This is a genomic window from Actimicrobium antarcticum (assembly GCF_039536745.1).
Classification (GTDB): Bacteria; Pseudomonadota; Gammaproteobacteria; order Burkholderiales; family Burkholderiaceae_D; genus Actimicrobium; species Actimicrobium antarcticum.
The window spans coordinates 1-56,837 of record NZ_BAAAZE010000016.1; the positions used below are offsets into that span (position 1 = coordinate 1).

General features: G+C 59.0%; 50 protein-coding genes, 4 tRNA genes and 1 riboswitch (1 of these 55 running past the window's edge). Of the genes, 29 read left to right on the forward strand and 25 right to left on the reverse strand.

Annotated features, from left to right (window positions below):
* The first annotated feature begins 33 nt into the window (after positions 1-33).
* Together ABD720_RS18255 and ABD720_RS18260 are read left to right on the forward strand one after the other, a co-directional pair.
* Positions 34-255: a hypothetical protein gene (locus tag ABD720_RS18255; RefSeq protein WP_344765549.1), complete on the forward strand. Its 222-nt coding sequence runs from the start codon at positions 34-36 to the stop codon at positions 253-255.
* 285 nt (positions 256-540) lie between these two features.
* The gene (locus tag ABD720_RS18260; protein WP_425548007.1) at positions 541-750 is read left to right on the forward strand and encodes a helicase HerA-like domain-containing protein; all 210 of its coding nucleotides are present in this window, start codon (positions 541-543) and stop codon (positions 748-750) included.
* Here ABD720_RS18260 and ABD720_RS18265 read toward each other — a convergent pair.
* Positions 724-1,662 (reverse strand): DedA family protein/thiosulfate sulfurtransferase GlpE, encoded by a 939-nt coding sequence (locus tag ABD720_RS18265; RefSeq protein ID WP_344765551.1) that lies wholly within the window; start codon positions 1,660-1,662, stop codon positions 724-726. The two genes, ABD720_RS18260 and ABD720_RS18265, sit on opposite strands and share 27 nt — an antisense overlap.
* A 91-nt stretch (positions 1,663-1,753) precedes the next feature.
* Positions 1,754-2,668: a LysR family transcriptional regulator gene (locus tag ABD720_RS18270; protein ID WP_344765553.1), complete on the reverse strand. Its 915-nt coding sequence runs from the start codon at positions 2,666-2,668 to the stop codon at positions 1,754-1,756.
* Between the two features lie 98 nt (positions 2,669-2,766).
* Between ABD720_RS18270 and ABD720_RS18275 the strand changes: the two genes are divergently transcribed.
* The 14 genes from ABD720_RS18275 to ABD720_RS18340 all read left to right on the forward strand — a co-directional run bounded on the left by ABD720_RS18275 (position 2,767) and on the right by ABD720_RS18340 (position 18,569).
* Positions 2,767-3,666, forward strand: coding sequence for a pirin family protein (locus tag ABD720_RS18275; RefSeq protein WP_344765554.1), 900 nt, complete (start codon positions 2,767-2,769; stop codon positions 3,664-3,666).
* A gap of 44 nt (positions 3,667-3,710) precedes the next feature.
* Entirely contained in the window at positions 3,711-4,325 is a 615-nt protein-coding gene (locus tag ABD720_RS18280; RefSeq protein ID WP_344765556.1) for an FMN-dependent NADH-azoreductase, read from the forward strand.
* Positions 4,326-4,597: 272 nt separating this feature from the next.
* A complete protein-coding gene (locus tag ABD720_RS18285; RefSeq protein WP_344765558.1) occupies positions 4,598-6,799 on the forward strand; it encodes a TonB-dependent receptor in 2,202 nt (733 codons plus the stop codon).
* A gap of 110 nt (positions 6,800-6,909) precedes the next feature.
* Positions 6,910-8,649 carry an alkaline phosphatase family protein gene (locus tag ABD720_RS18290; protein ID WP_344765560.1) on the forward strand — a complete coding sequence of 580 codons (1,740 nt, stop codon included), beginning with the start codon at positions 6,910-6,912 and terminating at the stop codon, positions 8,647-8,649.
* A 1-nt stretch (position 8,650) separates the two neighbouring features.
* On the forward strand, positions 8,651-9,706 hold the full coding sequence (locus ABD720_RS18295; protein ID WP_344765562.1) for an ABC transporter substrate-binding protein: 1,056 nt from the start codon (positions 8,651-8,653) through the stop codon (positions 9,704-9,706).
* Between the two features lie 8 nt (positions 9,707-9,714).
* Entirely contained in the window at positions 9,715-10,521 is an 807-nt protein-coding gene (locus ABD720_RS18300) for an alkaline phosphatase family protein (protein ID WP_344765564.1), read from the forward strand.
* Positions 10,521-11,363: an ABC transporter permease gene (locus ABD720_RS18305; RefSeq protein WP_344765565.1), complete on the forward strand. Its 843-nt coding sequence runs from the start codon at positions 10,521-10,523 to the stop codon at positions 11,361-11,363. The genes ABD720_RS18300 and ABD720_RS18305 overlap by 1 nt, the downstream gene beginning before the upstream one ends.
* Positions 11,353-12,153 (forward strand): ABC transporter permease, encoded by an 801-nt coding sequence (locus ABD720_RS18310; protein ID WP_344765566.1) that lies wholly within the window; start codon positions 11,353-11,355, stop codon positions 12,151-12,153. Before ABD720_RS18305 ends, ABD720_RS18310 begins: the two co-directional genes overlap by 11 nt.
* 6 nt (positions 12,154-12,159) lie before the next feature.
* The gene (locus ABD720_RS18315) at positions 12,160-13,176 is read left to right on the forward strand and encodes an ABC transporter ATP-binding protein (protein WP_344765567.1); all 1,017 of its coding nucleotides are present in this window, start codon (positions 12,160-12,162) and stop codon (positions 13,174-13,176) included.
* Between the two features lie 155 nt (positions 13,177-13,331).
* Positions 13,332-13,967, forward strand: coding sequence for a GTP cyclohydrolase II (gene ribA, locus ABD720_RS18320; protein WP_344765568.1), 636 nt, complete (start codon positions 13,332-13,334; stop codon positions 13,965-13,967).
* A gap of 4 nt (positions 13,968-13,971) precedes the next feature.
* Positions 13,972-14,907: a DMT family transporter gene (locus ABD720_RS18325; protein WP_344765570.1), complete on the forward strand. Its 936-nt coding sequence runs from the start codon at positions 13,972-13,974 to the stop codon at positions 14,905-14,907.
* Positions 14,908-14,991: 84 nt separating this feature from the next.
* A complete protein-coding gene (locus ABD720_RS18330) occupies positions 14,992-15,966 on the forward strand; it encodes a quinone oxidoreductase family protein (protein ID WP_344765572.1) in 975 nt (324 codons plus the stop codon).
* Positions 15,967-15,973: 7 nt separating this feature from the next.
* Positions 15,974-16,144, forward strand: a complete 171-nt coding sequence (locus ABD720_RS18335; protein ID WP_344765573.1) for a hypothetical protein — start codon at positions 15,974-15,976, stop codon at positions 16,142-16,144.
* 280 nt (positions 16,145-16,424) lie between these two features.
* Positions 16,425-18,569 carry a DUF1631 family protein gene (locus ABD720_RS18340; protein ID WP_344765575.1) on the forward strand — a complete coding sequence of 715 codons (2,145 nt, stop codon included), beginning with the start codon at positions 16,425-16,427 and terminating at the stop codon, positions 18,567-18,569.
* A 40-nt stretch (positions 18,570-18,609) separates the two neighbouring features.
* Here ABD720_RS18340 and ABD720_RS18345 read toward each other — a convergent pair whose 3' ends face one another.
* Positions 18,610-19,242 carry a DUF4136 domain-containing protein gene (locus ABD720_RS18345; protein WP_344765577.1) on the reverse strand — a complete coding sequence of 211 codons (633 nt, stop codon included), beginning with the start codon at positions 19,240-19,242 and terminating at the stop codon, positions 18,610-18,612.
* 67 nt (positions 19,243-19,309) lie between these two features.
* Positions 19,310-19,651 (reverse strand): hypothetical protein, encoded by a 342-nt coding sequence (locus ABD720_RS18350; protein WP_344765579.1) that lies wholly within the window; start codon positions 19,649-19,651, stop codon positions 19,310-19,312.
* Positions 19,652-19,711: 60 nt separating this feature from the next.
* On the opposite strand from ABD720_RS18350, the gene pepN reads away from it, so the two are divergent.
* The 3 genes from pepN (at position 19,712) to ABD720_RS18365 (ending at position 23,701) form a co-directional block, all read left to right on the forward strand.
* Positions 19,712-22,441 (forward strand): aminopeptidase N, encoded by a 2,730-nt coding sequence (gene pepN / locus ABD720_RS18355; RefSeq protein ID WP_344765581.1) that lies wholly within the window; start codon positions 19,712-19,714, stop codon positions 22,439-22,441.
* The gene (locus ABD720_RS18360) at positions 22,438-23,439 is read left to right on the forward strand and encodes a class 1 fructose-bisphosphatase (protein ID WP_344765583.1); all 1,002 of its coding nucleotides are present in this window, start codon (positions 22,438-22,440) and stop codon (positions 23,437-23,439) included. The genes pepN and ABD720_RS18360 overlap by 4 nt, the downstream gene beginning before the upstream one ends.
* Positions 23,440-23,625: 186 nt before the next feature.
* A tRNA-Thr gene (locus ABD720_RS18365) sits at positions 23,626-23,701 on the forward strand.
* A 505-nt stretch (positions 23,702-24,206) separates the two neighbouring features.
* On the opposite strand, the gene ABD720_RS18370 is transcribed toward ABD720_RS18365, so the two are convergent.
* From ABD720_RS18370 to ABD720_RS18385, 4 genes are all read right to left on the reverse strand, one after another.
* Positions 24,207-24,572: a NirD/YgiW/YdeI family stress tolerance protein gene (locus ABD720_RS18370; RefSeq protein ID WP_344765585.1), complete on the reverse strand. Its 366-nt coding sequence runs from the start codon at positions 24,570-24,572 to the stop codon at positions 24,207-24,209.
* Between the two features lie 243 nt (positions 24,573-24,815).
* Positions 24,816-25,757 carry a transaldolase gene (gene tal, locus ABD720_RS18375; protein WP_344765587.1) on the reverse strand — a complete coding sequence of 314 codons (942 nt, stop codon included), beginning with the start codon at positions 25,755-25,757 and terminating at the stop codon, positions 24,816-24,818.
* Positions 25,758-25,975: 218 nt separating this feature from the next.
* Positions 25,976-26,920 carry a glycosyltransferase gene (locus tag ABD720_RS18380; protein WP_344765588.1) on the reverse strand — a complete coding sequence of 315 codons (945 nt, stop codon included), beginning with the start codon at positions 26,918-26,920 and terminating at the stop codon, positions 25,976-25,978.
* A 1-nt stretch (position 26,921) separates the two neighbouring features.
* Positions 26,922-28,004 (reverse strand): glycosyltransferase family 2 protein, encoded by a 1,083-nt coding sequence (locus ABD720_RS18385; RefSeq protein ID WP_344765589.1) that lies wholly within the window; start codon positions 28,002-28,004, stop codon positions 26,922-26,924.
* Between the two features lie 729 nt (positions 28,005-28,733).
* Between ABD720_RS18385 and ABD720_RS18390 the strand changes: the two genes are divergently transcribed.
* Positions 28,734-29,630, forward strand: a complete 897-nt coding sequence (locus ABD720_RS18390) for an Hsp20/alpha crystallin family protein (RefSeq protein ID WP_344765591.1) — start codon at positions 28,734-28,736, stop codon at positions 29,628-29,630.
* A 244-nt stretch (positions 29,631-29,874) separates the two neighbouring features.
* Here the strand turns inward: ABD720_RS18390 and ABD720_RS18395 are convergent, their stop codons facing one another.
* The 3 genes from ABD720_RS18395 to ABD720_RS18405 all read right to left on the reverse strand — a co-directional run bounded on the left by ABD720_RS18395 (position 29,875) and on the right by ABD720_RS18405 (position 33,575).
* Positions 29,875-31,734, reverse strand: a complete 1,860-nt coding sequence (locus ABD720_RS18395) for a chemotaxis protein CheA (RefSeq protein ID WP_344765593.1) — start codon at positions 31,732-31,734, stop codon at positions 29,875-29,877.
* A complete protein-coding gene (locus ABD720_RS18400) occupies positions 31,734-32,501 on the reverse strand; it encodes a protein phosphatase CheZ (RefSeq protein ID WP_344765595.1) in 768 nt (255 codons plus the stop codon). The genes ABD720_RS18395 and ABD720_RS18400 overlap by 1 nt, the downstream gene beginning before the upstream one ends.
* Before the next feature lie 210 nt (positions 32,502-32,711).
* Positions 32,712-33,575, reverse strand: a complete 864-nt coding sequence (locus ABD720_RS18405; protein WP_344765597.1) for an alpha/beta hydrolase — start codon at positions 33,573-33,575, stop codon at positions 32,712-32,714.
* 176 nt (positions 33,576-33,751) lie between these two features.
* A riboswitch (cobalamin riboswitch) is annotated at positions 33,752-33,997 on the forward strand.
* Between the two features lie 90 nt (positions 33,998-34,087).
* Between ABD720_RS18405 and ABD720_RS18410 the strand changes: the two genes are divergently transcribed.
* Genes ABD720_RS18410 through ABD720_RS18420 form a run of 3 tightly spaced genes read left to right on the forward strand, consistent with a single transcriptional unit; the run spans position 34,088 to position 37,703 of the window.
* Positions 34,088-35,983: a TonB-dependent receptor plug domain-containing protein gene (locus tag ABD720_RS18410; protein WP_344765599.1), complete on the forward strand. Its 1,896-nt coding sequence runs from the start codon at positions 34,088-34,090 to the stop codon at positions 35,981-35,983.
* Positions 35,980-36,948, forward strand: a complete 969-nt coding sequence (locus ABD720_RS18415; protein ID WP_344765601.1) for a FecCD family ABC transporter permease — start codon at positions 35,980-35,982, stop codon at positions 36,946-36,948. The genes ABD720_RS18410 and ABD720_RS18415 overlap by 4 nt, the downstream gene beginning before the upstream one ends.
* A complete protein-coding gene (locus tag ABD720_RS18420; protein ID WP_344765603.1) occupies positions 36,945-37,703 on the forward strand; it encodes an ABC transporter ATP-binding protein in 759 nt (252 codons plus the stop codon). The genes ABD720_RS18415 and ABD720_RS18420 overlap by 4 nt, the downstream gene beginning before the upstream one ends.
* Before the next feature lie 4 nt (positions 37,704-37,707).
* Here the strand turns inward: ABD720_RS18420 and ABD720_RS18425 are convergent, their stop codons facing one another.
* From ABD720_RS18425 to metG, 8 genes are all read right to left on the reverse strand, one after another.
* On the reverse strand, positions 37,708-39,441 hold the full coding sequence (locus tag ABD720_RS18425; protein WP_344765605.1) for a methyl-accepting chemotaxis protein: 1,734 nt from the start codon (positions 39,439-39,441) through the stop codon (positions 37,708-37,710).
* 147 nt (positions 39,442-39,588) lie between these two features.
* Entirely contained in the window at positions 39,589-39,960 is a 372-nt protein-coding gene (locus ABD720_RS18430; RefSeq protein WP_344765607.1) for a hypothetical protein, read from the reverse strand.
* A gap of 48 nt (positions 39,961-40,008) precedes the next feature.
* On the reverse strand, positions 40,009-40,890 hold the full coding sequence (locus tag ABD720_RS18435; protein ID WP_344765608.1) for a cobalamin-binding protein: 882 nt from the start codon (positions 40,888-40,890) through the stop codon (positions 40,009-40,011).
* A 5-nt stretch (positions 40,891-40,895) separates the two neighbouring features.
* The gene (panC, locus tag ABD720_RS18440) at positions 40,896-41,735 is read right to left on the reverse strand and encodes a pantoate--beta-alanine ligase (protein ID WP_344765610.1); all 840 of its coding nucleotides are present in this window, start codon (positions 41,733-41,735) and stop codon (positions 40,896-40,898) included.
* Between the two features lie 54 nt (positions 41,736-41,789).
* Positions 41,790-42,617: a segregation and condensation protein A gene (locus ABD720_RS18445; RefSeq protein WP_344765611.1), complete on the reverse strand. Its 828-nt coding sequence runs from the start codon at positions 42,615-42,617 to the stop codon at positions 41,790-41,792.
* Positions 42,618-42,619: 2 nt separating this feature from the next.
* Positions 42,620-42,829 carry a DUF3460 family protein gene (locus ABD720_RS18450; protein ID WP_344765613.1) on the reverse strand — a complete coding sequence of 70 codons (210 nt, stop codon included), beginning with the start codon at positions 42,827-42,829 and terminating at the stop codon, positions 42,620-42,622.
* A 149-nt stretch (positions 42,830-42,978) separates the two neighbouring features.
* Entirely contained in the window at positions 42,979-43,458 is a 480-nt protein-coding gene (locus tag ABD720_RS18455; RefSeq protein ID WP_344765615.1) for a GNAT family N-acetyltransferase, read from the reverse strand.
* A 12-nt stretch (positions 43,459-43,470) separates the two neighbouring features.
* Positions 43,471-45,588: a methionine--tRNA ligase gene (gene metG / locus ABD720_RS18460; RefSeq protein ID WP_344765617.1), complete on the reverse strand. Its 2,118-nt coding sequence runs from the start codon at positions 45,586-45,588 to the stop codon at positions 43,471-43,473.
* 207 nt (positions 45,589-45,795) lie between these two features.
* Between metG and gltX the strand changes: the two genes are divergently transcribed.
* The 5 genes from gltX to ABD720_RS18485 all read left to right on the forward strand — a co-directional run bounded on the left by gltX (position 45,796) and on the right by ABD720_RS18485 (position 49,446).
* Positions 45,796-47,190, forward strand: a complete 1,395-nt coding sequence (gltX, locus tag ABD720_RS18465) for a glutamate--tRNA ligase (RefSeq protein WP_344765618.1) — start codon at positions 45,796-45,798, stop codon at positions 47,188-47,190.
* 72 nt (positions 47,191-47,262) lie between these two features.
* Positions 47,263-47,338 (forward strand) — tRNA-Ala (locus tag ABD720_RS18470).
* 67 nt (positions 47,339-47,405) lie between these two features.
* Positions 47,406-47,481, forward strand: a tRNA-Glu gene (locus ABD720_RS18475).
* A gap of 241 nt (positions 47,482-47,722) precedes the next feature.
* Positions 47,723-47,798, forward strand: a tRNA-Glu gene (locus tag ABD720_RS18480).
* A gap of 607 nt (positions 47,799-48,405) precedes the next feature.
* Positions 48,406-49,446 carry a hypothetical protein gene (locus ABD720_RS18485; protein WP_344765620.1) on the forward strand — a complete coding sequence of 347 codons (1,041 nt, stop codon included), beginning with the start codon at positions 48,406-48,408 and terminating at the stop codon, positions 49,444-49,446.
* Between the two features lie 294 nt (positions 49,447-49,740).
* On the opposite strand, the gene ABD720_RS18490 is transcribed toward ABD720_RS18485, so the two are convergent.
* The 6 genes from ABD720_RS18490 to ABD720_RS18515 form a co-directional block, all read right to left on the reverse strand.
* The gene (locus ABD720_RS18490) at positions 49,741-50,754 is read right to left on the reverse strand and encodes a Brp/Blh family beta-carotene 15,15'-dioxygenase (protein ID WP_344765622.1); all 1,014 of its coding nucleotides are present in this window, start codon (positions 50,752-50,754) and stop codon (positions 49,741-49,743) included.
* Entirely contained in the window at positions 50,712-51,899 is a 1,188-nt protein-coding gene (locus ABD720_RS18495) for a lycopene cyclase family protein (protein ID WP_344765623.1), read from the reverse strand. The genes ABD720_RS18490 and ABD720_RS18495 overlap by 43 nt, the downstream gene beginning before the upstream one ends.
* 9 nt (positions 51,900-51,908) lie before the next feature.
* Positions 51,909-52,811 (reverse strand): phytoene/squalene synthase family protein, encoded by a 903-nt coding sequence (locus ABD720_RS18500; RefSeq protein WP_344765625.1) that lies wholly within the window; start codon positions 52,809-52,811, stop codon positions 51,909-51,911.
* On the reverse strand, positions 52,808-54,355 hold the full coding sequence (crtI, locus tag ABD720_RS18505; protein ID WP_344765627.1) for a phytoene desaturase family protein: 1,548 nt from the start codon (positions 54,353-54,355) through the stop codon (positions 52,808-52,810). Before crtI ends, ABD720_RS18500 begins: the two co-directional genes overlap by 4 nt.
* Positions 54,342-55,298, reverse strand: a complete 957-nt coding sequence (locus ABD720_RS18510; protein ID WP_344765629.1) for a polyprenyl synthetase family protein — start codon at positions 55,296-55,298, stop codon at positions 54,342-54,344. Before ABD720_RS18510 ends, crtI begins: the two co-directional genes overlap by 14 nt.
* 118 nt (positions 55,299-55,416) lie before the next feature.
* Complete coding sequence (locus ABD720_RS18515; protein WP_344765631.1) at positions 55,417-56,217, reverse strand: bacteriorhodopsin-like; 801 nt, start codon at positions 56,215-56,217, stop codon at positions 55,417-55,419.
* A gap of 446 nt (positions 56,218-56,663) precedes the next feature.
* Between ABD720_RS18515 and ABD720_RS18520 the strand changes: the two genes are divergently transcribed.
* Positions 56,664-56,837, forward strand: partial view of a VOC family protein gene (locus ABD720_RS18520; RefSeq protein WP_344765633.1) — the 5' portion only. Its footprint extends 219 nt past the window's final position; the window shows 174 of its 393 coding nt (coding positions 1-174); it begins with the start codon at positions 56,664-56,666; its stop codon lies off the right edge, out of view.

Here is a 56,837-nt window from a genome sequence, read left to right on the forward strand (position 1 = left end):
GATTGATGGCCAGGCTCGCTTTGCGCGAGAAAGATGGCTTGTAAAAGCCTTGTAGGTTTTGGTTTTGACGTTGGTTTTGACGTTGGTTTTGACGTTGGTTTTGACGTTGGTTTAGACGTTGGTTTAGACGTTGGTTTTGACGTTGGTTTTGAACTCGATGTCGATCACGACGAGGAAGTTTTCTCGCGCAAAGCGAGCCTGGCCATCAATCGATCACCAAGGCTGGGCTTGGTCTTGACCTTGAATTCCGCGTAAAAAGATCGCTGCCAAAAACCGGGTGCGGCAAGAGGATCAGAGACCCGCACTGTCTGAGCGCAGCGAGTTTGCGGGTCTCCCTCTTGCCGTACCCGGTTTTTGGGAACCCGCAGGGCAGCGGTCTTGCGGTCGCCTTTTTCTTGGTTACTGCTTTTTGGCGAAACAAAAAGAAGTGACCGGCTGCCGGGCCGCCCCCGGCTTGGCTCCACGGAGCGCAACCCGTTTTAGCTACCGCAGACCGCGCGTCGTGGCGACCCGCAGAGGGAGTGTGACGCATGTTGGGCTTTGCAGTCCAACCTACTGGCTGGCGGCTCGCTCGGTGACACATTCAGGGATGTGCTGGGTGGCGTGTTCGGCGGCAAAAGCCCGACCCGGCGCAGTGACAGCATGGTCGAAACCATGATGAAGTCGGCAGTGCGGTCGATCAGCTCGCAGGTCGGTCGCGAGATTATTCGCGGCGTATTGGGATCAATCCTGAAGGGCGGCAAGCGGTAGTTCGCTGGCTTCGCGCCAGGCGTCGAGGCCGCCGACCAGCGGCCGCACGCGTACAAAGCCGTGTCCAATCAACTTGCGTGCAATGAGTGCTGCCGATGCTTCGTTCGGGCAGTTGCAGTAGACGATGATGTCGCGGTCGCGCGGTACGCTGTCGAACGCCGCCGCGTGATCGGTGTGCCCGTACAGGATGGCACCGGGGATGGCTGCTTCGAGTTCCTGCGCGGTCCGACTGCGTGCATCCACGATCACCGGTGACAGACCGGCGTCGATCATCTCGCGTAACTGGCTGACCGAAATGCGCGCCATGAACAGTGCCCGCATCAGACGACGGCGCTCGATGTATTTGTACAGAATGAACAAGCCCAGCAGCACGCCGATGACTAGCAATGCAGTGGCACCCATGGTGCTCAGTACCTCCAGCACGCGATCGATACTCTTGTAAAAAATGGCGCCGATGGCCAGGCCGGAACCGGCCCACAGCAGCGAACCGGTCATGCTGAACAACAGAAATTTGCCACGCGGCGTCCCCATGGCACCAGCCAGCGGCGGCGCGATGGTATTGAAACCCGGGATGAATTTGCTGACCAGCAGCGACTTCGGTCCCCAGCGGCGAAAGATGTCTTCGGTATTGCTGACACAGGTATCGGGCGACAACGAAATGCGGCACAGCTGGCCAAGGATGCGCTTGCCGAAATGCCTGCCGGCCTTGTGCCAGCTGAGGTCGGTAATCAGACACGCGCCTATGCTCACGGCCAGGCAGGCTTGCCAGCTCAGGTCACCAAGCATGGCCAGCGCACCGGCCACGATCAGTATCGGAAAGGCCGGGATCGGCAAACCCATCTGTTCCAGCAGGACATTGGCGAACACCAGCAGCAGGCCGTATTGCTGCAGCAGGAGAGTGAACTTGGGCATGGTGTGCAGTGTGTCAGGGATGAAGGAGCGGGACCGCGGGAAAGCCGGAATATACCAAAAGGCCGCGAAGTCCGTATTGACCGCAACCGCTTCAGGATGGCCGCGCGACTTCCGGTGCCTGCTCGCGCAATTGCTGAATCAGCCAGCGGCCGGCCTGGCCGGGCGGGTCTTCGACGCGCTGTATCAAGTAAAGCGGATAGATCACCGGCTGAATTTCGGCCAGCACCAGCCGGACCAGTCTGCCGCTGGTCAGATCGGTTTCGACCATCGCTTCGGGCATGTGACCCCAGCCCAGACCGCTGCGCAGCAAGGCGTGTTTGGCACCGAGGTCGCCCAGCCGCCAGTCGCGCATGGCGAACACCCCGAAATTGCTGCCGGCAGTCAATGTGCTGCGGTCGGTCAGCACCAGTTGCGTGTGCTCGCGCGCGATCGCGGTCGGGATCGGCGCCGGCTCGCGCGCCAGCGGATGGCCCGGTGCCGCCACCGGCACAAGGCGCACGCTGCCCAGCGCCTGACGTTCGATGGCGTCGGGCGTATTGATCATCCAGCCGGAGACACCGATCTTGCTGACCCCATCGAGCACCAGTTGCGTGACCGCACCGAGTGCTTCGATGCGCAGGCGCAGGCCCACGGTCGGGAAGTGCGCCTGAAAACATTCAAGGATGCGCACCAGAGTCGCGGTCGGGAACATCACGTCGACTGCCAGCGAGACCTCGCCTTCCATGCCTTCGGACAGGGTCTTCGCGCGCGCCCGCATGGCATCGACCTTGAGCGCCACGCTACGGGCATCGGCCAGCAATAACTGGCCGGCTGCGGTCAGCAGTGGTTTGCGTTTGCTGCGATCAAACAGTACGACGTTGAGCTGCGCTTCCAGGTTGGCAATGGTGTAGCTGATCACGGATTGGGTCCGGTGCAATTCCTTCGCCGCGCGCGAGAAACTGCCCGCGTCGACTACGGCCACGAAGACGCGCAACTGATCGATGGTCGGAGTGCCGGGTTCACGCATAGTGATTTAATCGATGCTATCGATGGAAATTTTCGGGGTTTCATCGATAGTAAATCCTGACTATGATCCTTTCCAAGCTAATTTAACGGGAGAGCAGCATGTCCATCACAGCACAGAAAACAACGCGCGGCGTTGCCCGCATCACCCAGGCGCAACGCGTCATCGAAGGCGCCGGCTTCGAGGTCCAGCGCGCCGTGCCCGCAGCCGGCCTGGAAGCGGTCGGTCCGTTCATCTTCGTTGACCATTTTGGTCCGGTTGATTACGCCCCGGGCAAGGCCATGGGAGCACCCGACCATCCGCATGCCGGCATCGAAACCCTGACCTATTTTTTTGAAGGCGGCGGCATGCGTCACCGCGATAGCCTGGGCAATGTCAGCACGCTGCAGGCGGGCGGAGCGCAATGGATGCGCGCAGGACGCGGCATCGTGCACGATGAAAGTCCGGACGAAGCCCTGCTGCGCGATGGCGGCCGGGTGCACGGCGCGCAGCTCTGGATCAATTTGCCGAGCGATCACAAGATGGATGCACCGCAGTACCAGGCCTACGATGCCGACCAGATTCCGCACTGGACCGAACAGGACGGCAAGGTGCAATTGCGTCTGATCGCCGGACAGCTGGGCGAACGCACCGGACCGGTAGCGAGCTTCGGCAATCCGTGGCTGCTGCACCTGACGTTGCAAGCGGATGCCCGTTGCGTCGTCCCGCTGGACGGCGTGGCACAGGCGGCTGTCTACGTCGTCGCAGGAAGCGGGTGCTGCGGCATCGACCGCACTGAAGGCGCGCCGGGCCAGCTAATCCAGCTGGAAGGACAGGGTAGTGCGCTGATCGAGGCAGGTGCCGCGGGTCTCGACGTGCTGGTGCTCGGCGGCGATCCGCTGGACGCGCCGATCGTGCGGCACGGACCCTTCGTGATGAATACCCACCGCCAGTTGCAGCAAGCGGTGCAGGACTTCCAGCAAGGAAAAATGGGCCGTATCGAACACGGAACTGCCGTCTGAATTACTCACTGACTTCGCCATCCACAACAACCAGAGAAAACACCATGACCACTATTCTTCACATCAACAGCAGCGCCCGTCTCGCCGATTCGATTTCGCGTCAGGTCACCGGCGAATTCGTCGCCAGGCTGCAAGCCGCCCATCCTGCCAGCACGGTGGTCGAACGCGATGTCGCCAGTCAACCGTTGCCGCATCTGACAGGCCAGGTGCTGGGCGCTTTTTTCACGCCAGCAGACGCACGCTCGCCGCAACAGACCATCGATGCCAGCCTGTCGGACACGCTGGTGGCAGAACTGAAAGCGGCGGATGTCATCGTCATCGGTGCGCCGATGTACAACTTTTCGATCACCTCGTCGCTGAAAGCCTGGATCGACCACGTTGCCCGTGCCGGCCTGACATTCAAGTACGGTGCCAATGGTCCGGAAGGTCTGCTGACCGGCAAAAAAGTCTACGTCTTCACCTCGCGTGGAGGCGTCTACAGCGAAGGTCCGGCGAAGGTAATGGACTTCCATGAAACCTATCTGCGTGCGGTGCTGGGCTTTCTGGGCCTGACCGAGATCACGTTCATTCATAGCGAAGGTCTGGGCATGGGCGAGGCTGCTGTTATGAAAGCGCTGGCACAGACCCGTACAACGATCGGCGAGCTTTTACCCGCCTGATCCGGTTGCCGATCCGTCGGCATTTGCAGCACCTTCCCGAGCACGCGGCATCGGCGAATTCAGTTCGTCGCTGCCGCTTTTTTTTAGCCACGAATCCTTCATTTTTTGTGTTTCCTGGTGTCATGTTGCAGTAACACGCCGTCGTTAGACTCCCGTTCAATGTTTCCAAATCCACATTTTTTTAATGCTGTCCGGTTGATGTGGAATGGAAATGCAGCTTCCTTGCGTTGTACGCAACGACAAATTTTTTTATCCAAAACGAGAGAGTCCACGTGGCACATTTCCTTCGCATCAAACCGCTGACCCTGTTGATCCTGCAAGCGCTGGCATTCTCGGCACAAGCACAAGAAGCTGCACCCGTCACCGAAGTCATCACCGTCTTTGGCCAGGGCCAGACCCGCCAGTTGCAAAAACTGACGCAGGATGATCTTGCCAAAGCCTTGCCGGGCACCAGTCCGCTGAAGACGCTGGAAAAACTGCCGGGCGTGAGTTTCCAGTCAGCCGATCCGTTTGGCGCGTACGAATGGTCAACCCGCTTCAGCGTGCGCGGCTTCAACCAGAACCAGATGGGCTTCACGCTCGACGGCGTGCCGCTCGGTGACATGAGCTACGGTAACAACAATGGCTTGCACATCAGCCGCGCCATCTCGTCCGAAAACATCGGCCGCGTGAACCTGTCGCAAGGCTCCGGCGCCGTCGGTACCGCATCGACCAGCAACCTTGGCGGTACCGTGCAGTTCGTCTCGATGGATCCGAGCGACAAGATGGGCGGCACGTTCGCGCAGACCTTCGGCAGCGACAGCACCTTCCGCACCTTTGTTCGCGTCGACTCCGGCCTGCTGCCATCCGATACCAAGATCGCCGTCAGCCTGACCCGTCATCGTTCCGACAAATGGAAGGGCGAGGGCTCGCAGGATCTGGACCAGTTCAACAGCAAGCTGGTGCAGCGTTTTGGCGATAACAAGCTATCCGTGTTCTACAACCACTCGGACCGCAAGGAAATTGATTATCAGGACATGTCGCTGGAAATGACCCGGCGCCTCGGCGCGAAATGGGACAACTACGCGCCCAACTTTCAGCAAGCCGTCAATGCGGCGCGCGGTATCTACACGGCTGGCGAAACCAGCATCGATGACGCCTACTACCAGGCCAGCGGCTTGCGCAAGGATGACCTGGCCGGCGCCACGCTGGAGGTCAACCTGACGCCATCGACCGTGCTCAAGACCACGCTCTACCACCATCACAATGAAGGCCAGGGACACTGGTACACGCCGTACGTGGCAACCTCCGCCGCCATGCCGATATCGATCCGCACCACCGAATACAAGATCGGTCGCGACGGCGTCATCAGCGACCTGACCTGGGATGCCGGACAGCACTCCATCAACGGTGGTTTCTGGGCCGAGCGCAGCCTGCATAACGTCACCCGCAACTACTACGCGGTGATCGATAACCGTGACACCAACACGTATTTGTCGAACCCGTTCCGGACCGACTTCAAGCAGGACTACACCACCACCACGACCCAGTTCTACCTGCAGGATACGGTCTCGATGCTGGACGACAAGCTCAAGCTGAACCTCGGTTTCAAGTCGCCGAAAGTGGCGATTGATTCGGTCTCGGTAGTAGGCACCCGTGCTGCCGGTTCGGTAGTGGCGACCAAGTCGTTCCTGCCGCAGATCGGCCTGAACTACGCGCTGACCAAAGATGACGAGCTGTTCGCCTCGCTGGCAGAAAACATGCGCGCCTTCTCGCCGGGGATCGGTGGCGTGTTCTCGCAATCGCAAGCGTCGTTCAATGCATCGAGCACCTCGCTGAAACCGGAAACCTCGACCTCGCTGGATCTCGGCTATCGCTTCAAGCGCGCGCAGATGAGTGGTTCGGTGGCCGTCTACCACGCCGAGTTCAAGGACCGCCAGCTGGGTATTGCGAACTGTCCGGCCATCGTCGGTTGCGCGTCGACTTTCGCCAACGTCGGCAAGGTCATCACGAATGGCGTTGAAGCTGCTGCCGAACTGAAGCTGGCGCCGCAATGGTCGTGGTTCAACTCGCTGACCTACAACGACTCGCAGTACAAGTCCGATTATCTGGATGGCGCGATAGTGCCGGTCAGCGGCAAGCAAGTGGTGGATGCGCCCAAGCTGATGTTCAATACCGAACTGGCCTACGAGAACGAGCACTGGTTTGCCCGCACCAACGCCAAGTTCACCGACAAGCGCTATTACACCTACCTCAATGACGCCTCGGTGCCGAAGTTCTGGCTGCTGAATTTGACCGCCGGCTACAAGATGAAGTCGTTCGGTGCACTCAAGGATGTCTCGATCCAGCTCAATGTCGACAACCTGCTGAACAAGGATTACTTCAGCACCATCGGCAGCAACGGCTTTTCGAAGTCGGACCCATCTGGCACCAGCCAGACCCTGCTGACGGGTGCGCCACGCCAGATGTTCCTGACGATCGGCGGCAAGATCTGAGTTGACACTGCGCCGGAACCGTTCGGTTCCGGTTGGCCTGATCCCCGGGAGGACACGATATTTACTCTGTAAATGTCGTGCCCTCCACAATGTTTTCCGGAGTACTCCTGATGCGCCATTTTCTCTGCCCACTACCGGCCCTGTTGTTGCTGCCGTTTGCACTCGTCCACGCCGCCCCCGTTACACCCGTGACACCCGTGACACCCATCGAGCACGTCATCGTGCTAGTGGGCGAGAACCGTACCTTCGACAACATGTTCGGTGTCTACCAGCCCAAACGCGGCCAGACGATCTCGAACCTGCTGTCCAAAGGCATCGTCAAGGCAGATGGTTCGCCGGGTCCGCGCTTTCGGGATGCGGCCCAGAAGACCGCCGAGAATCTCGGTCCGTACAACCCGACACCACCCACGACCGGCACGTACCCCGCCTTACCGCAACCGTATGCGCTGGGCGCCTTCGGCCAGCGCCACGATGTGCCCGATGCGCGGTTTCCGAAGGCGATGCCGAACGGGCCGTTCCAGATTACCCACCACGTCAGTTATGGTGCCCATACCGGCGACCCGGCACATCGGTTTTTTCAGATGTGGCAACAGACCAATGGCGGCAGCAACGACCTGTTCGTCTGGGTGGCAGAGAGTGCCGGGCTGGGTCCGAGCAATCCCTGGCTGCCGCTCGGTCCCGGCAAGCCGACCTTCCAGGGCGGCGTTGCAATGGGCTTCTACAACATGTCGACCGGCGACGCGCCGTACTTCAAGCACCTGGCCGATACCTACTCCATTGCCGACAACTACCACCAGCCCATCATGGGCGGCACCACCGTGAATTATTTTGCGCTGGCCACCGGTGATGTCTCGTTCTTTACCGTCGATGGCAAGCCGGGCATGCCGGCTGCCAGGCTGATTGAAAATCCCGATACCCAGCCCGGCACCAACAACTGGTACACCGAGGACGGCTATCGCGGCGGCACGTATGTGCGCTGTGACGACCCGGCACTGCCGGGTGTGGCCGGCATCCGCAATCATCTGAAAAAATTGCCGTACCGCGCTTTCAATGACGGCAACTGCGCTGCCGATACGTACTACATGGTCAACAACATGGACCCGGCCTATACGCCGAAAGGGGACTTGCTGCCAACCGGGCCGGATAAATTCCTGTTGCCGCCGCAAACCATCCCGCATATCGGCGATGGCCTGAGTGCCGGCGGCGTCTCCTGGAAATGGTATTCGGGCGGTCGCAACGACGGCGTCAAGACCGACAAGGAGTATTGCGCGATGTGCGACACGCCGACCTTCTTCACTTCCACGATGACCGGCCCGGACAAGGAAAATCTGCAGGACCTGCAGCAGTTTTATGTCGATGTGAAAGACGCAAAAACTTTTCCGGCCGTGAGTTTCATCGCGCCGTATGACAGCATCTCGGGGCATCCCGGATATGCCATGCAAACCAGCTTCGATGCACTGGCGCAGGACGTGATCACGCGCGTCAAGGCCAACCCGGCGCTGTGGAAAAACACGGTGGTCCTGGTGACCTTCGACGAAGGCGGCGGCTATTACGACTCGGGATATGTCCAGGCCATCGACTTTTTTGGCGACGGCACGCGCATTCCGCTGATCGCGGTGTCGCCGTATGCCAGGCGTGGTCATGTCGATCACACCTACTACGACCATGCCTCTATCCTCAAATTCATCGAAGCCAACTGGTCGCTGCCACCGCTGTCGGCGCGCAGCCGCGACAACCTGCCGAACCCGGTCAGCGATCCGCGCCATCCCTACGTGCCATTGAACCAGCCGGCCATCGGCGATCTGATGAATCTGTTCGACTTCAAGCGCGCTGCGCACGGTGGTAAATGACATGAAAAAATCACTCGTAACGACACTGATTGCGGCCGCCTTGCTGGTGGCCGCAGGAAGCGCAGCGGCCCAGCAGAATCTGACCACGCTGATTGCCGCTGCCAAAAAAGAAGGCGCCGTCAATAGCCTCGGCATGCCACCCGACTGGGCCAACTGGAAACAGTCGTGGGCTGCGATGGCGCGCCTGTACGGCATCACGCACCAGGACACCGACATGAGTTCGGCGCAGGAAATCGCCAAGTTCGAGGCCGAGAAATCCAATGCCTCGGCAGACATCGGCGACGTCGGCCATTCGTTCGGGCCGATCGCGGTCGCCAGGGGCGTCACGCAAGCCTACAAGCCGGCGACCTGGAGCGACATTCCGGCCTGGGCCAAGGACGCCGACGGCCACTGGATGCTGGCGTACACCGGCACGATGGCCTTCATCAGCAATAACAAGCTGGTCAAGAATCCGCCAAAAAACTGGAAAGACCTGTTGAGCGGCACCTATCGCGTGACGGTCGGCGAAGTCGGTGTCGCGTCGCAAGCCAACAGCGCCGTGCTGGCTGCTGCATTGGCTTTTGGCGGCAATGAAAAAGACCTGGCGCCGGCTTACAAACTGTTCGCCGAACTGGCCCGGCAAGGGCGCTTGTCGCTGGCCAATCCGAGCATCGCCAACATGGAAAAAGGCGAGGTCGAAGTCGCCCTGCTGTGGGACTTCAATGCGCTGAGCTATCGCGACAAGATCGACCCGGGCCAGTTCACGGTCGCCATTCCGCAGGATGGATCGCTGGTGGCGGGCTACACCACCATCATCAACAAGTACGCACGGCATCCGAACGCCGCCAGATTGATGCGCGAATTCATCTTCAGCGATGAAGGCCAGATCAACCTGGCGCGCGGCCATGCACGGCCAATCCGCAGCAACGTGGTGATGCCGAAAGACGTGCAGGACAAGATGCTGCCGGCGGCGCAATACCAGAATGCGAAGCCGATCCAGGATTTCGCCGCGTGGGAAAAAACTACCCGGGCCTTGCCGCGCCAGTGGCAAGAGCAGGTCATGATGTTCAACAAATAAAGGGCGCCATGAACAGCAAGGTAATCCTGGTCCTCATCGACGGACTGGCCTGGCAGGCAGCCTACGATGGCATGGGCTTTTTGCAGGGCCTGTGCGAAGCGCAGCGTGCCAGCCTGTACCGGATGGAATGCGAACTGCCTTCGCTCTCGCGTCCGCTCTACGAATGCATCCTGACCGGCGTGCGTCCGGTCGACAGCGGCGTGGTGCACAACCAGGTCACGCGCCTGTCGCACCACGACAGCATCTTTCATCTCGCGCGCCGGGCCGGTGGCACGACGGCGGCCGCGGCCTATCACTGGATCAGCGAACTCTACAATCGCACGCCCTACGAAGCAGTACGCGACCGCTTTACCGACGACGCGACGCTGCCGATCCAGCATGGCGTGTTCTATCACGCCGACAGCTATCCCGATGACCACTTGCTGCTGGATGGCGAGATTTTGCGGCGCAGGCATGATCCGGATTTTTTGCTGATTCATCCGATGAATACCGACGATGCCGGTCACCGGCACGGCGGCGACAGCGGCCAGTACCGCAATGCCGCGCGCAACGTCGACAACGCGCTGTCGACCGTTGTGCCGGGCTGGATGGACGCGGGTCATCAGATCATCGTCACCAGCGACCATGGCATGAACCGCGACCACACGCATCGCGGCGTGCTGCCGGAAGAGCGGCAAGTGCCGCTGTTCGTGATCGGTGCCGGCTTCAGCCACGATCCGCTGGCACAGCCGCGCCAGACCGAACTGTGCGGCATCATGGCTGACCTGCTCGGGGTGCCGCACGAGAAGCCCCGTAACCGGGCGCTGCTGGCCTGATGCACCGTACACTGGTGCCGCAACGCTGGCGGGCGGCGTTGCTGCTAATACCGATGTTGGTAGTCGTGGCGCTGTTTTCGCTGGCGCCGACGGGCTGGGTGCTGGTCAACAGCGTGCGCGTCGAGGATGCCTGGTCGCTGGCCAACTTCATTGCCATCACGGGCTCGTCGTTTTACCGGCAGGCTTTTGGCAACAGCCTGTGGATCGCCACCGGCTCCAGCGTCTGTGGCCTGCTGGTCGCCATGGTGGGCGCGGCCTCGATCCGGCGCGTTGACGGCAGCGTGCGCGATGTGACGGTCGCGCTGACCAACATGTCGAGCAACCTCAGCGGCGTGCCGCTGGCGTTTGCGTTCATCATCATCCTCGGTGCCAACGGCGCGGCCACGTTGCTGCTGCGCGAGTGGGGCTGGCTGGGCGATTTCAGTTTGTATTCGCGGGCCGGGCTGACGCTGATCTATACCTATTTCCAGATTCCGCTGGCGGTCCTGCTGCTGTATCCGGCCTTTGATGCGCTCGATGACGACTGGCAGGACAGTGCCGCATTGCTCGGTGCATCGGCGCTGCGCTACTGGCAGCTGGTCGGCTTGCCGGTCCTGTTGCCGGCCATGCTGGGAACCTTCATCCTGCTGTTTGCCAATGCGATGGGGGCGTATGCCAGCGCGTATGCGCTGATGACCTCGAACTACAACCTGGTCACGATCCGCATTGCCAGCCTGGTGGCGGGAGATATTTTTCTGGAGCCGCAACTGGCGGCGGCGCTGGCCGTGCTGCTGATCGCGCTGATGATCCTGATGGTCACGATAAACCAGTGGCTGCTGGCACGGACGCATCATGGGCGCTAAGTCGCGTCAGACGCATGCTAGCCAGAGCCATGGCTATCACCGGTGCGTCGTCGCCGTCCTGCTCATCCTGCTCGGCATCCCGGTACTGGCAACCTTGCTGTATTCGCTGTCGCAGCACTGGGGCGCGACGGTGCTGCCGGACGGCCTGACACTGGACTGGTATTGGGCATTGCTGCATGAGCCGCGATTCCTCAGTGCGTTCGGCCATTCATTGCTGGTGGCGCTGGCCACACTGGTACTGGCAACGCTGCTGGTAGTGCCGGCGGCCTTCGTGGTGTTCTATTATTTTCCGCGGCTCGACCGTGCGATGAACCTGCTGATCCTGCTGCAATTTGCGGTGCCGCCGGTGGTCTCGTCGGTCGGCTTGCTGCAATTGTATGCCGATGGTCCGCTGCCGCTGGCCGGCACGCCATGGATACTGGTCGGCTGCTATTTCACGATCGTGCTGCCGTTCATTTACCGGGCGCTGGCCAGCGGCCTGCAGGGCATGCAGGTGCGCGACCTGATGGACGCGGCGCATCTGCTCGGTGCCAGCACGACCGTGGCGTTCCTGCGGGTGATCCTGCCGAACCTGCGCAAGGGCCTGATGGCGGCATTGTTCCTGTCGTTTTCATTTTTGCTGGGCGAATTCGTGTTTGCCAACATGCTGGTGGGAGGGCGTTTCGAAACGCTCAATGTCTACCTGTACACGATGCGCTCGACCAGTGGCCATTTCACCAGCGCCGTCGTGATGACGTATTTCCTGTTCACGCTGATCGTGACCTGGATCGCCACCCGTCTCTCCCGTTAGGATTTCATGGATTACCTGCGCATCGCCGGACTGAGCAAAACCTTTGGCCGCACCACCGTACTGGATCAGATCGATTGCACCATCGCCGAAGGCGAACTGGTGACCCTGCTGGGGCCCAGCGGTTGCGGCAAATCGACGCTGCTGCGCTGCATTGCCGGCCTGACCGCGCCCGACCGCGGCAGCATCAGCGTCGCTGGCGTCGACATCACCGGCATGGCGCCACAGCAGCGCGGCATCGGCATGGTGTTCCAGAGTTATGCGCTGTTCCCGAATTTGAACGTGCGCGACAACATTGCCTTCGGCCTGAGCATGCAGCGCCTGCCGGCTACCGAGATTGCACGGCGCGTGGCCGACATCGTTGCGCTGGTCGAATTGCAGGGCCACGAAACCAAACTGGTACACCAGCTTTCGGGTGGCCAGCGACAGCGGGTCGCGCTGGCGCGCGCACTGGTGGTGCGCCCGCGCATCCTGCTGCTCGATGAACCGCTGTCGGCCCTCGATGCCCGCATCCGCAAGCACTTGCAGCAACAGATCCGTCGCATCCAGCAGCAACTGAAACTGACCACGGTCTTCGTCACCCACGACCAGGAAGAGGCAATGATCCTGTCGGACCGGATTGTCGTGATGGAGGGTGGGCGCATCGTCCAGCAGGGCAGCGCCGAAGCGATTTATACCCGGCCGGCGTCGGCGTTCGTGGCAGGCTTCATGGGCAGTTTCAATGTGCTCGATGGCGCGCAGGCGAGCCGCTTGCTGGGCCTGCAAATACCGGGACAACTGGCGATCCGGCCGGAGTCGATCCGCATCACGGCCTCCGGCAGACTGCCGCAGGACCCGTGTCAGCCCTGCATTGCGGCCATCGTGAAGCATCATCAATTGCTGGGTAACGTGATTCGCTATCATGTGACGGCGCAGGCCTGTACGCTGATGGTCGATACGCTCAACCGCAGTCCGGCCGGCCTGCTGGCCCCGGGTGCAGCCGTCGATTTGCACTTCGATCCGACCGAATTCCAGCCGGTTCCCTGACGCCTGCGGCAACAAAAGGACGCCGGCCTGATATCCTTGCGGATTGTCGAGCATCAAGAGTCGTAGCCGATGGCTCTCCGACGCAGCTGACGTGACGATCTTTCACGCTGCTGCGTCCGCTTTTTGATTGACGTTGTCCTTCCGTGAGATGTGCCATGCCGCAAAATCAGTTCGATCAGTCCGCCAGCGCCTTGCCGCAAGCCGTGCTGGAATACGCCACCACTTGTGATCTGCCTACTCCCTGGGCCACCTTCCGTCTGCATGCCTTCACCGAAGCCGCCACGGGCAAAGAGCATCTGGCGATGGCGCTGGGCGATTTCGAGGATGGTGCTCCGGTGCTGGCGCGCATGCATTCGGAATGCCTGACTGGTGACGCGCTGTTCAGCCAGCGCTGCGATTGCGGTGCACAACTGGAAGCGTCGCTGCAAATGATCGCCACCGAAGGCCGCGGCGTACTGCTGTATCTGCGTCAGGAAGGACGTGGCATCGGCTTGCTCAACAAGCTGCGTGCCTATCACCTGCAGGATGGCGGTGCCGATACGGTCGAGGCGAATCAGGAACTGGGCTTTTTGCCGGACCAGCGCAACTACAGTCTGGCCCTGCCGATGCTGGCCCATCTGCACATCACCGCCCTGCGCCTGATGACCAACAACCCGCGCAAGATCAATGCACTGACCCAGCTGGGCGTCAACGTGGTCGAACGGATTCCGTTGCTGGTTCAGCGTAATACCTTCAATAGCCGTTATCTCGATACCAAGGCGGCCAAGCTCGGCCACCTGATCAAGTCGTAAGCGGATGACTGTCGCTGTCGCTGAATCGGCTGCTGCTTCTGCTGCTGCTGCCTCTGCCCGCAAGGCCTTTCTGGTCGGTCTGGCCATCGCGGTCACCGGCGCGATTCTGTTCTCGACCAAGGCCATCGTGGCCAAGCTGATCTATCGCTACAACGTCGACGCGGTCACGCTGATTGCATTCCGGATGCTGTTCTCGCTGCCGTTTTTCCTGGTCATCGCCTTGTGGAAAATGCGCACCCAGCCGTCGCTCTCGAATTCCGAGCGCGGTCGCATTCTGGTACTGGGATTGCTCGGCTATTACCTGTCGAGCTTTCTGGATTTCCTGGGCTTGCAATACATCAGCGCCGGACTCGAACGGCTGATTCTGTTTCTGACGCCCTCGTTCGTGCTGCTGATTTCGGCGCTCTTCCTGAAGAAAAAAATCACGCCGCTGGAATGGGGCGCGCTCCTTATTTCGTATGTCGGCATGCTGCTGGTGTTCGTGCACGACGCCCGCACCGGCGGCGCCAACGTGCTGCTGGGTGCCTCGATGGTGCTCGGCGCTGCGGTCTCGTATGCGCTGTATCTGCTGGCGTCCGGCGAGATGGTGCGCCGGGTCGGCGTGCTGCGGCTGGTGTCGTACGCGATGTGTGTCTCCAGCGCGGCCTGCATCGGCCAGTTCTTTTTGCTGCGGCCTGCCGCGCTGCTGGTGCAACCGATGGAGGTCTACTGGCTGTCGATGTTCAATGCGTTTTTCTGCACGGTACTGCCGGTGCTGATGACGATGATTGCGGTGGCGCGGATAGGCGCCAGCACCGCGTCGCAAGCGGGCATGGTCGGGCCGGTATCGACGCTGTTCCTGGGCGCGATGATCCTTAACGAACCGATTACCGGTATCCAGCTGGCCGGTACCGTGCTGGTGCTGGCGGGGATTTATCTGCTGTCGCGCAAGAAGGCGTGACTCGGGCGCTGTTGATCGGCAGCGAACGCGGTACAGTACACGCCGAAGAGATGGATTGATAAATCAAAAAACAGGAGATGGGACATGGCAAAAGCAATTCAGATTTTCAGGACAGGCGGCCCGGAAGTACTGGAATACGTCGACGTCGAAGTCGGTGACCCGGGACCCGGCGAAGCACGCGTGCGCCAGGCCGCCTGTGGCCTGAACTACATCGATGTGTACTTCCGTACCGGCCTGTATCCGCTGCCGCTGCCAGCAGGCATCGGCATGGAAGGCGCAGGCATCATCGAATCCGTCGGTCCCGACGTGACCCATCTGAAAGCGGGTGACCGGGTGGCGTATGCCGGTCGGCCGACCGGCGCGTACGCCGATGTGCGCGTGATGCCGGCCTCCATCCTGGTCCGTGTGCCGGAGGCGATCGGCCTGGAAACAGCCGCGGCCATGATGTTGCAAGGCATGACCGTGGAATACCTGTTCCGCCGTACCTTCCCGTTGCGCGGTGGCGAAACCATCCTCTTCCATGCTGCCGCCGGTGGAGTTGGCCTGATCGCCTGCCAGTGGGCCAGGGCGCTGGGCGTGACGATGATCGGCACGGTCGGTTCGGATGAAAAAGGTGCCCTCGCTAAAGCGCACGGCTGCACCCATGTCATCAATTACAACACCGAGAATTTTGTCGAGCGCGTCAAGGAAATTACCAACGGCGCAGGGGTACCGGTTGTGTACGATTCGATCGGGGTCGATACGTTTTTCAAGTCGCTCGATTGTCTGTCGCCACTGGGCATGATGGTCAGCTACGGCAGTGCATCAGGTCCGGTGCCGCCATTTTCGCTTAACGAACTGGGATCGCGCGGGTCGCTGTTCGTTACACGGCCAACGCTGTTCACCTACGCCGCCAAGCGTGACAGCCTGGAATCGATGGCCGCCGAATTGTTTGGCATGGTCGAGAGTGGCAAGGTCAAGATCGAGATCAACCAGCGGTACGCATTGGCCGATGCCGCCAGCGCACATCGCGACCTCGAAGCGCGCAAGACCACCGGTTCCACCATTCTGATTCCATGAGGATTGCATGAGCGCATTACCCCCGCAAGAGCCATTGCCTAACCCGATGGATCATCCCGAAGAACTGCCAACCGGCACCGATGGCACGCCGAAATTCGGTCGTCTGCTGATCGTGCTGGCCATCGCGGTGACATTGATCGTGGCAATCACGTTCGGGTCGCAAGAGTATTTTTCCTGATCCGGGTCGTGTAGCGGAAAACCAGCCCGACAATCACGCGCGCCACTGTTGTGGTGCGCGCTGACAGTATGCAAGGTGATTGCACCTTCAGACGCGGCGTTTCTGTTGGCTAGTTGCTATCGGTCTATAGATTGCAGCAGGTTATCTTCTCTTGTCAGGCGTTATTCAGCGTCAGCAACTGTGAAATCGCTTAGAATTTTGCTTGGCCGTAAGTTCACGTTTGGATGTGGCTTCTGACTTTGTTTCATTCCCTGGCACTTCACCGAGAAGATCTCGCGCAATGTCTCAAAAACCGGACGTTCCCCCATCGGAAGCGGTCAGCGCTGCATCCAGCCGCATCATGATCATGGAAAGCCTCGTCCCGGTTGCCGTCAACCAGGTTGCCGCGCAGATGATGGGGTTCACCGATCGTCTGGCGCATGCGATGTTCCGCTTGTCCGACCAGTCCGTCTTGCCGAATGAAGCCAGTCTCAGCTTTCATTCCTGGAATCACCTCAAAAAGAATGCCACCCACCTGCATCGCGGCGTGGTCGGCAACCTCGGCTATGCCTTGTTGTGCGAGATCGCCGCGCTGGATAAATCCCGGGTAGCGGCAGCTGACCTGATGCCGTCCGACTTGTCGCTGGTGTCGCTGGACGAAATGGAAAACAAGGTCCTCATCGGCAATATTGCTCAGGCCATCGAACTCGATAACGCTGCCGCGCTGGTGGCGCTGAACATCCGCTTGAGTCGCTTGCTGCAACGGGAAGAAATCAGCGTCGGCCAGAATCCGTTTCGTCCGGCGGTTTTCCTGCGGGCCACCTTTGAGGCGTGGTGCAAATTCCACCCGCAGGAGGCCTCGCACCGATTGATATTGCGGCTGATGCGACCCGACGTCTTCGTTGATTTTGGCCCGGTGCTGGAGGCGTTGAACCAGGCACTGATTGCACGCGGGATCGTGCCCGACCTGGCGGATGTCGCGCGCTCGTCACGCACCGTCCACAAGCCAGCTGAGTTGCTGCCGGATGCCGAGCGACGCGATGTGTCGCTGCAGAGCCGGTTGCAGCGCTGGTTGCATCAGGTCAGTGCCGAGCAGGGCGAGAGTATGGCAGTGCGGGCAACTGAAACAGGCAGTGCAGACTATGCCCCCGCGCTCAGCGCGACCAGTTCGGCTTTGCTGGATTACCTGACAGACATTCAGCGCACCTCCAGCGCCGCGGCAACGCCGGTCGTCCAAACCACGGCGACCTTGCGCAGCATCCCGCTTCAGGCACCGGCTGGATCGCTGACTGCGCTCGATCAGAACACCATCGAACTGCTGGCGCGGGTATTCGATTTTGTATTTGGTGACCCGGCCATTCCCGATCAGATCAAGCATTTGCTGGGCCGCCTGCAGGTGCCGCTGCTGAAAATTGCACTGGCCGACAAGGACTTCTTTTTCAGCGAAAGCTATCCGGCGCGCCGTTTGCTGGATCAACTGGCCCAGTCCGGCGTGGGACTGCAGCGCAACGTCGATGCAGAGGACCCGCTTTTCAAACTGATTGAACAGATCGTCGAGCGCGTGCAGCGTGACTACGACCAGCAAATTGGTTTGTACAGCAACGTGGTGTCGGATCTCGACACATTCCTGGCCGCCGAACAGTGCGCCGAACAGGCCGCACTGACGCCCCGTATTGCCGACGCCTTGCGCCAGGAACGCATGCAGCAGGCGCAGGCCGCTGCCGACAACGATGTCGCCAGTCGTATCGACGGCGGCGAGGTGGCCGGGTTTGTCGAGGTTTTTCTGGAAACGCAGTGGACCCGTATCTTGACGATGGCGCACAGCGTGGCCGCGCGCAAACCCGAAGCCCTCGAAAAAGCCTTGAAAGCCATGGACGACCTGATCTGGAGCGTACAGCCGAAAGTGAGTCCCGAAGAACGCAAGGAACTGGTCGGCAAGCTGCCATCGTTGCTGTCCCTGATCAACGCATGGTTGAACGCGATCAAATGGGACGAGCCGGAGCGTGTCGAATTTTTTTCCAACCTGGTCGAGCGCCATGCCGCCATCGTGCGCGTACCAGCAGAATTGTCGCCGCGCCGGCAGCTTGAAATGGCCGTCAACATCGCCCAGAAAGCCAGCGACCGGCGCCTGAGCAAGCGCGCCCGTGAACATCAGGAGCAACCGATCGACCAGTTCGTCCACAGCGTCGACAGCATCGAACTGGGCAGGTGGGTCGAATTTGTGCGCGCCAACCGTGAGCGCATCGCCTACCGGCTTGTGTGGATCAGTCCGATGCGCAGTCGCTTTATCTTCAGCAGTCGAGCGGGCAGTGAACCGTTGTCGATGACTGCCGCCGAACTGGCAGCGGCATTGCGCGAGCAGGGCGCGTTGATGTTGCCGCGTGAGTCGGTGATTGCGCGTGCGCTGGCGGCGGCGCTGGATGGTGCGGAGCGCGCAGCCGGGTAGCTGCGTGCTCCGGCACGATCCGGTCACTGCTGTTGCCTGCTCAATCTGCGATTTTCAGGTCGATCGTCCGTGAGCCACCGCTTTTGCCCGGGAAATCGACAAACGCACTTTGCACCAGATAGGGCATGACGGCTGCCAGAGAGGGATTCTCACCCTGGCTCTGTACCTTCACGTCATACAGGCTTTTGCCATCGGCATAGCGACTGATCGTGACATGCAACTGCCGCCGGTTCAGCTGATAGGTGCGATCCTGATACTCGACCATTAGCGGTCCCCAGTAAAACGGATCGAAGCCGGCACCGAAATGGCGGCGCGAATAAAATCCGCGTCCGTAAAATCCGGGACCATAAAAAAACGGATCAGCATATACCGGTTGCACGACACGGACATCGACGGATTGCACGCTGAAGTCCAGCATGATTTTCAGGGACGGCTTCTTGCCCGTCCCGGCTTCATTGAAGCCCAACCTGCGCACCTCGTTGCGCACAAGATTTTCATGATTGAGGTATTCAAGATTCTTGTCCTGCGCTTCGGTACGCTCAAAGACATACGTCTTGTCCGGCAGCTCGGCCGGCCACGCGCTGAAGACGGTGACATTGCTGCGTATCGTGCTGGCACAACCGCTGAGCAGAACGAGCAGGCCGGCGATGAGGGTCATGCTGAGGCGTTTCATGCCATCTCCTTTAAACATGGTCGCTACGGTAGCGGATTTTTGCGTGGCGTGCCCGGCCGGCCTGCGTCTAGCGCGGATTTTCAAAAAAGATATAGTTCGAGCCGTAGTCGCTGATCTCGAAATACACTTTCTTTTCGCCCGGATCGGCGATCAGATTGAAGTTTTCGTCCAGCACGCCATAGCCGTACCGGTAGGAGCGCGGCTTGTTGTCATCGGTCCCCATCCCGGTCGTGATCTTGTCGATCTTGATGAAGCGACGCACCAGCTTGTCGCCGGCATAAAACTCCAGTACGCCATTGGTGCCGGTCCAGTTCTGAACCGAGCGGCTGATCTTGTTTTGTTGTTCCTGTGTGCATCCTGCTACGAATACGACGAGGGCGCTGATAAACAGTGTTGACACTAATTTCATTGAAGTCTCCGATGCTTGTAAAATGACGTTCTGCTTTAATACCCGAGGCGTCCACCTTCTATGCGAATTGATAATCCTCAGTCCCAAGCCCCAACCATCTATCGCGAGCAGTACACACCGCCCGCCTATTTTGTCGATACCGTCGACATGGGATTTGACCTTGATCAGGTCACCACACGCGTTGCCACCCGTATCAAGCTTACCCGCAATGATGCCACCGACGACCACACGATTATTCTTTTTGGCGATGAACTCAAGCTGGTCAGCCTGACCATGAACGGTACTTTGCTGGGCAAACGCGACTATGAACTGGTCGACGGCAACCTGCATATTCCCGGTGCCCCCGACCAGGTGACGCTGGATATTGAAACCGTGCTTGCACCATCGCAGAATACCTCGCTGATGGGGCTGTATGTTTCCAGCGGAAATTTCTTCACGCAATGCGAAGCGGAAGGATTCCGCAAGATCACCTTCTTCCCGGACCGTCCGGACGTGATGGCCAAATACACCGTCATGCTGCGTGCCGACAAGGCCGCGTATCCGGTGCTGCTATCGAACGGTAACCTGATCGAAGAAGGCGACCTGGGTGACGGTCGCCATTACGCGCTGTGGGAGGACCCGTTCAAGAAACCGTCCTACCTGTTTGCACTGGTGGCCGGCAAGCTGGTCTGCCAGGAAGAGACTTACCGGCTGCAATCCGGCCGCGACGTGCAACTGCAAGTGTGGGTCGAGCCGGGCAATCTGGACAAAACCCAGCATGCAATGGATTCGCTGAAAAACAGCATCCGCTGGGATGAAAAACGCTTCGGTCTCGAACTCGATCTGGACCGCTTCATGATCGTGGCGGTGGGCGACTTCAACATGGGCGCGATGGAAAACAAGGGATTGAATATTTTCAATACCAAGTTCGTGCTGGCCAATCCGCGCATTGCCACCGATATCGATTACGCCAATATCGAGGCCGTGGTCGGCCACGAATATTTCCATAACTGGACTGGCAACCGCGTGACCTGCCGCGACTGGTTCCAGTTGTCGCTCAAGGAAGGCCTGACCGTCTTCCGTGACCAGGAATTTTCGGCGGACCTGATCGGCTCCACTTCCGGTCGCGCCGTCAAGCGCATCGACGACGTGCGGGTACTACGGCAGAACCAGTTCCCGGAAGATGCGGGTCCGATGGCCCATTCGGTGCGTCCGGATTCTTACCTCGAAATCAATAATTTCTATACCGTCACGATTTACGAAAAAGGCGCCGAAGTCGTGCGCATGTACCAGACCCTGCTGGGCCGGGATGGATTTCGTAAAGGCATGGACCTGTACTTTGCGCGCCACGACGGCCAGGCGGTCACGTGCAATGATTTTCGTGCTGCGATGGCCGATGCCAACGGCCGCGATCTGACGCAATTCGAGCGCTGGTACAGCCAGGCTGGTACGCCAGCCGTCACCGCCCGCATGGACTATGATGCTGCCGCCAAAACGGTCACGCTGACACTGGCACAAACCTGCGCGCCGTCTCCCGGACAGGAAGACAAACTGCCGTTCGCGATTCCGGTGGCCGTCGGATTGCTCGACAATGCCGGCAAGGACATGGCATTGGTATTGCAAGGCGCGCCAGCAGAGCGTACCAACAGCAAGCGCAGCAAGCCCGTGCACTCGCTCGTGCTGGAACTGACCGAGGCTGAGCAGTCTTTCATTTTCACCGGCGTGACCGAAAAACCGGTGCCATCGCTACTGCGCGACTTTTCTGCGCCGGTGGTTCTGACATTCGACTATAGCGACACCGAACTGGCATTTCTGATGGGCCACGACAGCGATGCGTTCAATCGATGGGAAGCCGGTCAGCGTCTGGCCACGCGCTACCTGCTCGCGATGGTCGGGACCGTCAGTGCGGACAAGACGGCTGATCAAACTGCTGCGGCGACGGTCGATGCCACGCTGCTGATCGAGGCGTTGCGCACCACGCTCACCGACCAGTCGCTAGGCCAGTCCTATCGCGAAGTCATCCTGACCTTGCCATCGGAAACCATGATCGCCGAAGCACTCCCGGTCATCGCGCCGCAAGCGATTCACGGCGCACGACAGGCATTGCGACGTGCGCTGGCGCAGGCCTTGCAACCCGAGTTCATTGCTGCCTACAGCGCAAACCGGATTGACGGCGCCTATCAACCCGACGCCGAATCCGCCGGCAAGCGCGCCCTGAAAAACGTCGCGTTGTCCTATCTGGCCGAACTCGATGACGCGCCGGTGCACACGCTGGCGCAACTGCAATACGACAGCGCCGACAACATGACCGATCGCCTCGCGGCACTCGGTGCGCTGGTCAACACCAGTGCGCCTGGACGGCAAGCGGCGCTGGCGAGTTTTTACAGCGAATTCGAGGCCGAGCCACTGGTGATCGACAAGTGGTTCACGTTGCAGGCGATGGCCCGCTCCACCGATGTCGCAACCGTACGCGAACTGATGCGTCACCCGGCCTTTACGTTAAAGAACCCGAACCGCGCACGCAGCCTGATCTTCAGTTTTTGCAACGGCAATCCGTCGCAATTCCATGCCATTGACGGCAGCGGCCACGCCTTCTGGGCCGAGCAGGTTATCGCGCTCAACAGCATCAACCCGCAAGTCGCAGCACGCCTGGCGCGTTCGCTGGATCGCTGGCGCAAGTATCCGCCGGCACAGCAGGCCAGCATGCAGGAGGCGCTGCGTAAAGTGGCTGACACCGCCGCACTCTCGAACGACGTACTCGAAGTCATTACCAAAGCACTTACTGAACCGAAAGCAAAGGCATCACTATGAAACGCATCAGCCTGACCCAGTATCTGGTGGAAGAGCAACGTAGTCACAACACCATTCCGGCCGAACTGCGGCTGTTGATCGAAGTGGTCGCCCGTGCCTGCAAGACCATCAGCCATGCCGTCGGCAAAGGCGCGCTGGGCGATGTACTCGGTACTGCCAATATCGAAAACGTGCAAGGTGAAGTACAAAAGAAGCTCGACATCATCAGCAATGAAATCCTGCTCGAAGCCAACGAGTGGGGCGGCCATCTGGCAGCCATGGCGTCCGAAGAAATGGAAACCATCCACCTGATCCCGAACCGGTATCCGATGGGCGAATACATGCTGCTGTTTGATCCGCTCGACGGCTCCAGCAATATCGACGTGAACGTCTCGATAGGCACGATTTTCTCGGTGCTGAAAGCGCCGGAGGGTATGGGCCAACCGACCGAGCAGGACTTCCTGCAGCCCGGCAGCAAGCAGGTCGCCGCCGGCTACGCCGTGTACGGTCCGCAAACCGTGCTGGTGCTGACCACCGGCAATGGCGTCAACTGTTTTACGCTCGATCGTGAAATGGGTTCATGGGTACTCACCCAGAGCAACATGCAGATTCCCGTCGAGACTCGCGAATACGCCATCAACGCATCCAATGCGCGCCACTGGTTTCCGCCAGTGACCCGCTATGTCAACGAACTTCAGGCCGGAAAAGCCGGTCCGCGCGAGACGGATTTCAACATGCGCTGGATCGCCTCGATGGTCGCAGACGTGCATCGCATCCTGAATCGCGGCGGCATCTTCATGTACCCGGGCGATGCGCGGGAACCCGACAAGCCAGGCAAACTGCGTCTGATGTACGAAGCCAATCCGATGGCATTCATCGTCGAGCAGGCCGGTGGTGCAGCGACCGATGGCGCCAACCGCATCATGGATATCCAGCCACAGAAACTGCATCAGCGCGTACCGGTGTTCCTCGGCTCGAAGAGTGAAGTCGAGCGGGTCACGGCGTACCATCAACAGTGATTTGCGGGTAGCGTCAGGCCCTGTGTTTTTACGCGCTAGCCGTATGTGTTGCGGGTGATCAGGCGGATCGCCTGGCGTTCTGCCCACCGTGCTAGTGGCTGCAGGGTGATTTGTTCGATACTTCTCGCAGTAAATGCAAAGTTGACTGGCGTTTTGCAGTGAAACTTTGCTAAAATGCGGAGCTTCGCTGATGTAGCTCAGTTGGTAGAGCAACTGATTCGTAATCAGTAGGTCGGGTGTTCGATTCGCCTCATCAGCACCAAGAATGTGCAGGAAAATCAAAGGGTTGCATGCTTCGGCTTGCAACCCTTTTTTATTGTCTGGTCATCCTTGAAACCGACGCGGTGATGCCGGTGGCTTAGCGCCGGATAGTGGTCCGGTTGCGCAATGAGTGCTTCTTCGGCTTCGATAAATCCGCCCCGTGCGGGCCGATACCGTACCGATGGTCGAGGGCCTCTACTTACTGTGCGCCCGTCGCCAAGATCTTCGTACCTCGGTAACAGCATGTCGTGTTGAAATTAGTGGTCAACTACCGATACATAAAATCGATAAGGTGCCTCACTATGTGGTTCGTTGAAAGCCATTGAGATTGAAGAACCCGGTGCAACTCTCCGGAAAGCGCGCCGTAGACAAAATATTTCGCGCGTCATTCCCAGGATGGATGTTCTCGTTTGCATAGGTACCTTTCAACGCGTCCAATCAGGTCGACCGGGTACGAATTGTGGTGATGGGTCAGTGGATCACCCCTATACCGACACACGGAGTTTTTAACGCAGGATAGTAATGTGCTTGACATCGATTTCCGGCGATTCGAGATAGTCCTTCTCGACCTCGCCGCGAATTTCAATGTGGGTCTTGTCATCAATTTTTTGGGCCGGGAAATCCTCGGTATCGATTTCCACGCGGATTTGCGATATCCCGTCGGAGAATAGATATTTTTCAGTACCTACTTTTGAGATCAGAAAACCGCGCGAGACGACTTCCTGGTTATCGACGGGATTGTTGAGAATATCGGCGATGCTGATCGAGACCTTCTGGGTGGAAGGACCGACATATTGTGCATGGGCGATGGGAGCAAGGCTGGCGGCCAGCAACGTGGCAAAGATCGCATCGCGAACTGTGAGAGATCGCATTATATTTTTCGTATCGGCAGTGGCTGGTTGCGGAAGGTGTTGCTATCGCTATCAGGCAGCAAGGGCGGTTGATAGCAACGCGGAGTCGTTCGAGTATGGCAGCAATGGCCACCATTCCGGGACATTCATTGCTGCGGTTCACAGTCATCACATTCAGGGGCTACGGCCTCGCGTGGCTCTGGCAAGATCAGCGATGCCAGGATTGTGCGCCACTGCATCACGCACAATCCGATTGCGCACAATTCAAGCGTCGCGCAATGCGTCGACCAGGTCGTCGAGTTTCACGGAATCGACACAAAAAGCACGTATCCCCTCGGACAGTTTTTCGGTCGCCATCGCATCGTCATTGAGTTGCGTGCGGAAGGCTTTTTCGTCCAGCGACACTTTTTGCAGATCGGCCAGTTGCGCGATTTCGGGGCTCAGTTTTCGGCTCACGGTGGTGGAATTTTCCGCCAGCTTTTGCAGCAGTTCCGGGCTGATCGTCAGCAAGTCACAGCCGGCCAGTTCGAGAATTTGCGAGGTGTTGCGGAAGCTCGCGCCCATGACTTCGGTGGCGTAACCGAACTTGCGGTAGTAGCTGTAAATGCGCTTGACCGATTGCACGCCAGGATCTTCGGCGCCGACGTAATCGAGCCCGGTGGATTTTTTGTACCAGTCATAAATTCGGCCGACAAATGGCGAGATCAGCCGGGCACCGGCATCGGCGCAGGCGATTGCCTGCGGCAGCGAAAATAACAAGGTCATGTTGCAGCGGATGCCGTCACGCTCGAGGATTTCAGCAGCGCGTATGCCTTCCCAGGTCGCGGCGATTTTGATCAGAACGCGCTCGCGCGGGATGCCGGCGGCTTCGTACAGTGCGATCAGGTGTTGGCCTTTGGCGATGGTGCCGGCGGTGTCGAACGACAGGCGGGCGTCAGTTTCTGTCGAAACCCGCCCCGGGATCAGCTTCAGGATGGCGACGCCGAAAGCCACCAGCAAGTGGTCGACAATCTCGGCAGTGGGCTTGCCGGCGTGGTCCCGTACGGCCTGCTCCAGCAGGTGACGATACGTGTCCTTCTGGACTGCTTTCAGGATCAGCGACGGGTTGGTGGTTGCGTCCTGTGGGGCGAACGATTCGATGCTCTGAAAATCGCCGGTATCGGCCACGATGGTGGTGAACTGCTTGAGTTGTTCGAGTTGGTTCATTGTCGATTCAGAGGTGGTCGATGAATTTCCATTGTACGCAATCCGGTACTGCTGCCGCCGTTTTGGCAGTGCAACATGGCATTCGCAAAAACCGTCTTTGCGTGTTTCATCCGCCTGCTTGCTCTCGATCAATGGCTTTCAGAAAAATCTCCGTACAGCCAGCAAAGGCGCCGGCATGGCAGGGAACGAGGTCGCAGTTAGTCGACGTACTGGGCCGCTCATGCCGCCTTGCCGGTAACCAGTTTCAGTACCGCACACCAGTCCGCTAGGAAACGATGCATGCCAAAGCGTTCGCGCGCGCGTCGTTGCGCGCCACGCCCGAGCGCATACGCGTAATGCGGGTCATCGAGCAGTTCTTGCATGTGCGTTTCAAGACGCTGCAGATTGGTATCAACATAACCGGACACGCCGTTCTGGATCACGCTGGCCATTTCCCCGGTCGCGAGGCCGATGATCGGCATGCCGATCATCATCGCTTCGATCACCGCGAGGTTCAGGCTGTTGTAACGGTCGGAATGGAACAGGAAGCGACACTGTGCTGCCAATACCGGCAGCTGGTGGCGAATTGATTCGCCGTCGCCGCTGGGTACTTCTGTCATTGTGCCTGTCCATTCCAGCGGAACACTGTTGCCGAGACGCCGGTAAATATCGCCACCGAGGCGGCGGCCCTGCTGTTCACGCGGGTGTCCCAGTACCAGTCCGCACGGTCGCTCGCCGCTGTATTGCACGTCTGGCGCGGGCATCGCGCCATATTCGATCACGCGCGTTGCCTGTCGGCCGTTATCCCACATCAATTCGTTGAAGGCCGTGACATGGACCAGCAGGACGCTGGGATCATCCACCGGATGGCGCATGTCGGTGGGGTGTTCACCCGGACTGCTGTGTTCGAGATAGATGCGCGGCAACTGGCGTTGCGCGGCATTCAGGTAGAGATATTGTTCTTCCAGATACTGGCACGGCTGCTGAAAAAGGATGCAATCAAATTGCTCGTGACGTGCCTGTTCGGCCGATAGCGGGTGGACGTTATCACCGTTGAGCCGACGGCTGCGCTGTCCGCGCAATTGGGCGGCGTCGGTAATGACATGGAACTGGTGTGGCAGCTGGCTGAGGTAGTACAGGTAGCTGTCTGGCGTTTGCCAGGTGAGGATGCGTAGTGGCGACATGTCAGAACAATCTGACACGAAACTGCATTGCTGCCACTGCTCGCCAGAATAGTGCCAGCGGTGGCGAGAGCATGGAAGACAGTATTACGCCGGGCAGGTCTATGATGCGCCAGCTATTGTGTGCCAGGCGTTGCCCACAGAGAATCAGCGTCAGTACCAGCCAGGCGAAACCAGTCATTGCAGCGAGCAAGGGTGCATCGATCAGCAACGCGCTGCAGGTCAGCATGAGCGCCAGAACGATCGGGTAATACCAGCTGCACGGCGTCGTGCAAATCAGTCTTTGGTACAACATCGGGTGTTTTTCGTGCAGCAGGGCGTCGAAGACAATCTGTCTATTTTGCGACAGGCTGGCACGCCACGACGCTACGCGCGGTACGCGTTCTACCCATGCATTTTGTACATGCAACACCAGTACACCGCGTCCGAGCATGCGAAAGAACAGATCGGTATCTGCATGCCAGTCGGTATTGAAGCGTTCGTCAAATCCATCCAGTGCCTGTAGCAGTTCACGTGTGCAAAAACAGTTTCCGGCAGCAAAGCGAGTGGCTGCACATGCAGCAACTGAACCACCGCTGGCATTGTCGGTGTCGACACCGGCACCACGTTCGGCACGGGTCTTCGTGACGTCGACCGCTGGCTTTACGATGCGGCCCCATGCCGCTTCTGCGCGTTGATACAGAGAATTGAAACCCAGCCGCAGCCAGTCACTATGTGCCTGCGTATCAGGCTCGGTGAAAGCAATCAGCTCACCGGACGCGATCCGCCAGCCGCAATTGCGCGCAGCGGCTGGTCCACCTGGTCCGCGATAGCCGATGTAGTGAATGGCCGGTCCGCCGCCTTGCGTCAACGCGGCGATGTCGAGCACGACGCGCTGTGTTGCAGAAGACGGCTCGACGTCGACCACGATGATTTCGAATTTGCGTGGATCGAAGCTTTGCCGTCGCAATGCATGGAGGCAGCGCTGCAGCAATTGTCGCGGACCAAGTACCGGGATGACCACGGAAACCAGCATCTGGTTAGCAGTGCTGGCTGTGGCTACGGCTGTTGTGGTCGGCGCGAGACCTGATGCCTGGAGATGCTCCATAACTAACTTTCCGGAAAGAATTTCGTGCCAGTGCCAACGAGATGTCGCCGATTCATCCTGGTCTGTCTGAAGTGTAGAAGGTTGCAATACCTCGGCTTTGCGCTCGCGCAGTAGTTAAACAGGACCGGTTCATCGACCGACGATTCTTTCAAATTTTTGTGTCAAGACGTGTACGCACACTTGTATCAGGCGATGCCATCAACACGACCGTTTAAGTTCTTCGTTGCGATTGCCCGTTGGAAATCTACTCTTCAGAGTTTGATTTATATCAATGTCGCAGTGCGGAAAAAACGCAGATTTAGTGGGAACTTCTTCGGCTTGCGACATCTCTGTAGAGACAGATAACGAGACCATCAGGTTGCCATTAATTGTTTATTTGGCGCGTTTATATGCCACGAACCCATTTTCGGTACGGGCGGCCTCGCATCGCCCGGATGTCACTGCAGGGTAGTTACGGCGCGATGGGTTTCCGGGACTTGTTATCAGTAAGGCGATGTCGTTGCGGTCTGAAGATCGGCATGGTTTTCCGTGTCAATTACCGGACTGCCGTTGGAGCCGTGAATTACGGTGTGACTGAGGTCAAACAGCGGAAATGAAACGGTAGCAATGAAGCAAAGGAATAGGCGGCTTGCACGATGCCTGTGTTGCCGTCTACGGTCTGCCGGTCTTTTTTTTAACCGGTACGCGTAGGTGCAGTTCAGTTAAATCCTTTTCAATCTGGAGAACAAAATGGCAGAGCAAAGCGGTTCAATGCAGTTCAGTGGTGACGTTAGTTCATCTCGTTCACCGTCGACGGCGTCTGCGTCGGCGTCCATACAGGGCATGCCTCTTGCGCAAGCATGGGCGCAGCCGGCCCGGAATATGTTGTCGCAAATTACAGGCGCCTTCGGGCAGATGCCTGCACGTATGCTGGAGCAGGAAGCCAGCATGCTGCAGAACTCGTTCGCCTCGTCAGGCAGCTGGCTGCCCAATGTATTCAATGCGTGGGAAGAGCCATTCGTCATGATGCGTAAAGTGTCGGAAGAAATGGATCAATATTTTGGCAAGATGATGCAGGCTCCCATGGGCAAAATTGCCCAAAATTACGCCGGTGGCAGCAGCAGCGGTCGTAACTGGACACCCACCGTCGAGGTTGCCCAGCTCGGTGACCAAATGGTGATTTGCGCCGATCTGCCCGGGCTGACCAAAGAGGATGTGCAGCTAAAAGTGCACGAAGACAAGATCACCATCCAGGGCGAGCGCCGTGAGGAAAATATTAGCCAGGATGTTGATGGCTATCACCGTACGGAGCGTAGCTATGGACGTTTCTATCGGTCTATACCGTTGCCCGAAGGTGTAGACGGCAGCGAGGCCGAAGCGAAGATGCGCGATGGAGTACTCGAAATTACCATCCCGCTACCTCAGGGGCGTCAACGCGGAATTCGACTCGACATTCGTGAAGCGCAGGAGGGCGAGCTGCGCGAGCAAAAGGAGGCACCGCGTTCCAAAGTCATCAACGAGCAAACCAGGCGCGATATGGAGGAAGGCGCCAAATCCGCCCAACACGCGTCACAAGAGCCGCGCCGCGATCAGCAAAATCCACGTCAGACGGGGAACGCTTCCGCCCGTACCGAAGCCAAGGTATAAGCGGCAGTCGAGTTTGAACTGCCGCGGATGAGCGGCAGCTGATGAAAGGGCTGATTCTGAAATCAACGGAGATCGTTAGACGGTCTCCGGTCATCGCATAGCGCGATACGGGTTGGCGGCTGACAGGAATCAGGGTGGCCCAACGCGCGGTAGTTGCTTAGGAAGGGTGCGCTCTGCAGCCTGAACGTGCAGGATAGAAATGAAAAAGGGAACACAAGCGTTCCCTTTTTTGCGTTGATTACGGTCAGGCGGCGAGCGTTGCGACGTTGACCTTGCAGCCGTCGAGCAAAAACGATAGCCCGATGACAAGAACCAGTTCACCTTCGGCCGATCGGGCAGTCCCGGTAATTCCCTGCACCGACAAAGCAGTCAATGGTTTGATCACCATTTCGGCCGTGCCTTCGACTTTTTCGACGGCGAGAATATACGGATTGGGCGAAGCGATAACGATACCGACACGCTCCGGTCCAGGGGTATATCCAAGAATCGCCGCGAGTGAACGCACGGGCAGTGGCTGGCCCTGGTCACGCAGCACCGGTGAACCGCCGACTTCCATGAAGGTTTCGGGGAGTTCGACAACCCGTTGCACGACAGCCATCGGCATGGCAAGAGCCGCGTCCGCAGTCCTGACCAGCATCGTTGGGACGATCGACAGTTCGATCGGCAGACGGATCGAGAATCGCGTGCCCTGGCCCAGTGCCGAATCAATGCTGATGGCACCGCGATGTTTCTCGACAGCAGTCTTCACCACGTCCATGCCGACGCCACGACCAGAGACGCTGGAGGCAACTTCCTTGGTGGAAAAGCCGGGCAGGAATACCAGCTGATAGGCTTCCTGGTCGGTCTGTGCAGCGGCATCGCTGATCAGTCCCTTCTTGATCGCCTTCTTGCGCAGCTCGGCGGCATTCAAGCCCTTGCCGTCATCGCCCAGGACGATCATCACGCTGTTAGCTTCCTGCCACGCTTTCAGCGAAATGATGGCCTTGGTCGATTTGCCCAGACTGGCGCGATCAGTGGCACTTTCGATGCCGTGGTCGAGCGCGTTGCGTAGCATGTGCACCAGCGGGTCGTACAAGCTGTCGACCACGACACGATCGACTTCGGTCTCTGCGCCCTCGATGACCAGTTCGACATCCTTGCCGAGATCCTTGGCCAGTTCTCGCACCAGCCGCGGGAATTTCTGGAACAGCCGGCCGACCGGTTGCATCCGTGTCGACAGTGTCGCGCGTTGCAGTTCGGTCGAATAACGCGAGGCACGATTGAGGGTTTCGGTCAGACTCGCCATCAACGCCGCGGCCGCGCCATCAAATTTGAATTGCTGCAGTTTTTCGAGCAGCACGCTGGCCTGATTGGCGGCCTGCACTGACTCGCCAGCGACTTCGAGCAAGGCATCGAGCTTGACTGCATCGACCCGGATGCTGTCTTCCTTGATCGAGGTTGCCGGCGGTTTTTCGCCGGGGGCCGGGCTGGTACGGGTGATTACGGCTGCTGCTGCCGCCGCAGAGGCAATGGCAGCGACTTCCGGTGCATGCACTGCATGCGCGGTGGGCTGATTTACGGAAGCAATGGCGCCAGGTACGACAGCGGCATACAAGGCCTCCCAGTCCAGCACGCCATTGGTCATGGTGGCGGATGATACAGGCACCGCAGCTGCCGTGGCCGCTGCTGACATGGCAGCGGCAGCAACGGTAGCCTGGACTGCAACGACTACCATGTCAGCTTTGCCCTCGATGGCCTGCGTCAGTATGTCTTCCAGCGCCTGCGGCATGGCTGACAGGCTCTCGGGTCGCGCGCCATTGGCCAGCTCGGTGAGCTGGTCGGCCACGAAACCGCTAGCTTGCAACGCGGCTTCGATGGCCAGTGGTGTCACGGGTGCGGCACCGGTGCGCAGCGCGTCGAACAGGTTTTCGGTCAGGTGACAGGCAGAGACCATGGCAGGCAGGCTCATGAAACCGGCACCACCCTTGATCGTGTGGAAGGAGCGAAACACTGCGTTGAGAGTTTCCTTGTCGTCTGGTCTGCGCTCCAGCGTCAGCAGGTGCTCTTCCACGTTCGTCGCCAGCTCCAGCGCCTCGACCACAAAATCCTTCAGCATGTCTTCCATCAGAAGCCCAGACCTTCCAGAAGGCTGTCGACATCGTCCTGTTCCATGGCCAGGCCCCCCATCGCGGGGCCCTGCATCAGGTCGGTCGCAGTATCTTCCTTGCGTTCTTTCAGGAGCTCTGGGGGGGCGTTGTCGCGCAGTAATTGGGCCAGTTCTGTCTCGACCTTTTGCGTGATAACGACGATCTTCTTGATCAATTGTCCGGTGATGTCCTGAAAATCCTGCGCCATCATGATCTCCAGCAGGCGCGCTTTTTCGGTTTCGGTATTTTCCAGTACCGTGCCGGAGAACGTTTTTGAATCAGCCGCGAGCACCTTGAATTCATCGATACTCAGTTGACCATCGAACAGCTTCGTCCAGCGACCTTGCATGTCCTTTGCCTTGCTTGCCAGCAGGTCCTGCGCCGGCATTCCTTCGTCGATCGTGTTGAGGACTTTGTTGGCCGCTTGCTCGGTCAGGCTGGCGATGTATTCCAGGCGACCCTGCGCGTCCGTGATCTGCGAAGTTGCTGCGTGCAGGGTGCGGTCGTAACCGAGTTCACGCAGCGAGTCATGTAACAGCCGCACGATACCGCCGACACGTTCGAACATCGGGTTGTCAAAGGATTTGGTCGAGGCATGCTCGTGGGCGGGCGATGCGTGGTCGACTATCTCTGCCGCTGGAGCGACTTCGGCGGGATGAGTTGGAGGTGGGGTTGTTGCCGCCGAGATGGTGGCTGTACGTTGTGCGGATACTTCTTCAAACAGCGCGTCGAAATCGTCTGACATGGCCGGTACTTCCCTCAGTGGTTATTCAGTGGTTGTGTTGTCGCGCCGCTGGCGACTTGATCTGCTGGTGGCCCGGTCGTGCTTTCGTCACCAGGCTGCCTGATCCGAACAATAATACCTAAATTATGGAGGGGAATGGCAGCTATCGGCTGGAATTAACTTACTTTGAGGTAATTTTAATCAATTACCCACAAAGGCCTTTCGACAGGCTCACCGTGCGATGCTTGCCAACGTCACGGCGGTCTCGAACAGCGGATGGCCGGGCGTGGCAAACGCATCGCAGATGGTCAGATGATTGCAGGCCGGGAGAGCGATATCGCCGGTGTGTGTATCCGGCCAGACAGTGCCGATCAGCGCATTCTGGCGTTTGAATTCATCCGATTCAAGTGCGCCTACTGCAGTAAAAAACGGGATCGAATGGGACTGCGGCAGGCGGGCTGGCGACAGGCGATCGATCCGGGCGGGTGTCAGCTTCAGATCGACGTTGACAAAACTGGCGTGTTCGACCGGCGCCAGATCGTACAGTCCGCTGAGCAGGATGCCGGCCTTGATCAGGTTCGGCGGCAGGCGCGCATCGACCTGTGGCCACAGCGTGGTCATCAGCATCGCACTCAGATGCGCGCCAGCCGAGTGGCCGGCAATCACGATGCGATCCCGGTCGAACAGGCCCGCGCCCGAATGCAGGTATAGCCACGACAGAGCACGGGTCTGCTGCAACGTGATTTCTTCGAGCGAGGCTTCCGGCGCCAGCGTGTAGTTGGTCAGCGCAACGTTGATACCGGCGCTCGTGAAGCCGGGCACCAGGAACGAAAAATCCGACTTGTCGAGCGAGCGCCACCAGCCACCGTGGATGAACACCAGCAGAGGCGCATCCGCTTTGCCGCACGAGAAAAAATCGAGCTGTTCACCTGCCGCCGGGCCATACGCCATGTCGAGCAACGCCGGTGCGGTCGCGCGGACTTGCGCTGATGCTGCGGCCCAACGCGCGAACAGTTGTGGATGGTCGGGAATGCCGGCGCGGGCGTTGTACTGAACATCATAAAACTCGGGCGGGTGGGCTGCAGTCGTTGTCATTGAAGCTCGCGGTGTGTGTTTGGAATGCTCACTGTATCAGCAGCGGGACAGTTTGGCGTTGACGGCGGCATTGCCGTCGTCCAGGCCGGTACGTCAGATGGCATGAATGACGTGATGCCAGCAGATCGACGCTAACACCTTGCCCCTAACAAATTGACCCTGACGTCGCTAAACGACTACACTGGCGGCGTTTTGGTGCCCGCGCGCCGTTTCCGGCGCGCAGTTAAACGGGAAACACGTGTTCATCACGAACAGGCGTGTGCTGCCCCCGCAACGGTAAACAAGCGCAAAGAGTGCTTCGTCGCCCATCGGCTGCGATAGCATCTTTGCCGGCCGCATTTCAATACCACTGTGCAGATGCATGGGAAGGTGATGCGGTTCGACTTGGTAGCCCGGATACCGGCCAGGACAGGTGGACGCGTGGCGTTGGCGAGCAATCGACCTGGCCGCATGTCTGATTAGTTGCGCCTGCGGGGAAGTTGGCGCAATGCTCCTTTGCCAGATTGTTTTCCATGTCCAATTTTTCCCGTTCCATTCCGTGTGCCTCCGCACGCGTGATTACGCTTGTTTCGCTGTTTTCTGCTGCTGCAAGTGCCGTTGCTGCACCAGTCGATGCCAGCATGGCGCCCATCGTCGTCACCGCAGCGCGCATCGAACAGAGTCAGTCCGATGCATTGCCACATACCACCGTCATTTCCCGTGACACCATCCGCAACAGTCAGGCCACCGATTTAGCCAGTCTGTTGCAGCAACAGGCTGGTTTGCAGATCACCCAGGGCGGTGGCACGGGCCAGTTTCTATCGGTCTTTCTGCGCGGGGCGTCGCCGGGCCAGACCCTGATCCTGATCGATGGCGTGCCGGTGCGGCGCGCCGGTTTTTCAAGCGCTCCTGCGCTCGAACATCTGATGCCAGAACAGATCGACCATATCGAAATCGTACGGGGCAACGTCTCGGCGATTTACGGCTCCGGTGCCATCGGTGGCGTGATCCAGATTTTTACCCGGCGCGGCGATCGCCAGCCAGTTGTCGGCGCATCGGTCGAAGCCGGTTCACGCGGCACCTACAAGGTTGCCGGCGACGTGACCGGCCAGAGCGATGGAACCCGTTACGCGGTATCGGCATCGCATTTTCGTACCGACGGTTTTTCGGTCAGCAACCGTAATCAGTTCCCGCTCGAAAATCCCGACAAGGATGGCTACGACAACACCAGCGTCTCGGTGGCCGTGTCCCGCGAATGGGCCAAAGGCCATGAAGCGGGCGTGCGCCTGTACGCCAATGAGGGCAATGTCAACTATGACGGCGGCGGCTTCGGCGCGCCGACCGATATCAACAAGGGCCGCTCGAAGCAGCAATCGCTGGCCGTGTTCTCGCGTGATCGCCTGTCGTCGGACTGGATGTCGAACGTGACGTTGTCACAGACCAAAACCAGCAACCATGATGTCGCCATCAGCGAATTCGGTTACGACAGCCTGTATGAAAGCACTGCCAACCTGCTGCAATGGACCAACGAATTCACCCTGTCGTCGACCTGGAGCCTGACCGCCGGTGCCGACCTCGGCCATGAAAAAGCCATGGTCAGGAGTGACGACGGTTTTAGCGTGACCACGAACGCGCCATCGCGTTCCAGCTCCAGCGTGTATGCCGGCGCGACCGGCAAATTCGATGCGCATCAGGTGCAAGTGAACGTGCGTCACGACCATGTCGACGGTGCAGGTGCAAAGACCACCGGCTATCTGGGTTACGGTTATGCGCTGACGCCGGAATTCAAACTGGTGGCCAGCGCTTCGACCGCCTTCAACGCACCGACGCTGGCGCAGGTCTTCGATCCGGTCAATGGCAACACCAGCCTGAAACCCGAAACTTCGCGCTCGGTCGAAGTGGGGGCCCAGTACGCGGCGGGTAAATCGCTGTTGCGCGCGACCTTGTTCAAGACGCGCACCAGGGACCAGTTTGGCATCGACCCGGATAACTGCTTCAGTGGCGCTTTTCCATTCGGTTGCCCGACCTTCAACATTGCGCAAGCCAGCAACCAGGGTCTTGAACTGAGTGCCGGTGGCCCGCTGAGCAATGTCGATCTGCAGGCCAGTCTGACATTGCAGGAGCCCGTCAATGACGCGACCAGCCAGATCCTGCCACGGCGTGCCCGCACGCTGGCGTCAGTCTCGGCTGCGCAAACGTTCGGTGCCTTGCGGCTCGGTGCTGACCTGCAGTACAGCGCACGCCGCAACGATGGCGCCAAGCCGCTCGCCAGCTATCTGCTGGCCAACCTGAACGCACGCTATACGCTGTCGAAGTCACTGTCGTTGTTTGCCCGTATCGACAATCTGCTGGATCGTGATTATCAAACCGTGTACGGCTATAACCAGCCGCCACGTGGCGTGTTTGCCGGCTTGCGCTGGCAGCAATGATGCGTGCGTCGCAGCGTGCCTGGCTGATACTGGTATCGATGGCCGCCCTGGCTGCCATCGCACTGGTGGCGGCGGTCGCTTGCGGCAGCACGGGATGCCGGGCGGTGCCAGCCGATATCCTGTGGGCGTTGCGCCTGCCGCGTGCGCTGTCGGCGTTCGCGGTCGGTGGCCTGCTGGCGCTGGCTGGCGCGCTGATGCAAATCCTGTTGCGCAATCCGCTCGCTGACCCGTATGTACTCGGTGTCTCGGGTGGTGCGGCGGCCGGTGCAATGACGGCGATGCTGCTGGCGCCGGTGGCGCTGATGACGTGGAGTGTGCACCTGGGTGCGCTGGCGGGAGCATTGCTGGCGACTGCCCTGCTGTTTGGACTGGCGCGCGGCGCGCTGCTGCATCTGGTGGCGGCCGTGTCCGGAGTACGACTGATTTTGACCGGCGTGATGATTGCCGCCGGATTTGGTGCCTGCATGACCCTCATTCTTAGCCTGGCGCCAGATGCCCGCTTGCGCGGCATGATTTTCTGGCTGATGGGCGACCTCGATAATAATTTGTTGTACGCACCGGCCTGTGTTGCGCTGGTGCTGGCAGTCGCGTGGGCATGCGTCAATGCGGCGCGCCTGAACGTGCTGTCGCACGGCGACGCGGCGGCGCAATTGCTTGGTGTGCCGGTAGTACGCTTGCGCGCGGTGACCTTGCTGGTGGCATCGGTGGCCACTGCCGCTGCGGTCGCGGTGGCCGGCACCATCGGTTTTGTGGGCCTGGTGGTGCCGCACGCACTGCGCATGGTGTTCGGCCATGACCAGCGCCTGCTGCTGCCGGCCAGTGCACTCGGTGGCGGGATTGCGCTGGTGCTGGCCGATTTGCTGGCGCGTACCGTGGTCGCACCAACGCAATTGCCGGTCGGCGTAATTACGGCATTGGTGGGTGTGCCGGTATTTCTGTTTTTGCTGGGAAGAGGGCGGGCATGATCCGCTTGAACACCAGCGATCTCGGCATCACGGCAGGCCGACGTGCGCTGATCAGCCACCTCGACTGGCAGATCGCGGCTGGCGAATTCTGGTGTGTGCTGGGGCGCAATGGCGTTGGCAAGACCAGCCTGATGCAGACGCTGGCAGGTCTGCTGAAACCGGCGTCAGGGGCCATCGCGATCGATGGGGTCGGGCTGACCAGGATTGCGGCCTCCGCGCTGGCGCAGCTGCGCGGACTGATGCCGCAACAGGTGGTCGATGCTTTCTCGGTATCGGTGCTGGAAACCGTCCTGATCGGACGCACCCCCTATCGGACTGGACGTGGCTGGGATACCGACGCCGACATTGCCGCCGCCCGCAACGCGCTGGACAGTGTCGACCTGTCCAGTCGCGCCGACAGCGATATCCTGCAACTGTCGGGTGGTGAACGCCAGCGGGTGGCACTGGCGACCTTGCTGGTGCAGGCACCGGCGATCATGCTGCTCGATGAACCGACTGCGCATCAGGACGTGGCCCATCAACTGGCGATGCTGCGACTGGTGCGTCAGCTCAGCGCCGACCATGCCGTTGTCATGAACTGCCACGACATCAATCTGGCAGCGCGTTTTGCGACCCATGTGCTGGTACTGGGTGCCGACCGTCACTGGTCCGGACCGGTGGCGACTGTGCTGACGCCCGACGTGCTGGAGTCAGCGTTCGGGTGTCAGTTCAGCGTGCTCGAAGCCGACGGCCTGCGCAGCTTCGTGGCGCAGTAACCGGTCAGAATTCTTCCCAGTCGTCGTTGCCGGACGCGATCGATTTTCTTGCCGGGCCGTTGGCATTCGCCACCGCGCGGCGGGCCACCGGCTTGTTCAGTGCAACCGGCTTGCGCACCGCCACTGGTGCTGTGGCACGGCGCGCTGTGGCAACCGGCGCTTGAGTCCTGGCCTCGGACTCAGCCCCGGCCGACAGCCGGAACACACTCACCACCGTCAACAGCTCTGCGGTCTGGTCCTGCATGCTTTGCGCCGCCGCCGCCGATTGTTCAACCAGGGCCGCATTCTGCTGGGTGACTTCGTCCAGTTCGGTGATGGCCATATTGATTTGCTCGATGCCACGACTTTGCTCTTCGCTGGCAGACGAAATCTCGCCCATGATGTCGGTCACGCGCTGCACGCTGGAGACGATCTCGTCCATGGTCACGCCGGCCTGGTCCACCAGCCGGGCGCCGTCGTCCACTTTTTCGACCGAGTCACCGATCAGCTGCTTGATCTCTTTGGCCGCCGCCGCCGAGCGTTGCGCCAGACTGCGTACTTCCGATGCCACCACCGCAAATCCGCGCCCCTGTTCACCAGCGCGTGCCGCTTCCACCGCCGCGTTCAGTGCCAGGATATTCGTCTGGAAAGCGATACCGTCGATGACGGCGATGATGTCGACGATTTTTCTGGAGGACGCATTGATCGAGGCCATCGTCTCGACCACTTGCGCAACCACTGTGCCGCCCTTGACCGCGACTGCGGAGGCGCTAGCGGCGAGTGTATTGGCCTGACGGGCATTGTCCGCGTTCTGTCGCACCGTCGAAATCAGCTCTTCCATGGACGACGCGGTTTGCTCCAGCGAGCTGGCCTGGCTTTCGGTACGCGCCGACAAATCCATGTTGCCACTCGCGATCTCGCCAGAACCAGTTGAAATTGTGTCGGTGCTGCGGCGCACCTGGCCGACGATGCTGGCCAGGTTGTCGCGCATCGCATGCAGCGCAAATAACAAACTACTTGCGTCGCCCGCCCGCAACGTCACCGGCACTGCCAGATCGCCGGCGGCAATCCCCGCAGCGACCTGCATCGCATAGGCGGGTTCTCCGCCTAGCTGTTTGAGCAAGCCACGCGTGATCAGCATCGCAGCGCCAACACCGGCCAGTAGCGCAATGCCGGAAAACACGGCCATCAGGACCTGACCGGATCGGTTGCGTTGCTTCATTTCTGCACCTGCTGCGCTGATCGCATCGCGTTGCTGGCCAGCCAGTTTGTCCAGCGTGACCAGATAACCGGCGAGCGCAGGTTCGAGCTTGCTGCTGATGATGGTTTTGGTTTCCTCGTCGTTACCATCTTTCTGCGCCTTGAAGGCGGCGGTTCTGGCCTTGACGTAATCGGCACGGCGCTCGCCGATCTCGGCATACACCGCAGTTTCGGTCGGGTTCTTCAGCGTTTCCAGCTGTTTCTGGATTTCGCTGATGCGTGCGCTGGTGGTCTTGATTCTGTCCTCGGTGAGTTTTTTGACCGCGGCATCATTGGAACTGAGCACGCTCACCAGGCGGGCTCCATTGAGGTTGGTGGCGGCGTGCCACTCCTGCACCAGGCTGGATTTGACCATGGTCTCCGACACCATTTTGTCTGCGACGCCATTGACTTGTTGCAGGGACCAGATACCGATGCCACCTGCACACAGTAGCAACAGCAAGATAACGGAAAATGCCAGCGCTAGCCGAGTACCGACTTTAAGGTTGATGAAATTCATAAAGTCTCCATAAAGGGGTGACGGGTCGGGCTTTTATATTTTGGTAACGCAGCCCAACGCTTAAGTAAATTACTGTTCGGAATCTTATCGCAGGACAAGAAAGAACTCACCATCAACTTGCTTGCAAAAGTGTGTACTGTCAGAAAATTAAGCGCCAACTGACACTGACGCTGATACTGCAACTGCTGCTGGCAAATGCGCAGCGACGCGCGCCTGCTGTCGATGCTCTTGATGATGCACGCTCACCTTGAGGTTATCAAGGAAACGATCCAGTTCGGTGGTGCCGATCCGATAGCTCATCAGTAGCAAAACAAGGGTGATGAGACCATTGGCGATGGCCGGGACACGGATATGTGCATCGGGATCGTTCCACAGTTTCCAGCACCAGTAGATGGCGGGGAATAGCAGGAAAAACGAGGTGCCAGCCGCAGCAGGGCTTACACGCCAAAGTCGCTTGGTCAGCCAGATCCATAGCACCAGGCTGACCGGAATCAGTAGCAGATAAATCGTGATTAGCATGCGCAGGTTCCTGTTCTTGCAGACTCGGTCAAAACGTTAAGTACGACGTCACGAACGCTTGCGACGCACCGCCTCAAGCTGGATACACAACTGCTCGGCACCGAGCAGTATGCGCGGTCCGGAGCGGGCCAGCCAGTCCGAATTGATGACCAATAAATTGTTGCGCTGCACTGCCAGCAACGACGGAAAACGGCGCCAGCTGGCCAGTGCCGTAGGGTCGTCTTCGCCGCCGGTGAAGATCGCTTCCGGGTTGGCTTGTAGTACGGCTTCGGTACTCACGACCGGCGCGAGTTGCGGCAGTCGCGCAAAAATGTTGTCGCCGCCGCACAGCCGGATGGCGCTGGAGACCATGCTGCTGTCATTGAGTGTCATCAGTGGCTCGTGCCATATCTGATAGAACACGCGCACCGGCGGGCGCTGCTGGTAGGTGCTGGCGAGTGCCTGTAAACGGGTCCGGAAATTCTGCGCCGCCGGCCGGCCGATTGCTTCGGTGCCGGCCAGCGTGGCCAGTCGTTCCAGCGACGAGGCGATGGCGGCGAAGTCGCGCGGCTCGCTCTCAAAAACCGGGATGCCGAGGGAGCGAAGGCTGGCCAGTTGCCGGGCCGAGTTGCCACTGCCCCAGGCAACCACCAGATCCGGTTTGAGCGTGACGACGCGTTCGATGTCAATGGCTGCAGCGCCGCCGATCGAGGCGATCCGTTTGGCGGCCTCCGGAAAATTGCTGTATTCGCTGACGCCCACCAGCACGCCACCGGCACCTGCCGCAAACAGCAGTTCGGTCGCATGCGGCGCCAGACTGACGATGCGGGTGGCGGGTGCAGATAAACGGATACTGTGGCCCGTGTCATCGGTGGTACTGACCGGCGCGGCGTGCGTCGCACAGGCAACCAGCCAGACTAAGCAAAAAGCCCATTTGCCGGACAGACGCATGGTCGTCAGATTTCCAGATTGTCGATCAGGCGGGTTGCGCCCAGTTTGGCCGCGGCCAGCACTACCAGCGGTTCGCCGCGATGCAGGTCGCCGGCAGTGGGCGGCTGCAGGTCGGCGCGGCGGCGGATGGAAATGTAATCCGGCTTCCAGCCATCGTTGGCCAGCGCACGCATTGCCTGCTGCTCCAGACTGAAGACATCGAGGTGTCCGCTGCGCATCTGCTCGGCAACCGTATTGAGGGCCTGATACAGCTGCGGTGCGGTCGCCCGTTCCTGTGCCGACAAATACATGTTGCGCGACGACAGTGCCAGACCATCGTCAGCCCGGAATGTGTCGGCCGCGATGATCTCTGTCGGTAATGCAAATTGCTTCGACATGTTGCGGATGATCATGAGCTGCTGGTAATCCTTCTTGCCGAATACGGCGACGCTCGGCTGCACGCAGGAAAACAGCTTCAACACGACCGTCGTGACGCCCTGAAAGAAGCCCGGCCGGAATTCGCCTTCCAGCGTGTTGCCAAGGTCGTCCGGCGGTTGCACGCGAAATTCCTGCGGCTCCGGATACAGGTCTTTCTCGGTCGGCGCAAAAAGCACGTAGACGCCTTCTTTTTCCAGTTTCTCGACATCGGCCTGGAAGGTGCGCGGATACTTGTCGAAGTCTTCGTTCGGGCCAAATTGCAGGCGATTGACGAAAATCGATGCCACTACCGGATCGCCATGCTTCTTGGCCAGCTTGATCAGCGACAGATGACCGTCATGCAGATTGCCCATGGTAGGGACGAAGGCCGTACGCAACTGGCCGCGCAACTGGTCGCGCAAATCGTCGATCGAGGAAATGATTTTCATGAAATGTCCTGGTGAAAGCGGCTATCTGAGGTGAAAAGAAAGAGGAGGGGCGATTCAGGTGGGTGAATACGCGAGTCGGACATAGATCGGCGCAAACGGTTCAGCCTGCGTGATTTCGATCAGGGTTTCTTTGGCCAGTTCAAGCAGGGCAACGAAGTTGACCACCAGCACCGGCACGCCGCGAGCCGGATCGAACAGCTCGGTGAATTCGACAAAGCGGGCATGCTGCAGGCGTCGCAGGATCGCGGTCATGTGCTCGCGCACCGACAATTCCTCGCGGCTGATCTTGTGATGTTCGATCAGTCGGGCCCGCTTGATCACATCTGCCCAGGCCGACTGGAGATCGATGATCTCGACATCCGGCCAGCGCGTGACCAGACTTTGCTCGATGTAAATCTGGGTGCGTACATAGTCGCGCCCCAGCTGCGGCACGGCGTCGAGTTCACGGGCGGCCAGCTTCATTTGTTCGTATTCAAGCAGGCGTCGGACCAGCTCGGCACGCGGGTCGCCGGCTTCATCGGTATCGACCTTGCGCACCGGCAGCAGCATGCGGGATTTGATTTCGATGAGCATCGCTGCCATCAGCAGGTATTCGGCAGCCAGCTCCAGATTGCTCAGGCGGATCTGGTCGACGTAGGCCAGATACTGGCGCGTGACCTGTGCCATCGGGATATCGAGGATATTGAAGTTTTGCTTGCGGATCAGGTACAGCAGCAAGTCAAGCGGACCTTCGAACGCTTCCAGAAAAATTTCCAGCGCGTCCGGCGGGATGTACAGGTCATTGGGCAGCTTGAACAGCGGTTCGCCATACAGGCGCGCGTAGCTCACGCCATCGTTGGCGGCCGCCGGCAGTGCGATCGATGCTGCCTGCGTTGCCGCCATCGTTAGAGTTTGTTCTGGTACACGTAAGGTTGCTGCGCCACGCGTGATTCATTGGTGCGGTCTTGTGCGTCGAGGTCGCGCGGCGCCTTGTCCCACAACAGGGCACGGCCGGCGCGCTGCTCTTCTTCAAGTTGCGGATTCTTCTTCTTGAGATCCTTGATGAAAAGCGTGATGTCGGATTCGTAACGCTGGAATTGCTTGGTAAATTTCATGGGGTACTTTGCGACGGTTGGCGGCAGCCCGCATTTTACCTTGTTCGTCGGCCCCGGCGGCGAAAATGGCGGCATGCCGGACGGCAGTCGGCAAGCTGTCGTGGCCATGCCTCTGACTGACGCTTGCCAGTAGGTCGGCACGCGTGCCCTCACAGCACGCGGCGCATCACGGTCGGCGGTGGCTCAAGCGGATTGGCATGGGAATAATCGAGTTCCGGCGCGAGCTCGAAACCAAGCGTTGCATACAGGTCGACTATCCGGGACTGGTCATTGCGCACCGCCAGCCGCAGTTCATTGACGTCCGCCAGCAGGGCGTGATGCACGACGGCTTCCAGCAGGTGGGTCGACAGGTGTTCGCCACGGAACTCCGGATGGACGCCCATGCGCAGGATTTCCCAGGCACCGGATTCGGTCTCCAGTGGTAGCCAGCGTACCGAGCCTGCCACGACCGCATCGACCATCAGGATGAACGCGCCGCCCTGTTGCAATTGCTGTGCGACGCGGGAGGGCGATTCATTGTGTCCGCTGGAACTGGCGGCAACGGTGCCCGCCCAGCAGTGTCGGGTCAGCGCGGCCAGCAGCGGCGCATCGTCCGGTACGGCTTCGCGTATGTGTAGCCCGGATGGCATGCGCCGATGTCCTTAACTCACCCGCATTCCCGGTTCTGCACCGGGCCATGGCGTGAGAATGTAAATGCCGGGGCTGGCTTTTTCGTTGGCAGACGAGGCGGCCAGTACCATGCCTTCCGAGACACCAAACTTCATTTCGCGCGGTGCCAGGTTGGCCACCATCACGGTCAGCTTGCCGATCAGTTCTTCGGGCTGGTAGGACGACTTGATGCCCGAGAAGACATTGCGCAAGCGACCTTCGCCGACATCCAGCGTCAGGCGCAACAGCTTTTTGGAGCCGTCGACCGCTACGCAGTTGACGATGCGGGCGATGCGCAAATCGATCTTCACGAAGTCATCGATCTTGATTTCATCGGCCAGTGGTGCGAAGTGGGCGGCTGCCGTGGGTGCCGCTAATGCAAGGGCATCTTCTGCCACAACCGCAGCAGCAGTGGCAACAACGACCGGCACGGGCGGTTCAAACAGCGCATCCAGCATTGCCGGATCGACCCGCTGCATCAGATGGGCGAACGGCTTGACCACGTGGTTGTGTGGCAGCGGCATGACGACATCCGACCAGGTCAGCGGCGCAATATCGAGCATCGTTTCGACTTGTTGCGCCAGGGCCGGCAAAACCGGTTTCAGGTACAGCGTCAGGATGCGGAACGCTTCGAGCAGGCGGCTGCAGACTTCCTGCAGGCGCGCATCGTTGTCGGGATTTTTTGCCAGCTCCCACGGTTTGTTGGCATCGACATAGGCATTGACCCGGTCGGCTTGCTCCATGATCAGGCGCAGCGCCTTGCCGTATTCGCGACCTTCGTACAGGCCATGCAATTCATCGGCGACATCGCGCAGGCTGAACAGGAAGGTGTCGGACGTGGTGGCCCAGTCGGTGACGACATGGCCGCCGAAGCGTTTGGTAATGAAGCCGGCAGAACGGCTGGCGATGTTGACGTATTTGCCGATCAGGTCGCTGTTGACGCGGGCGATGAAGTCATCCGGATTGAAGTCGACGTCTTCGACCTTGGCACTCAGTTTGGCGGCGATGTAGTAGCGCAGCCATTCCGGATTCATGCCGATATCGAGATAGCGCAGTGGCGAAATGCCGGTGCCGCGCGACTTCGACATTTTTTCGCCACTGACCGTAATGAAGCCGTGCACGAACACATTGTTGGGCACCTTGCGTCCCGCAAAATGCAACATCGCTGGCCAGAACAAGGTGTGGAAATAGGTGATGTCCTTGCCAATGAAGTGATACTGCTCGGTATCGGGATCAGCCATGAAGGCATCGAAGTCGCGTCCGGTACGGTCGAAGTAATTTTTCAGTGAAGCCAGGTAACCGATCGGCGCGTCCAGCCAGACATAAAAATACTTGCCCGGTTCATCGGGGATTTCGATGCCGAAATACGGCGCATCGCGGCTGATATCCCAGTCGCCGAGGCCACTTTCCTTGCCGTCCTTGCCTTCCAGCCATTCGCGCGCCTTGTTGGCGACCTCGGGCTGCAAGCGGCCTTCGGTGAAGGCCCATTCACGCAGGAATTCGACACATTTGTGGTCCGACAGCTTGAAGAAAAAATGCTCGGATGATTTCATCACCGGCACCGCGCCTGACAGCGCCGAGTACGGGTTCTTCAGTTCGGTCGGTGCATACACCGCGCCACAGACTTCACACGAATCGCCGTACTGATCCTTGGCGCCGCACTTCGGACATTCGCCCTTGATGTAGCGGTCAGCCAGGAACATGTTCTTGACCGGGTCAAAAAACTGCTCGATGGTTTTGGAGGTGATCAGGTGCGCGTTGTCGCGCAGGCTGCGGTAAATCTCTTTTGACAAGGCATGGTTTTCTTCACCATCAGTCGAATGCCAGTTGTCAAAGGCGATGTGGAAGCCATCCAGTGGCTGCGCCCGGCCAGCGGCGATGCGGGCGACGAATTCCTGCGGCGTCACGCCAGCGTTTTCGGCCGCGATCATGATCGGCGCGCCATGCGCATCGTCAGCACAGACAAAGTGCACCTCATGCCCCTGCATGCGCTGGAAGCGTACCCAGATATCGGCCTGGATGTATTCCATGATGTGACCGATATGGAACGCGGCATTGGCGTAGGGCAGGGCGGTGGTGACGAATAGCTGGCGTGGCGAAGTAGCGCTCATGAACGATGCACAGTGAAAAAGAGAAAGACGTGATTCTAGCAGTGCAGGGGCTTGCCGGGCGATAGCCGCCGCCATGCGCGGTTCGGGCGCACGCCTTGCCGCGTTAAATCCGTCACCTTGCGCGAACCCCGCCATCCGCACCGGGCAGCGCGGTAAAATGCGCCTTTCCTTCCAGATGGCGCCGCCAACCCGACGCCGAAGCACGCCATGATCGTTCGCACCCGCTTTGCTCCCAGCCCGACCGGCTATCTCCACCTTGGCGGCGCCCGCACCGCCCTGTTCGCATGGGCCTATGCGCGCCACTTCGGCGGCACCTTCATCTTGCGTATCGAAGACACCGATCTCGAACGTTCGACCCCGCAAGCAGTGCAGGCCATCCTCGACGGCATGGCATGGCTCGGCTTGCAGCACGACGAAGGCCCGTTTTATCAGATGCAACGGATGGACCGGTACCGCGAAGTCGTCGGCCAGATGCTGGCCAGCGGTAGCGCCTATCACTGTTACTCGTCACCCGCCGAAGTCGAAGCGATGCGCGAGCGTCAGCGCGCCGCCGGCGACAAGCCGCGCTATGACGGCACCTGGCGCCCCGAGCCGGGCAAGAGCCTGCCGCCGGTACCGCCCGACCGCAAGCCGGTCGTGCGTTTTCGCAATCCTGTCGATGGCGAAGTGACGTGGAACGATCTGGTCAAAGGCCAGATCACGATCAGCAACCGCGAGATGGACGATCTCGTCATCGCCCGTCCGGATGGCACGCCGACCTACAATTTCTGCGTAGCGGTCGATGACTGGGACATGCAGATCAGCCACGTCATCCGTGGCGACGACCACGTCAACAACACGCCGCGCCAGATCAACATCCTGTACGCGCTGGGTGCGACCTTGCCGGAATATGGCCACTTGCCGATGATCCTTGGCACCGACGGCGAAAAGCTGTCCAAGCGCCATGGTGCCGTCAGCGTCATGGATTATCCGGCGCAGGGTTTCCTGCAGGAAGCGATGCTGAATTACCTGGCGCGCCTTGGCTGGAGTCATGGCGACGAAGAGATTTTTTCGATGGCGCAGTTCATTGCATGGTTCGACCTCGATCACTTGTCCAAATCGCCCGCCCAGTTCAATCCGGAGAAGTTGGCCTGGGTCAACAACCACTACATCAAGCAAGCCGATGATGTCCATCTGGCCGAGCTGGTGCGACCGCTCATGGTGCAGGAGGGTGCGCAATTCGATGGCGCTCCTGATCTCGCACTGGCCATCGGCCTGATGAAAGAACGCGCCAACACGCTCAACGAAGTCGCCGCAGCAACGATGCTGTTCTATCGCCAGCCCCAACCGGATGCGGCTTTGCTGGCGCAGCACCTGACCGACGTCATCAAGCCGGCGCTAGCCGATTTCGCAGCGCGCTGCGGCTCGGTGGTGTACGACAAGGCATCGATCGGCGCGATGCTCAAGGAAGTCCTCGCGGCCCACCAGTTGAAAATGCCGCAACTGGCCATGCCATTGCGCCTGATCCTGACGGGCCAGTTGCAAACCCCGGCCATCGACGCCGTGATCGCCTTGTTCGGGCAATCTCTGGTCCGGCAAAGACTCGCAGCGTACCTGGATTAATTCGTCGATTAATTTGGTGAAGAGGATTTACAGGTGCCGAATTACTCGGCTATAATTCGGCCTCTGTCGCAAGGGGGTATAGCTCAGCTGGGAGAGCGCTTGCATGGCATGCAAGAGGTCATCGGTTCGATCCCGTTTACCTCCACCAACATTTTAAGGATGTCGGGCCAGCGAAGAAAGTAGCAAAGCAATAACGGCCAGTACGGACAGTTTCTGTCCCCATCGTCTAGAGGCCTAGGACATCACCCTTTCACGGTGAGTACAGGGGTTCGAATCCCCTTGGGGACACCAAGACAAAACAACTGCACGAAAGTGCAGTTGTTTTTTGCAGAAGAAGTATCAAGAGTCCCCGTGCATGTGCGTGGGGGGATGCGAAGGGTTCTGCTTGCATGCCGAACCGCGGCCCGCAGCATGTGGGCGAATCCCCTTGGGGACACCAAGACGAAGACGCCACGTGCTTACGTGGCGTTTTTCATTCGCAGCGGTGACGCTGTGATTGAAAGAGCAATACCGGCCAGTATGGACAGTTTCTGTCCCCATCGTCTAGAGGCCTAGGACATCACCCTTTCACGGTGAGTACAGGGGTTCGAATCCCCTTGGGGACACCAAAATAAAAATGGCTGCACGCAAGTGCAGCCATTTTTTTGTCGACTCCGTATCAAAAGTCCACGCGCATGCGCGTGGGGGATTCGAAGGGTTCGGCTTGCAAGCCGAACCGCGGCCCGCAGCATGTGGGCGAATCCCCTTGGGGACACCAAAATAAAAATGGCTGCACGCAAGTGCAGCCATTTTTTTGTCGACTCCGTATCAAAAGTCCACGCGCATGCGCGTGGGGGGATTCGAAGGGTTCGGCTTGCAAGCCGAACCGCGGCCCGCAGCATGTGGGTGTATCCCCTTGGGGACACCAAAATAAAAATGGCTGCACGCAAGTGCAGCCATTTTTTTGTCGACTCCGTATCAAAAGTCCACGCGCATGCGCGTGGGGGGATTCGAAGGGTTCTGCATGCAAGCCGAACCGCGGCCCGCAGCATGTGGGTGTATCCCCTTGGGGACACCAAAATAAAAATGGCTGCACGCAAGTGCAGCCATTTTTTTGTCGACGACATATTTAAAGCCCACGCGCAATGATCTTGGAACCATCTATTTCCCGATTCCACCTAAAGATAACAACCGTTTGCGCTTGTTGCGCCAGCGACACCTGTCTTGGAGACATTCATGTCGTTCATCTCACGCACCAAAAATGTTATTACTCACCTTGCGGCTTCCTGTGGTCTGCAACCGGACAGTGCTTCCAATAAGAAAAGTCCGGCGTCTAAAGAGTCAGTAAGATTACCCCGTCGCGATCCGAATCTCAGTGGACGCGCAGAGCAGGCGAAGCTTCGCCGTCAGGCGGAAAAGTTAGCGTCATTTGACAGAATGCCGACTATTGTTGGAGGACAGACCGATCTTCTTCCTCAGAATTCGACAGAGGAATCTGGGCTGCTGGCATCGCCATCCGACAATAAACCAAAAGCTGAACCTTCTGTTCCACGACGAGGATCGGGACTGCAGTTAGTGGGAAGTCACAATAATTTTTTCAGAATGAAAATGCGGGTCCGGCCCAACTGGGCAGGGCACAAGGACTTCACAGAACTCACGGCCTATGTTTACGGTAACAAAAACATGAGCTCGGCGGAGCGCAAGGAGCGATTGGCTATCGCCAACAAGGTGGTTGATTGCCAGACCAATCCGAAAAGCGATGGCATGTTAAGCATCAGTGACTCTCCTAATGTGACCGCGCTTCCCAGGATCCCACTGAAAGTCAAAGAGTTGTACGTGTCGGATATGGCGAACCTGAAAACGCCGCCAAATTTTGAAGAGTCGAAGCGCCCCGACGAAGCACCCAGCTTGGAAAGATACACGCTATACAACTGCACTGGTCTGAAGAGAACGCCGGATATCAGTCACCTAAGCAATCTGAAATATCTGGATCTGGATGGCTGTAATAATCTCACCGAGATGCCGCATGTCGGAAAGGACTCGACGCTCGAATTCTTGAACATGAACAGATGTGGCGAGTTAAATAAGCCGCTCCGGAAATTTGAGGGAACGAAACTTGAAAAGTTTTTTATGGATGACGTTAATGCCAGGAACTTCGAGCGGAAGGATTTTATGACCGATTACCAAATGCGAAAACTGGACCACTGCGAGACATTGCCGTACGTTCCGGGAAATCTTTTCAACATTAACAAAGAACCGCCTGCGCTTGAAAAATAGGGTACGGATGTGTGGGCGCCCAACTCCCCTTTATGACCACCCACTAGCGCTTGCCTCAAGCCAGTGGTCAACGTGGCGCTGGCAACAAACAACGGAACGTGCGTTGCACCATAATCCGGCCATTGCCAGCAATGGCGTAAGACTGGACTGCCGCAACGGGGGTTTGAAAGACGGCATCGATTACGTGAGCGGCATTTGACCTACGGCACTTTTGTGCTGATTTAATCGGACCCGGCTATCGATGTTGTCAAAAAAAAGCTGCGTATTCTCCGAGCACCAAGTCGCAATAAATTCCTACCCGGACCTTGCCCCGCCAAGCCACCTGGCATGTCGACTCACCAGCACCAGATGCGGCAACGTCACCGCCGTCAGCGCCACGATCACTGCATTGAGCAAGCCGTGTTGCTCTCCAGCAGAAACCGACATCCCCCGCAAATACCCTATCAACACAATCAACAGTACCAAGCTAGCGAAGCAGGTAACAACGACGGCCGTCCGCGTAGGCTGAACGAGTCCGGTCGGGCTGTCATCTGATCCCTCCGCAGCCTCGCCTCGGCGAACCTTCGCGGCGACCCGCAAAATGTGTGCGCTAGCGTGCAGCACACCAAAATAAATCGAAAACGCCATCAGCGGCGACAGCAGCAGATTACTTGCGAATACCAACACCACTTCCAGAACGAGCGCTGTGGTCAATAGCCGCCGTCGAAATGCCGCAAGCCCAACGCAGCAAACCCCAACCCACAGCCAGGCCAGCGTCTGCCAGATGCCGAACGCCAACGGCGCGTCCAGCGCGACCGCCGCTGGCAACACCGCTTGTACCGCTGCTGGCGACAGCAATACCGGCAGCATCACGGGAGCGCCGCCCGCAACGATGCGCTGCACCCACGCAAGCCGGTTGCGCAGGCCTTGCTCCCAGCGCCCGTACGGTTCGCCAAAATGCCAGACCGACATGACGAGCAAAAGAAGTATCAGCAGCCAGCCGCTACGCGCACCAACCAGCGCAACGAGCATCGCCGATCCGGCATAGAGCACAACTGCAGTCGTGAGTCTGCGAGTGCCAGAAAACTCGCGTTGCAGCAGCACGATGTCGAGCGCGCCATGAAAAAACCCGGTGGTTAAAGTCAGTCCGAGAAATATCCATAATCCGGCTTGCGCCACGTGCTGGTCCAGATAACGCAGCGCCGCCAGCGCCGTTACCGCCAGCACAGCCAGTACCGCCAGTGACACCGGGCCAGGCGTATGGTCAACAAGCTGGCGGCCAGAGATCATCGCCGGGCCCGCAGCAGCCTGGGCACCTTTGCGATCCATGTCGCCAGTGCCTGCGCCGTAAAAGGCAACACTGGCAGCGCACTTGCCACCATCAACCGTTGCCACCAATTGGCCTTGCCGCTTAAAAAAGCCACCATGGTGTTGGTATCGAGTTTCTTGAACAGCTGCATGAAGTACCCCGGGCCCTTGCTCCAGTCGCGCGCCAGAACGTGCAGAAAAACCGTGTCCATCCAGGTGTCCAGCGCCGCTCGTTTGAATACCGTCGGTACCCAGTCTTTCAGCTCACCGGTCATCAGATGGCGTTCCATGGAGGCTGCTATCTGTTCGGCGTGCGCCAGTGTTTCCAGAAACGCGTAGCCGGTTGAAGGGCGCAGAGTTCCGGCTGCGCGCCCCAACGGCACCACGTACGTAGCCATGTCAGATGCTGCGTTGTTCATGCCGAGGTGCAGCACGCCTTTTTCTTCGTACACCACGTCATAGGAAGTCAGTCCCAGCGAGTTCGTGATGAAGTGCTTTAATTCGTTACCGAAATCTGGTGTGAGTGATGCTGGCGAAATCCAGGTTGACTCGACCAGCGCATTGCGCGAACTGTAGGGCAGCACATAAAAAAAGTGCAAGCCGTCGGTACTCGGAAAAAACTGCATCAGCTCGACGGTGGTGGGGTCGAACACATCGCGGTCGGTTGTTATTTCGCATCCGACAAATTGCTGTACCAGGGCACTGGCGTTATTGCGCGTGGGCGGGCGGGCGTCAAAGACCCAGGTGGCACGGATTACCTCACCGCCGACCGTCTCCACGCTGGGCATCTCTGCACCGGTAACGTGGCACACCGGGCTGTTCAGGCGCAGTTCCACATGGTCGCTTTGCGCGATGGCACGTTGCGCTGCGGCGTAAAACAGGTCGCCATCGAGCGAGCAGTAAGACTGGGTTTTGCCGCGGTGCGTGATACTGGCGGCTGCCTCCTGTCGCACGCACCAGCGCAGCCACTGCCGCCGCTCCAGGTGGCTATACCGATGACCCGCGTCGGCCGATGACTGCCAGTAGCTCCAGGTCCGGTCCCGCGTATAGGTTGCGCGCGCTTCCAGCACCAGCACCCGCAGCCTCGAAAACTCGGGTCGCGCGAGTTCCGCCGCCAGCGCCAAACCGCTCAGGCCACCACCCACAATGACGATGTCGAATGTCATGGGAGCGAATCAGTCGCTGCCCGGAAATCCCGGGATCAGCTTCAAGTGCTGCAAGTCACTGCTCATGACATCCCGTGTCGTGGCGCCTGACAAATCGCTCATGCCCAGATAGCAGGCGACGATCAGTGTCATTTTTTCCAGGCGTCCTAGCGAGGTCCTGCCGAGCCAGTAGCGCTCGGCACCGTTGTCCAGAATCTTTTGTCCGATGCCGCGGTACAGCGAAGTGGCGATGCGGATGGCGCGTCGATTTCCGGCAGGGATGGTGCGCAAACCCTGCAGCGAATAACGGTAGAAGTCATCGGCCATCAGCAATAATTTCCGGATCGCCGCGAAGCTCTGCGCGACTTGCGCCGGGTTCTGTGGCGCGCGCAGCGTCTCCGCACTGACGCCCCACTGTGCGGGGATATAACAGCGACCACGCGCTGCGTCTTCGACCACATCACGCGCGATATTCGTGAGCTGCATCGCCACGCCCAATGCCACGGCGTAGGGCGGGCCCTTGGCAAATACACCCAGGATCGGACACATCATTTGCCCGACCGTGCCGGCAACGCCGTACGCAAACTGCAGCAGTTCTTCGGTCGTCCGGATGGACCGTGGATTGGCGTCCTCGCGCAGGCTTGCCATGAAATAGCGGATGACATCAGCGCTGACACCCTTGGCAAGCAGCATCGCGCCAGCTTGTTGCCCGAGACCGCTGCCTGTCTCCGGGTTCAGCGCGCTGTCTTCCAGTTCCTGCAATTGCTGCATGCGATGGTCCCATGCACCCAGTTCCTCTTCGTCCGCCAGATCATCGGCAAATCGTGCAAACGCATACAGTTGGGCCGCGTCTTGCCTGGCTCCTGGCAGCAAGAAGCGCGCCGCCCATGAAAACGACTTGGCATGCTTGTTCATGACCTCTTGCGCAGTCATTGCACCGACCCGAACATCAGCCGCTCGACCACCTTGGCGGAGGTCACCACACCCGGAACACCAGCCCCCGGATGGGTGCCTGCACCAGCAAAATACAGATTGGGAATAGTCGCTGACCGGTTCGGAAACCGGAATCCCGCCGACTGCATCAGCGTTGGCGTGATCGAAAACCCCGCGCCCCATGGCGACAGCAACTCTTTCGAAAAATACTCTGGCGTGACATGGAATTCATCAACGATGTGCTGTCCCAGGCCGGGCAGCGTGCGCTGCTCCAGCGTCGCTTGCAACGCGGCCTTGAAGGTGTCGGCAACGGTGGTCCAATCGATATCGCTGCGCAGATTCGGGACCGGCACCAATGCATAAAACGCGTCATGGCCAGGTGGTGCGCAAGCCGGGTCGGTTGCGCTCGGGCGATGCAGATAAATGCTCAAATCCTCTGGCAGCTCCAAAGTGTCGAAAATTTTACGCAGCACTTCCCGGTAGGTTGCTCCGAACAGGATCGTATGGTGTGCCACATCCGGATACGTGATGTCGGTACTGAAGTACCAGACGAACAGGCTCATGGAATACTGTTTTTTCTTGATCGCATCGACTTTGCGGTGCCCATCGGGCAGCAACCTGGTCAGCACGTAACCCGGGTCTGCATTGCACACGATGTTGTCAGCCGCAAAGGTGCGGCCATCGCGCAAGCGCACGCCACTGGCCAGTCCGTTTTCCACCTCGATTGCTGCGACTTCGGCATTCCATACAAACTGCACGCCGTGTCGCGTGGCCAGCGCTACCAGTGCATCGACCAGGCGCGCCATGCCACCTCGGACGAACCAGACACCCCATTTTCGTTCGAGGTAGTGAATCAGGCTGTAGATACTGGTGGTGTCGAACGGGTTACCGCCAACCAGCAGCGGTTGAATGCTGAATGCCCGGCGTATGTGTTCATGCTTGAAGTAGCGCGCCGTCACCGCATACACCGAGCGATCCGCACGCAGCCGTGCCATGGCGGGTAGTGCCCTGGCCATCGCACGCCAGTTCAGGAATGGCTGCGTGCCCAGTTCTTCGTAGCCTTTTTCGAACAGCTTCTTTGAGTGTGCCAGATAGGCCGGATAGGCGGCCGCATCGGCCGTCGAGAATTTGGCAATTTCGGCTTGAATCTGCTCGGTGCTGCCGCCGTAGTCCAGATGGGAACCGTCGACAAATTGCATCTGGTACCAGGGTTTGACGGGCATGAGTTCGACATGGTCACCAAGACGTTCACCCAGCAAGGTGAACAGTTCCTCGAAAAGAATGGGTGCCGTCAGCACCGTCGGGCCGGCGTCATAGCGAAATGTCTTGCCGGCGGTGTGGCGCGTAAATTCAGCCGCGCGCCCACCCGGAATATCCAGCCGATCGACGACCGTGGTGCGTATTCCGCGTGCAGCAAGCCGGATTGCCGAGGCAAGTCCGCCAAATCCTGCACCGATGACAATGGCCGTGTTGGCGGCTGCCAGGTTCTTTTCCGTATCGTTCGAGTCAGGGCGGAAATCCGCTTCCAGGCTATTCGTTTCCACCAATCTGTTCCTCTGATTTATAGCCGTCTACAACATCGCGAAGCTGACGGGCGTAATCGCCCAGACGCGCTCCTATGCTGAATGGCAAACGTCCGGATAACGCGATAGCGAGATCGATTTTCTCGAGCCCGAGTGTGCGTGCTTTTTCCATGGACAGCGCCGTCGTTCCAGTTGCCTTGAATACCGACACGATGTTGTATCCGACTGCTGCAGTGCCGGCGCGCCCATCACTTTGCACATCTTGCAGATCGTCGGCGATCTGATAGCCAATCGCGAACGCCTCGGCTGCGCTGCGTGCTTGCGGCAAATAGTCTGGCTGTCCCGATGCCAGCAGTACCAGTTCGAGCGGCAAGCTGAGCAGCGCACCTGACTTGGCGACGGCGATTTGCTGGTAGTGCGCGATGGCTTTTTTAGTGTCAGAAAAAATTGCCGCGCTTTCTTGCAGATCGGCGCACTGACCGTCAACGGCCATGCTGACCCGTTCGTGCATCAATAAAATCATCGGCGCCAGGACGCGCGCATTGTCCAGCCTGCACAGCGTCGCGTAGGCCGCAGAAATGAATAAATCGCCAGTGCAAATGGCTGTGTTCACACCAAAGCGGGACCAGACAGCCTGCTGGCCGCGCCGTAATTCGTCGCGATCCTGGATGTCGTCGTGTACCAGCGATGCATTGTGCAGCAGCTCGACGGCTGCAGCGATGATGGTTGCGTCTGCGGCGTTCAGGCCAGCGGAGAGCCCGGCGTGCAGCGCTATGTTTGCCCTGATCCTTTGTCCGCCCGCGCTCAAGTGGTATTGCGCCGCCTCCCGTGCGCCTGCCGTTTTGCGAGAGACTTCTGATGCGTTGGCGCGCAGGGAGGCCAGCATCATCGCCTCGACGTCGCTCAGTGCCACCGACACTTGCACAGGCGCCACCAATGGCTGGGATGAAATGGAAGATGGCATGTTGTGCCCAGGTTCGAAGTCTGAGAAACCATGTCCGTAAACATCAGGACATGTCCGTAGTCTGTATTCAGGCCTGCCGAACTGTCGGCAGGCCCTTGCTTTACTAACGGCGCATCAATTATTTTTTGGCGTTTTCAGTCTCGCTGACGGCCACTTGCCAGATGATCAGGCCAAACGCAATTTTGTTCAGCACGTCGGCAAGGTTGTAAATGATGTTCAGGGCGTTGGCGCTACTGGCTGGGCTGCTGCCAGTCAGGTAACCGAAGAAATAGCCCACCGGGTAAATTGCCCAGCCAAACGTGACGATGAAACGCATCGTCTTGAAGGCGGATTGCACTGATGGCGGGGCACTTTGCGCGTTGATCTTGCTTGCTTCGCCGGCGAAGATTTCGTACAGAATGAATATCCAGCCGAGCATGCCGACGATGAACGCAACCATCGTGTTGACGTAACCCGCCTCACCGACGTAGCCGCCCACCAGCATGACAATCGTACCGATCATCAGGCGCCAGAAAACGCCTGCTGGCACTTTTGCGATGGCCGACAGAATCAGGTAGAACTCCACCATCAACAGCGGTACCGTGATCAGCCAGTCAATGTAGCGGAACACGGTCGGCGTGGAGCCGGTCGTTACCCATACTTCGCGCATGTAGAAGTAATGGACTGCCGCGACCAGTGTTACCAGACCAGACACTGTCAGCGAGGTTTTCCACTTTGGAGAAACCCGGTCGCGTTCCAGAAAGAAGAATGCCGTTGAGGCAACCAGTGCCATCGAGATAAGCCAGAAGCTGATACCGACAAAATCGTCTGGCTTCAACACGTCACCTGACGCAGCAAATACCTGGCCAGTCGCTAAAAGCAAGGTCGCCCCAAACCAGCTCAAAGCCGCTTTTTTTGATTGAATTAACTTGAATAACATGAAGTGCTCCTGGAGAAAATACATGGCTAGTTAAACAAAAAAACTGACAAACTTGGTGAATCATGACTCTTGCGATCTGGATAAACCTGGTTGCAAAAATCAATGAAAATCAGTCTACCAGATGTTACAAATTCTTACTTTCGACCCGATTTTCGGCGGATGGTTGCCCCTGTCAGCGTCCTTTCAACAATGTCTTGACCCTGCTTAAACGCTGCCGCAGCGCGCGGTAGCGCTGACGCTTCAGACGCAACCGCGCTGGTGTCAGGCATTGATTTACCCTTTACACGCAGTTGACGCACAGGCAATATTGGCGCTCGCGCTCGTGGGTACTGCTTCTGGGTGGGCGTACAGACTGGCGCGGTCAATAACCTTGGCGCAAGGGTCGCCTAGTCGAAGAAAATGTTGAAATCAGAGCGGCAGTGCGCCGTCATTCATGGAGAAAAAGCATGTTCAGTCACATCATGGTCGGGTCTAACGATATAGAGCGCGCAAAGCATTTCTACGATGCCGTGCTTGGTTCACTCGGGGCGGGAGAGCCGATTCGCAACAAGGCCGATTCGGGTCACACCCGTCTCTTCTACCGTCATGCCGGAAGTACTTTTTGCCTCACAGAACCGATC

What these genes read in the sequence shown, in the direction of transcription:
- ABD720_RS18255 (WP_344765549.1), top strand. Translation starts at nt 34, where the DNA reads ATGGCTTGTAAAAGCCTTGTAGGTTTTGGTTTTGACGTTGGTTTTGAC.
- ABD720_RS18265 (WP_344765551.1), bottom strand. Translation starts at nt 1,662, where the DNA reads ATGCCCAAGTTCACTCTCCTGCTGCAGCAATACGGCCTGCTGCTGGTG.
- ABD720_RS18270 (WP_344765553.1), bottom strand. Translation starts at nt 2,668, where the DNA reads ATGCGTGAACCCGGCACTCCGACCATCGATCAGTTGCGCGTCTTCGTG.
- ABD720_RS18275 (WP_344765554.1), top strand. Translation starts at nt 2,767, where the DNA reads ATGTCCATCACAGCACAGAAAACAACGCGCGGCGTTGCCCGCATCACC.
- ABD720_RS18280 (WP_344765556.1), top strand. Translation starts at nt 3,711, where the DNA reads ATGACCACTATTCTTCACATCAACAGCAGCGCCCGTCTCGCCGATTCG.
- ABD720_RS18290 (WP_344765560.1), top strand. Translation starts at nt 6,910, where the DNA reads ATGCGCCATTTTCTCTGCCCACTACCGGCCCTGTTGTTGCTGCCGTTT.
- ABD720_RS18295 (WP_344765562.1), top strand. Translation starts at nt 8,651, where the DNA reads ATGAAAAAATCACTCGTAACGACACTGATTGCGGCCGCCTTGCTGGTG.
- ABD720_RS18300 (WP_344765564.1), top strand. Translation starts at nt 9,715, where the DNA reads ATGAACAGCAAGGTAATCCTGGTCCTCATCGACGGACTGGCCTGGCAG.
- ABD720_RS18305 (WP_344765565.1), top strand. Translation starts at nt 10,521, where the DNA reads ATGCACCGTACACTGGTGCCGCAACGCTGGCGGGCGGCGTTGCTGCTA.
- ABD720_RS18310 (WP_344765566.1), top strand. Translation starts at nt 11,353, where the DNA reads ATGGGCGCTAAGTCGCGTCAGACGCATGCTAGCCAGAGCCATGGCTAT.
- ABD720_RS18315 (WP_344765567.1), top strand. Translation starts at nt 12,160, where the DNA reads ATGGATTACCTGCGCATCGCCGGACTGAGCAAAACCTTTGGCCGCACC.
- ribA (WP_344765568.1), top strand. Translation starts at nt 13,332, where the DNA reads ATGCCGCAAAATCAGTTCGATCAGTCCGCCAGCGCCTTGCCGCAAGCC.
- ABD720_RS18325 (WP_344765570.1), top strand. Translation starts at nt 13,972, where the DNA reads ATGACTGTCGCTGTCGCTGAATCGGCTGCTGCTTCTGCTGCTGCTGCC.
- ABD720_RS18330 (WP_344765572.1), top strand. Translation starts at nt 14,992, where the DNA reads ATGGCAAAAGCAATTCAGATTTTCAGGACAGGCGGCCCGGAAGTACTG.
- ABD720_RS18335 (WP_344765573.1), top strand. Translation starts at nt 15,974, where the DNA reads ATGAGCGCATTACCCCCGCAAGAGCCATTGCCTAACCCGATGGATCAT.
- ABD720_RS18340 (WP_344765575.1), top strand. Translation starts at nt 16,425, where the DNA reads ATGTCTCAAAAACCGGACGTTCCCCCATCGGAAGCGGTCAGCGCTGCA.
- ABD720_RS18345 (WP_344765577.1), bottom strand. Translation starts at nt 19,242, where the DNA reads ATGAAACGCCTCAGCATGACCCTCATCGCCGGCCTGCTCGTTCTGCTC.
- ABD720_RS18350 (WP_344765579.1), bottom strand. Translation starts at nt 19,651, where the DNA reads ATGAAATTAGTGTCAACACTGTTTATCAGCGCCCTCGTCGTATTCGTA.
- pepN (WP_344765581.1), top strand. Translation starts at nt 19,712, where the DNA reads ATGCGAATTGATAATCCTCAGTCCCAAGCCCCAACCATCTATCGCGAG.
- ABD720_RS18360 (WP_344765583.1), top strand. Translation starts at nt 22,438, where the DNA reads ATGAAACGCATCAGCCTGACCCAGTATCTGGTGGAAGAGCAACGTAGT.
- ABD720_RS18370 (WP_344765585.1), bottom strand. Translation starts at nt 24,572, where the DNA reads ATGCGATCTCTCACAGTTCGCGATGCGATCTTTGCCACGTTGCTGGCC.
- tal (WP_344765587.1), bottom strand. Translation starts at nt 25,757, where the DNA reads ATGAACCAACTCGAACAACTCAAGCAGTTCACCACCATCGTGGCCGAT.
- ABD720_RS18380 (WP_344765588.1), bottom strand. Translation starts at nt 26,920, where the DNA reads ATGTCGCCACTACGCATCCTCACCTGGCAAACGCCAGACAGCTACCTG.
- ABD720_RS18385 (WP_344765589.1), bottom strand. Translation starts at nt 28,004, where the DNA reads ATGGAGCATCTCCAGGCATCAGGTCTCGCGCCGACCACAACAGCCGTA.
- ABD720_RS18390 (WP_344765591.1), top strand. Translation starts at nt 28,734, where the DNA reads ATGGCAGAGCAAAGCGGTTCAATGCAGTTCAGTGGTGACGTTAGTTCA.
- ABD720_RS18395 (WP_344765593.1), bottom strand. Translation starts at nt 31,734, where the DNA reads ATGGAAGACATGCTGAAGGATTTTGTGGTCGAGGCGCTGGAGCTGGCG.
- ABD720_RS18400 (WP_344765595.1), bottom strand. Translation starts at nt 32,501, where the DNA reads ATGTCAGACGATTTCGACGCGCTGTTTGAAGAAGTATCCGCACAACGT.
- ABD720_RS18405 (WP_344765597.1), bottom strand. Translation starts at nt 33,575, where the DNA reads ATGACAACGACTGCAGCCCACCCGCCCGAGTTTTATGATGTTCAGTAC.
- ABD720_RS18410 (WP_344765599.1), top strand. Translation starts at nt 34,088, where the DNA reads ATGTCCAATTTTTCCCGTTCCATTCCGTGTGCCTCCGCACGCGTGATT.
- ABD720_RS18415 (WP_344765601.1), top strand. Translation starts at nt 35,980, where the DNA reads ATGATGCGTGCGTCGCAGCGTGCCTGGCTGATACTGGTATCGATGGCC.
- ABD720_RS18420 (WP_344765603.1), top strand. Translation starts at nt 36,945, where the DNA reads ATGATCCGCTTGAACACCAGCGATCTCGGCATCACGGCAGGCCGACGT.
- ABD720_RS18425 (WP_344765605.1), bottom strand. Translation starts at nt 39,441, where the DNA reads ATGAATTTCATCAACCTTAAAGTCGGTACTCGGCTAGCGCTGGCATTT.
- ABD720_RS18430 (WP_344765607.1), bottom strand. Translation starts at nt 39,960, where the DNA reads ATGCTAATCACGATTTATCTGCTACTGATTCCGGTCAGCCTGGTGCTA.
- ABD720_RS18435 (WP_344765608.1), bottom strand. Translation starts at nt 40,890, where the DNA reads ATGCGTCTGTCCGGCAAATGGGCTTTTTGCTTAGTCTGGCTGGTTGCC.
- panC (WP_344765610.1), bottom strand. Translation starts at nt 41,735, where the DNA reads ATGAAAATCATTTCCTCGATCGACGATTTGCGCGACCAGTTGCGCGGC.
- ABD720_RS18445 (WP_344765611.1), bottom strand. Translation starts at nt 42,617, where the DNA reads ATGGCGGCAACGCAGGCAGCATCGATCGCACTGCCGGCGGCCGCCAAC.
- ABD720_RS18450 (WP_344765613.1), bottom strand. Translation starts at nt 42,829, where the DNA reads ATGAAATTTACCAAGCAATTCCAGCGTTACGAATCCGACATCACGCTT.
- ABD720_RS18455 (WP_344765615.1), bottom strand. Translation starts at nt 43,458, where the DNA reads ATGCCATCCGGGCTACACATACGCGAAGCCGTACCGGACGATGCGCCG.
- metG (WP_344765617.1), bottom strand. Translation starts at nt 45,588, where the DNA reads ATGAGCGCTACTTCGCCACGCCAGCTATTCGTCACCACCGCCCTGCCC.
- gltX (WP_344765618.1), top strand. Translation starts at nt 45,796, where the DNA reads ATGATCGTTCGCACCCGCTTTGCTCCCAGCCCGACCGGCTATCTCCAC.
- ABD720_RS18485 (WP_344765620.1), top strand. Translation starts at nt 48,406, where the DNA reads ATGTCGTTCATCTCACGCACCAAAAATGTTATTACTCACCTTGCGGCT.
- ABD720_RS18490 (WP_344765622.1), bottom strand. Translation starts at nt 50,754, where the DNA reads ATGGATCGCAAAGGTGCCCAGGCTGCTGCGGGCCCGGCGATGATCTCT.
- ABD720_RS18495 (WP_344765623.1), bottom strand. Translation starts at nt 51,899, where the DNA reads ATGACATTCGACATCGTCATTGTGGGTGGTGGCCTGAGCGGTTTGGCG.
- ABD720_RS18500 (WP_344765625.1), bottom strand. Translation starts at nt 52,811, where the DNA reads ATGACTGCGCAAGAGGTCATGAACAAGCATGCCAAGTCGTTTTCATGG.
- ABD720_RS18510 (WP_344765629.1), bottom strand. Translation starts at nt 55,298, where the DNA reads ATGCCATCTTCCATTTCATCCCAGCCATTGGTGGCGCCTGTGCAAGTG.
- ABD720_RS18515 (WP_344765631.1), bottom strand. Translation starts at nt 56,217, where the DNA reads ATGTTATTCAAGTTAATTCAATCAAAAAAAGCGGCTTTGAGCTGGTTT.